General features: G+C 71.4%; 47 protein-coding genes (2 of these 47 cut by a window edge). 17 read left to right on the plus strand and 30 right to left on the minus strand.

The features are described 5' to 3' along the window. From V6U86_RS22950 to ligA, 7 genes are all read right to left on the minus strand, one after another. Positions 1–1,624: the 5' portion of a transketolase-like TK C-terminal-containing protein gene (locus tag V6U86_RS22950; RefSeq protein ID WP_334506281.1), read on the minus strand. The gene continues 734 nt to the left of window position 1, outside the view; 1,624 of the gene's 2,358 nt are visible here — the first part of the coding sequence; it begins with the start codon at positions 1,622–1,624; its stop codon lies beyond the left edge, outside the window. 118 nt (positions 1,625–1,742) lie between these two features. Beyond that, the gene (gene gatB / locus V6U86_RS22955; protein ID WP_334506284.1) at positions 1,743–3,242 is read right to left on the minus strand and encodes an Asp-tRNA(Asn)/Glu-tRNA(Gln) amidotransferase subunit GatB; all 1,500 of its coding nucleotides are present in this window, start codon (positions 3,240–3,242) and stop codon (positions 1,743–1,745) included. Positions 3,243–3,391: 149 nt separating this feature from the next. After that, positions 3,392–4,525 (minus strand): Ig domain-containing protein, encoded by a 1,134-nt coding sequence (locus V6U86_RS22960; protein ID WP_334506286.1) that lies wholly within the window; start codon positions 4,523–4,525, stop codon positions 3,392–3,394. 231 nt (positions 4,526–4,756) lie between these two features. After that, positions 4,757–6,232: an Asp-tRNA(Asn)/Glu-tRNA(Gln) amidotransferase subunit GatA gene (gatA, locus tag V6U86_RS22965; RefSeq protein ID WP_334506288.1), complete on the minus strand. Its 1,476-nt coding sequence runs from the start codon at positions 6,230–6,232 to the stop codon at positions 4,757–4,759. Further along, positions 6,229–6,534: an Asp-tRNA(Asn)/Glu-tRNA(Gln) amidotransferase subunit GatC gene (gene gatC, locus V6U86_RS22970; protein ID WP_334506290.1), complete on the minus strand. Its 306-nt coding sequence runs from the start codon at positions 6,532–6,534 to the stop codon at positions 6,229–6,231. The genes gatA and gatC overlap by 4 nt, the downstream gene beginning before the upstream one ends. Before the next feature lie 146 nt (positions 6,535–6,680). Then, complete coding sequence (locus tag V6U86_RS22975) at positions 6,681–9,242, minus strand: putative bifunctional diguanylate cyclase/phosphodiesterase (RefSeq protein WP_334506292.1); 2,562 nt, start codon at positions 9,240–9,242, stop codon at positions 6,681–6,683. A 155-nt stretch (positions 9,243–9,397) separates the two neighbouring features. Beyond that, positions 9,398–11,533 carry an NAD-dependent DNA ligase LigA gene (gene ligA, locus V6U86_RS22980; RefSeq protein WP_334506295.1) on the minus strand — a complete coding sequence of 712 codons (2,136 nt, stop codon included), beginning with the start codon at positions 11,531–11,533 and terminating at the stop codon, positions 9,398–9,400. A 264-nt stretch (positions 11,534–11,797) separates the two neighbouring features. Between ligA and V6U86_RS22985 the strand changes: the two genes are divergently transcribed. Further along, positions 11,798–12,334 carry a type II toxin-antitoxin system PemK/MazF family toxin gene (locus tag V6U86_RS22985; RefSeq protein ID WP_334506297.1) on the plus strand — a complete coding sequence of 179 codons (537 nt, stop codon included), beginning with the start codon at positions 11,798–11,800 and terminating at the stop codon, positions 12,332–12,334. 100 nt (positions 12,335–12,434) lie between these two features. Here the strand turns inward: V6U86_RS22985 and V6U86_RS22990 are convergent, their stop codons facing one another. The 4 genes from V6U86_RS22990 to mnmA are packed head-to-tail and all read right to left on the minus strand — an operon-like array spanning position 12,435 to position 16,017. Beyond that, positions 12,435–13,469, minus strand: coding sequence for an ADP-ribosylglycohydrolase family protein (locus tag V6U86_RS22990; RefSeq protein WP_334506431.1), 1,035 nt, complete (start codon positions 13,467–13,469; stop codon positions 12,435–12,437). 30 nt (positions 13,470–13,499) lie between these two features. Continuing rightward, positions 13,500–13,865: a VOC family protein gene (locus V6U86_RS22995; protein ID WP_334506299.1), complete on the minus strand. Its 366-nt coding sequence runs from the start codon at positions 13,863–13,865 to the stop codon at positions 13,500–13,502. Between the two features lie 36 nt (positions 13,866–13,901). Beyond that, positions 13,902–14,906, minus strand: a complete 1,005-nt coding sequence (locus tag V6U86_RS23000) for a methionine synthase (RefSeq protein WP_334506301.1) — start codon at positions 14,904–14,906, stop codon at positions 13,902–13,904. 37 nt (positions 14,907–14,943) lie between these two features. Further along, on the minus strand, positions 14,944–16,017 hold the full coding sequence (gene mnmA / locus V6U86_RS23005) for a tRNA 2-thiouridine(34) synthase MnmA (protein ID WP_334506303.1): 1,074 nt from the start codon (positions 16,015–16,017) through the stop codon (positions 14,944–14,946). Between the two features lie 377 nt (positions 16,018–16,394). Between mnmA and V6U86_RS23010 the strand changes: the two genes are divergently transcribed. Beyond that, positions 16,395–17,228, plus strand: coding sequence for a helix-turn-helix transcriptional regulator (locus tag V6U86_RS23010; RefSeq protein ID WP_334506305.1), 834 nt, complete (start codon positions 16,395–16,397; stop codon positions 17,226–17,228). Positions 17,229–17,235: 7 nt separating this feature from the next. On the opposite strand, the gene V6U86_RS23015 is transcribed toward V6U86_RS23010, so the two are convergent. Continuing rightward, a complete protein-coding gene (locus V6U86_RS23015; protein WP_334506307.1) occupies positions 17,236–18,039 on the minus strand; it encodes a helix-turn-helix transcriptional regulator in 804 nt (267 codons plus the stop codon). A gap of 50 nt (positions 18,040–18,089) precedes the next feature. On the opposite strand from V6U86_RS23015, the gene V6U86_RS23020 reads away from it, so the two are divergent. Together V6U86_RS23020 and V6U86_RS23025 are read left to right on the plus strand one after the other, a co-directional pair. Continuing rightward, positions 18,090–18,512, plus strand: coding sequence for a DUF2000 domain-containing protein (locus V6U86_RS23020; RefSeq protein ID WP_334506309.1), 423 nt, complete (start codon positions 18,090–18,092; stop codon positions 18,510–18,512). Between the two features lie 95 nt (positions 18,513–18,607). Continuing rightward, positions 18,608–20,218 carry a ricin-type beta-trefoil lectin domain protein gene (locus V6U86_RS23025; RefSeq protein ID WP_334506311.1) on the plus strand — a complete coding sequence of 537 codons (1,611 nt, stop codon included), beginning with the start codon at positions 18,608–18,610 and terminating at the stop codon, positions 20,216–20,218. Positions 20,219–20,269: 51 nt separating this feature from the next. Here V6U86_RS23025 and V6U86_RS23030 read toward each other — a convergent pair whose 3' ends face one another. Both V6U86_RS23030 and V6U86_RS23035 read right to left on the minus strand, forming a co-directional pair. Next, positions 20,270–22,801, minus strand: coding sequence for an ABC transporter permease (locus V6U86_RS23030; RefSeq protein ID WP_334506313.1), 2,532 nt, complete (start codon positions 22,799–22,801; stop codon positions 20,270–20,272). Further along, the gene (locus tag V6U86_RS23035) at positions 22,798–23,556 is read right to left on the minus strand and encodes an ABC transporter ATP-binding protein (protein ID WP_334506315.1); all 759 of its coding nucleotides are present in this window, start codon (positions 23,554–23,556) and stop codon (positions 22,798–22,800) included. Before V6U86_RS23035 ends, V6U86_RS23030 begins: the two co-directional genes overlap by 4 nt. A 146-nt stretch (positions 23,557–23,702) precedes the next feature. Between V6U86_RS23035 and V6U86_RS23040 the strand changes: the two genes are divergently transcribed. The 9 genes from V6U86_RS23040 (at position 23,703) to V6U86_RS23080 (ending at position 33,393) form a co-directional block, all read left to right on the plus strand. Continuing rightward, positions 23,703–24,896 carry a sensor histidine kinase gene (locus tag V6U86_RS23040; protein WP_334506317.1) on the plus strand — a complete coding sequence of 398 codons (1,194 nt, stop codon included), beginning with the start codon at positions 23,703–23,705 and terminating at the stop codon, positions 24,894–24,896. Then, the gene (locus V6U86_RS23045) at positions 24,893–25,531 is read left to right on the plus strand and encodes a response regulator transcription factor (RefSeq protein WP_334506319.1); all 639 of its coding nucleotides are present in this window, start codon (positions 24,893–24,895) and stop codon (positions 25,529–25,531) included. Before V6U86_RS23040 ends, V6U86_RS23045 begins: the two co-directional genes overlap by 4 nt. Before the next feature lie 254 nt (positions 25,532–25,785). Further along, a complete protein-coding gene (locus tag V6U86_RS23050; RefSeq protein WP_442934996.1) occupies positions 25,786–26,172 on the plus strand; it encodes a fibronectin type III domain-containing protein in 387 nt (128 codons plus the stop codon). Positions 26,173–26,225: 53 nt separating this feature from the next. Next, positions 26,226–27,629: a Si-specific NAD(P)(+) transhydrogenase gene (sthA, locus tag V6U86_RS23055; RefSeq protein ID WP_334506323.1), complete on the plus strand. Its 1,404-nt coding sequence runs from the start codon at positions 26,226–26,228 to the stop codon at positions 27,627–27,629. Between the two features lie 72 nt (positions 27,630–27,701). Further along, positions 27,702–30,452 carry an AAA family ATPase gene (locus V6U86_RS23060; protein WP_334506326.1) on the plus strand — a complete coding sequence of 917 codons (2,751 nt, stop codon included), beginning with the start codon at positions 27,702–27,704 and terminating at the stop codon, positions 30,450–30,452. 46 nt (positions 30,453–30,498) lie between these two features. Then, positions 30,499–30,783: a hypothetical protein gene (locus V6U86_RS23065; RefSeq protein ID WP_334506328.1), complete on the plus strand. Its 285-nt coding sequence runs from the start codon at positions 30,499–30,501 to the stop codon at positions 30,781–30,783. Then, positions 30,780–31,310 carry a hypothetical protein gene (locus tag V6U86_RS23070; protein ID WP_334506330.1) on the plus strand — a complete coding sequence of 177 codons (531 nt, stop codon included), beginning with the start codon at positions 30,780–30,782 and terminating at the stop codon, positions 31,308–31,310. Before V6U86_RS23065 ends, V6U86_RS23070 begins: the two co-directional genes overlap by 4 nt. A gap of 47 nt (positions 31,311–31,357) precedes the next feature. Continuing rightward, a complete protein-coding gene (locus V6U86_RS23075; RefSeq protein WP_334506332.1) occupies positions 31,358–31,942 on the plus strand; it encodes a DUF3558 family protein in 585 nt (194 codons plus the stop codon). A gap of 17 nt (positions 31,943–31,959) precedes the next feature. After that, on the plus strand, positions 31,960–33,393 hold the full coding sequence (locus V6U86_RS23080; RefSeq protein WP_334506334.1) for a hypothetical protein: 1,434 nt from the start codon (positions 31,960–31,962) through the stop codon (positions 33,391–33,393). A 116-nt stretch (positions 33,394–33,509) separates the two neighbouring features. Here V6U86_RS23080 and V6U86_RS23085 read toward each other — a convergent pair whose 3' ends face one another. From V6U86_RS23085 to V6U86_RS23120, 8 genes are all read right to left on the minus strand, one after another. Continuing rightward, entirely contained in the window at positions 33,510–34,889 is a 1,380-nt protein-coding gene (locus V6U86_RS23085; RefSeq protein ID WP_442934994.1) for an endo-1,4-beta-xylanase, read from the minus strand. A 39-nt stretch (positions 34,890–34,928) separates the two neighbouring features. Further along, the gene (locus V6U86_RS23090) at positions 34,929–36,254 is read right to left on the minus strand and encodes an extracellular catalytic domain type 1 short-chain-length polyhydroxyalkanoate depolymerase (protein WP_334506336.1); all 1,326 of its coding nucleotides are present in this window, start codon (positions 36,252–36,254) and stop codon (positions 34,929–34,931) included. 251 nt (positions 36,255–36,505) lie between these two features. Then, complete coding sequence (locus V6U86_RS23095) at positions 36,506–38,644, minus strand: alpha-glucuronidase (protein WP_334506339.1); 2,139 nt, start codon at positions 38,642–38,644, stop codon at positions 36,506–36,508. Continuing rightward, complete coding sequence (locus tag V6U86_RS23100) at positions 38,641–38,775, minus strand: hypothetical protein (RefSeq protein ID WP_334506341.1); 135 nt, start codon at positions 38,773–38,775, stop codon at positions 38,641–38,643. The genes V6U86_RS23095 and V6U86_RS23100 overlap by 4 nt, the downstream gene beginning before the upstream one ends. Then, a complete protein-coding gene (locus V6U86_RS23105; RefSeq protein WP_334506343.1) occupies positions 38,772–39,461 on the minus strand; it encodes a DUF624 domain-containing protein in 690 nt (229 codons plus the stop codon). Before V6U86_RS23105 ends, V6U86_RS23100 begins: the two co-directional genes overlap by 4 nt. An 84-nt stretch (positions 39,462–39,545) precedes the next feature. Then, on the minus strand, positions 39,546–41,183 hold the full coding sequence (locus V6U86_RS23110) for an ABC transporter substrate-binding protein (protein ID WP_334506345.1): 1,638 nt from the start codon (positions 41,181–41,183) through the stop codon (positions 39,546–39,548). 38 nt (positions 41,184–41,221) lie between these two features. Further along, entirely contained in the window at positions 41,222–42,133 is a 912-nt protein-coding gene (locus V6U86_RS23115; protein WP_334506347.1) for a carbohydrate ABC transporter permease, read from the minus strand. After that, on the minus strand, positions 42,130–43,119 hold the full coding sequence (locus V6U86_RS23120) for an ABC transporter permease (RefSeq protein ID WP_334506349.1): 990 nt from the start codon (positions 43,117–43,119) through the stop codon (positions 42,130–42,132). The genes V6U86_RS23115 and V6U86_RS23120 overlap by 4 nt, the downstream gene beginning before the upstream one ends. Positions 43,120–43,439: 320 nt before the next feature. Here V6U86_RS23120 and V6U86_RS23125 point away from each other — a divergent pair, with 320 nt between their 5' ends. The 4 genes from V6U86_RS23125 (at position 43,440) to V6U86_RS23140 (ending at position 48,594) form a co-directional block, all read left to right on the plus strand. Further along, positions 43,440–44,477, plus strand: coding sequence for a LacI family DNA-binding transcriptional regulator (locus V6U86_RS23125; protein ID WP_334506351.1), 1,038 nt, complete (start codon positions 43,440–43,442; stop codon positions 44,475–44,477). Between the two features lie 21 nt (positions 44,478–44,498). Beyond that, positions 44,499–45,524: an acetylxylan esterase gene (locus V6U86_RS23130; protein WP_334506353.1), complete on the plus strand. Its 1,026-nt coding sequence runs from the start codon at positions 44,499–44,501 to the stop codon at positions 45,522–45,524. Positions 45,525–45,789: 265 nt separating this feature from the next. After that, a complete protein-coding gene (locus V6U86_RS23135; RefSeq protein WP_334506355.1) occupies positions 45,790–46,944 on the plus strand; it encodes a cellulose binding domain-containing protein in 1,155 nt (384 codons plus the stop codon). Positions 46,945–47,262: 318 nt separating this feature from the next. Continuing rightward, a complete protein-coding gene (locus V6U86_RS23140; RefSeq protein WP_334506357.1) occupies positions 47,263–48,594 on the plus strand; it encodes a vanadium-dependent haloperoxidase in 1,332 nt (443 codons plus the stop codon). 25 nt (positions 48,595–48,619) lie between these two features. On the opposite strand, the gene V6U86_RS23145 is transcribed toward V6U86_RS23140, so the two are convergent. From V6U86_RS23145 to V6U86_RS23180, 8 genes are all read right to left on the minus strand, one after another. Further along, positions 48,620–49,084, minus strand: a complete 465-nt coding sequence (locus V6U86_RS23145) for a MaoC family dehydratase (RefSeq protein WP_334506359.1) — start codon at positions 49,082–49,084, stop codon at positions 48,620–48,622. Between the two features lie 20 nt (positions 49,085–49,104). Further along, a complete protein-coding gene (locus tag V6U86_RS23150; RefSeq protein ID WP_334506361.1) occupies positions 49,105–50,253 on the minus strand; it encodes an acyl-CoA dehydrogenase family protein in 1,149 nt (382 codons plus the stop codon). Between the two features lie 46 nt (positions 50,254–50,299). Then, positions 50,300–53,122, minus strand: coding sequence for a helix-turn-helix transcriptional regulator (locus tag V6U86_RS23155; RefSeq protein ID WP_334506364.1), 2,823 nt, complete (start codon positions 53,120–53,122; stop codon positions 50,300–50,302). Positions 53,123–53,186: 64 nt separating this feature from the next. After that, positions 53,187–53,798, minus strand: a complete 612-nt coding sequence (locus V6U86_RS23160) for a TetR/AcrR family transcriptional regulator (RefSeq protein ID WP_334506366.1) — start codon at positions 53,796–53,798, stop codon at positions 53,187–53,189. 320 nt (positions 53,799–54,118) lie between these two features. Beyond that, a complete protein-coding gene (locus tag V6U86_RS23165; RefSeq protein ID WP_334506368.1) occupies positions 54,119–55,405 on the minus strand; it encodes an ABC transporter substrate-binding protein in 1,287 nt (428 codons plus the stop codon). 84 nt (positions 55,406–55,489) lie between these two features. Beyond that, the gene (locus V6U86_RS23170) at positions 55,490–56,602 is read right to left on the minus strand and encodes a branched-chain amino acid ABC transporter permease (RefSeq protein ID WP_334506370.1); all 1,113 of its coding nucleotides are present in this window, start codon (positions 56,600–56,602) and stop codon (positions 55,490–55,492) included. Then, positions 56,599–57,477, minus strand: a complete 879-nt coding sequence (locus V6U86_RS23175) for a branched-chain amino acid ABC transporter permease (protein WP_334506372.1) — start codon at positions 57,475–57,477, stop codon at positions 56,599–56,601. Before V6U86_RS23175 ends, V6U86_RS23170 begins: the two co-directional genes overlap by 4 nt. Positions 57,478–57,507: 30 nt before the next feature. Beyond that, a protein-coding gene (locus V6U86_RS23180) for an ABC transporter ATP-binding protein (RefSeq protein ID WP_334506374.1) crosses the window boundary here: on the minus strand, positions 57,508–57,671 show its final stretch. It continues 559 nt past the right edge of the window; 164 of the gene's 723 nt are visible here — the last part of the coding sequence; its start codon lies off the right edge, out of view; its stop codon occupies positions 57,508–57,510.

Below are 57,671 nucleotides of genomic sequence, written 5' to 3' on the forward strand. Positions count from 1 at the left end.
CCTCGGGGGCGAGGGTGATGCCGGACGGGGTGCCGGCCACCACGAACCGGGAGCCGGAGTAGGTGCCGTAGAGGAACGCGTCGAGGCCCCGCAGCACGAACGGGTCGTAGACCGTGCCCACCGGCAGCAGCGGCTGCCCGGACAGGTCCCAGGAGAGCCCGAGCTGGCCGAGCAGCAGGAACAGGTTCATCTCCGAGATGCCCAGCTCGATGTGCTGCCCGGCGGGGCTCTCGGTCCAGCGCAGCATCCGGTCCTCGGTCCAGGACCGCTGCTCGGTGGGGGCGAACACCCCGGTCTTGTTGATGAAACCGGCCAGGTTGGTGGAGGTGGCCACGTCCGGGGCGGTGGTCACCAGGTAGCGGCCCACCTCCCGGTCCCGGGCCAGGTCCACCAGCACCCGACCGAAGACCTCCTGCGTGGAGATCGGCTTGGTTGCGCGTACTCCCGTGCTCTCCGGAACGGTGACCCCCAGCGCGCGCTCGCGGGGCGCGCGGGACAGCGCCTCCCGGCGGGCGCCGGCCTGGATCCCGGCCGGTGAGGCCGGGTCGAGGCGGTCCCACTCGGTCTCGGCGGTCAACCCCTGCGCGGCCCGCAGCGTGTCGACCTGCTCGGTGCTGAGCAGCGCCGAGTGGTTGCGCGGATTGCCGGCGATGGGCAGGCCCCAACCCTTCACCGTGTACGCGAAGACGACGCTGGGCCGGTCGGTGACCGCGTCGCACTGGGCGTACGCGTCGAGCATCGCCTGAAGGTCGTGCCCGCCCAGGTCGGTGACGAGCGGGCCGAGCTCCTCGTCGGAGACGTCGGCGATCAGCTCGGCGATGCCGGTCGGAGCGCCGTCCAGGAACTGCTTGCGCAGCGCCGGCCCGGCCAGCCCGAACAGCGACTGGTACTGCTCGTTGGGCATCGCGTCGATCCAGTCACGCAACGCCTCCCCACCCGGGCGGGCGTACGCCTCGGCGAGCCGGCGGCCGTACTTGACCTCGACGACGTGCCAGCCGGCCGCCTCGAACTGCCCCCGCCACTGGTTGATGCGGATGCCGGGCACCACCCGGTCCAGCGACTGCCTGTTGAAGTCGACGAGCCACATGACGTTGCCCAGGCCGGTGGTGGCCGGGTCGGCGACCGCCTCCCAGATGTTGCCCTCGTCCAACTCGGCGTCGCCGATCAGCGCCACGAACCGGGAGTGCGGGCGGGCCCCGAAGTGCGCGTCGACGTACCGCCGGGTGGCTGCGGCGAACAGCGGCGCCGCCGCGCCGAGCCCCACCGACCCGGTGGAGAAGTCCACCTCGTCCGGGTCCTTGGTGCGCGACGGGTACGACTGGAGGCCACCCCGGGCCCGCAGCCGGGGCAGGTACGAGCGGTCCAGGTTGCCGAGCAGGTACTGGATGGCGTGGAACACCGGGGACGCGTGCGGCTTGACGGCGACCCGGTCCTCGGCGTCCAGGTGCGCGAACCACAGCGCGGTCATCGCCGTGACGAGGGAAGCGCTGGACGCCTGGTGGCCGCCGACCTTCACACCGTCGCCGGTGGCCCGGTCATGGTTGGCGGCGTCCACGATCCGGGTGGCGAGCCAGAGCACCCGCCGCTGGATCTCGTCGAGAACATCGAGGTCGTGCTCGGTCACGGTGGCTCCATCCAGGCGTCGCCGTTGACGCCCTCGCGAGGGGTGCGGGGTGGCCGCGTGGTCGAAGGGGTGCGGAAGGCCGCCGCCGGGTCGCGGCGGCGGCCTGCTCCGGTGGGCCTCAGCCCTGGACGCCGAGGCGCTCCAGGATCAACTCACGCAGGGTCTTCGCGTCGGCCTGGCCCCGGGTGGTCTTCATGACCGCGCCGACCAGCGCGCCGACCGCCGCGACCTTGCCACTGCGGATCTTGTCGGCGATGCCGGGGTTAGCGGCGATCGCCTCGTCCACGGCGGCGGTGAGCGCGCCCGTGTCCGACACGACCTCCAGGCCCCGGCTGGTCATGATCTCGGTGGGCGAACCCTCACCGTCGACCACACCCTCCAAGACCGTACGGGCCATCTTGTCGTTGAGCTTGCCGGCGTCGACCAGCCCCTGAAGCTCGGCGACCTGGGCGGGGGTGGCACCGATCTCGGCCAGCTCCACACCGCTCTCGTTGGCCCGACGGGACAGCTCACCCAGCCACCACTTGCGGGCCGCGGCCGGGGTGGTGCCGGCGGCGACGGTGGCCTCGATCAGCTCGACCGCGCCAGCGTTCAACACCGACTGCATGTCCAGGTCGGAGAGGCCCCACTGCTCCTGGAGTCGACGCCGGTGCACCCGGGGCAGCTCCGGCAGGGCGGCCTTCAGCTCGGCCACCCAGGCCGGGTCCGGGGCGATCGGCACCAGATCCGGCTCGGGGAAGTACCGGTAGTCGGTCGCCGTCTCCTTCGAGCGACCCGGGGTGGTGTCACCGGTGTCCTCGTGGAAGTGCCGCGTCTCCTGGGTGATCCGGCCGCCCGCGTCGAGCACCGACGCCTGCCGCAGCATCTCCGAGCGGACCGCCCGCTCCACCGACCGCAGCGAGTTGACGTTCTTGGTCTCGGTACGGGTGCCCCACTCCGCGCCCGGCAGGTTGAGCGAGGTGTTCACGTCGCAGCGCAGCGAACCCTCCTCCATCCGCACGTCGGAGACGCCGAGGGTGCGGATCACGTCGCGGAGCTCGGCGACGTACGCCTTGGCGACCTCGGGGGCGCGCGCGCCGGTGCCCGTGATCGGCTTGGTGACGATCTCCACCAGCGGGATGCCGGCCCGGTTGTAGTCGACAAGCGACTCCGTCGCGCCGTGGATGCGGCCGGTGGACCCGCCGACGTGCAGCGTCTTGCCGGTGTCCTCCTCGAGGTGCACCCGCTCGATCTCGATCCGCACCGTCTCGCCGTCGACCTCGACGTCCAGGTAACCGTCGACGCAGATCGGCTCGTCGTACTGGCTGATCTGGAAGTTCTTCGGCATGTCCGGGTAGAAGTAGTTCTTCCGGGCGAACCGGCACCACTCGGCGATCGAACAGTTCAAGGCGAGGCCGATCCGGATGATCGCCTCGATGGCCGCCTTGTTGGCCACCGGCAGCGAGCCGGGCAGGCCCAGACACACCGGGCAGACCCGGGTGTTCGGCTCACCACCGAAATCGGTCGGGCAGCCACAGAACATCTTGGTGTTCGTGCCCAGCTCGACGTGGGTCTCCAGGCCGATCACCGGTTCGAAGCGCGCAACGACCTCGTCGTACGCGGGCAGTGTCGTGGTCATGAGACGCTCCAGGCGCGATCCGGACAGAACCGTTCCAGCCTAATCGGCTGGCCCGGCCACCCCGCTGCCGGGCTTCGAGATCAACACGCGGGTCTGGTCCTACCGCTCCGCCCGCCGGGAGCGGCCGGGCGTCACTCGGGTGCCGGGCGTCACTCGGGCGTGGTGAAGCGCCGACGTTTGTAGGCCAGCACGAACAGAATGCCACCGACGCAGAACGCCAGGACGCCTATCAGCAGCAGCACGAGGGGCGAGCCTGGGCCGGTGGCCGGCAGCCACCCGCCCTTCGCCTTCGACGGCGTGGGCGTCGGCCCGGACGCCGCAGGGCTGCTCTCCGACGGTGTGGCAGCGCTCGACGCCGTCGGGTCGGCCGGGGTCGCCGTGGGGGTGCTCGGGGTCGCCGTGGAGGTGCTCGGGGCCCGAGCGGCGACGATCAGCGACACCTCCCTCGTGGCGCTGGTGCTGCGACCCTTCGCCTGGACGGTGAAGGTGAACGTGCCGACGCTGCCGGGAGTGCCGCTGAGTCGACCCTCCTTGTCGAGGGCGAGGCCTTTCGGCAGGGCCCCGCCGGCCAGGGCGAACGTGATGTCCGAATCGCCGTCGGCGGTGAACCGGAAGGTGTAGGACCGCCCCACAGTGCCGGCGGGCGGGTCGCCGGAGGTGAACGTGGCAGCGGCCGTGGCGACGACTACGGTGGCGGCCTGCTCGTCGAAGAGCTTGTTCTTGTCGGTCATCCGCAGCGTGAACGTGTAGGTGCCCGGCGTGGTCGGCGCACCCCCGAGCGACGTCCCCACCACCAGCATGCCCGGCGGCAGGCCACCCGACACCACCGACAGCGCGTACGGCCCGGTGCCGCCGCTGGCCTCCACGGTGTGGATCGCGTACACCTGCCCGAGGTACATGGGCGACCGGGGCTTGCGCGAGGTGATGGAAACCTTCTGTTGGCGTACCTCGATCGTCGCCGTCTGCTCGTCGAAGAGCTTGTTCTTATCGGTCATCCGCAGCCTGAAGGTGAAGGTGCCCGGCGTGGTCGGCGCACCCCCGAGCGACGTGCCCACCACCAGCATGCCCGGCGGCAGGCCACCCGACACCACCGACAGCGCGTACGGCCCGGTGCCGCCGCTGGCCTCCACGGTGTGGATCGCGTACACCTGCCCGAGGTACATGACCGACCGGGGCTTGCCCGAGGTGATGGTGACGGTGTCGGCGGCGGTGGCTGGTTGCGCGGCTCCCAGCAGCATCGCGACAACCATCGTCAGGGCCATGACCGGGCGAAGCGTCCCCATCGCACATCCAGGTCTTGATCGGAGCCGCTCGCGGCCGCCAGCGGACCAGAGTTCGTCGATCCAACAGACTCGGAGCTTATTCGACCAGTGCCACTGAACACGGACCATCCACTGATCGGAGATCGTCGTGTGGCCACGACGACAGCCGCGCCCGGCGCGGTCGTGGTGACCGCACCGGGCGCGTGACGACGTCCGGTACGAAGGCGGGCGACCCGCCCCCGTACCGGTGGGTCAGAGCGCCGGTGGCGTGAACGTGCCGACGGCCGACTCCAACGCGGCGGCGACCCGGTACATCCGGTCGTCGGCCATCGTCGGGGCCATCACCTGCAGACCCACCGGCAACCCCTCGGAGAGCCCGCAGGGCACCGAGATGCCCGGCCCGCCGTACAGGTTGGTCGGAATCGTGTACAGGTCGGCCAGGTACATCTGGTACGGGTCGGCGGTCCGCGCGCCCATCGGGAACGCCACCGACGGGGTGGTCGGCGAGATCAGCGCGTCGACCCGCTCGAACGCGGCGGTGAAGTCCCGGGTGATCAGCGTCCGGACCTTCTGCGCCTGCCCGTAGTACGCGTCGTAGTAACCCGACGACAGCGCGTACGTGCCGATCATGATGCGCCGCTTGACCTCCGGGCCGAAGCCGGCCTCCCGGGTCAGCGACATGACCTCCTCCAGCGACCGGTTGCCGTCGTCGCCGACCCGCAGGCCGAACCGGACACCATCGAACCGCGCCAGGTTGGAGGAGCACTCGCTCGGGGCGATCAGGTAGTACGCCGGCAACGCGTACGCGAACGTCGGGCAGGAGATCTCCACGATCTCGGCGCCCATCTTGGTCAACGCGTCCACCGACTCACGGAACGCGGCCATCACGCCCGGCTCTGCGCCCTCGCCGACGAACTCGCTCACGATGCCCAGCCGCACACCGGTCAGGTCGCCGGTCGCGCCGAGCTTCGCCGCCGCCACCACGTCCGGCATCGGCTGCGGGATCGAGGTGGAGTCACGCGGGTCGTGCCCACCGATCACCTGGTGCAGCAGAGCCGCGTCGAGCACGTTGCGGGCACACGGGCCGGGAGTGTCGAGCGACGAGGAGAACGCGACCAGCCCGTAACGGGAGGTGCCGCCGTAGGTGGGCTTCGCGCCAACCGTGCCGGTGACCGCGCCGGGCTGGCGGATCGAGCCGCCGGTGTCCGAGCCGATCGCCAGCGGCGCCTCGTACGCGGCCAACGCGGCTGCGCTGCCACCACCCGAACCACCCGGGATCCGGGTCAGGTCCCACGGGTTGAACGTCGGACCGTACGCCGAGTACTCGGTGGAGGAACCCATCGCGAACTCATCCATGTTGGTCTTGCCGAGCATCACCGTGCCGGCCTCGCGCAGCCGCTGCACGATCGTCGCGTCGTACGGCGGGCGCCAGCCCTCCAGGATCTTCGACCCCACGGTGGTCGGCACGCCCCGGGTGGCGAGCACGTCCTTGACCGCGACCGGCACACCCGCGAGCGGGCCCAGCTCCTCGCCGGCGGCCCGGCGCTCGTCCACCGCGCGGGCCGCGGCGAGCGCGCCCTCGGTGTCGACGTGCAGGAAGGCGTGCACCCGATCGTCGACCGCGGCGATCCGGTCCAGGTGCGCCTGGGTCACCTCGACGGCGGAGGTCTCGCCCCCAGCGACCAGGCTCGCAATCTCCGTCGCGGTCATTCCGGTGAGATCGCTCATGAGGCCACATCCTCGGTCAGGATCCGCGGAACGCGGAACCGCTGGTCCTCGGCGTCGGGCGCACCGGACAGCGCTTCCTCCGGGGTCAGACACGGCGTGACGACGTCCTCGCGGAAGATGTTGGTCAGCGGCACCGAGTGTGAGGTCGGCGGGATGTCCGCGGCGGCGACCTCGCCGACCTGGGCGACCGCCTGGAGGATCACGTCGAGCTGGCCGGCGAACATGTCCAGCTCCTCCTCGGTGACGGCGAGCCGCGACAGGCGCGCCAGGTGCGCGACCTCCTCGCGGGAGATGGCGGCCATCCGTGCCCCCTTCTGAATTCCTGCTGGTCGGGCGGTGTGCCGGCCGCGCGACAGGTGGAGCGTGACACGCGGTGACCGGAGCGAGTCTATTGTTCCGCTCCGGTGCCGCGTCCCCGACTCCCCCTCCACCCGCCCCTCGCGCCGGGTCAGTGGGTGGGGCGGCGCGCGACGTCGGGCTGCGGGTGCCCGCCGGTCGGGCGGACCGGCCGGTACCGGGCCAGCCAGGTGACCAGCTCCTCGGCCGGCATCGGCCGGGCATAGAACCAGCCCTGAGCGGCATCGCAGCCGGCGGCGTGCAGCATCCGCCAGGTCCGCTCGTCCTCGACACCCTCGGCGACCACCCGCAGCCCCAACGCGCCGGCCAGCTCGATCATCGACCGAACGATCGCCGCGTCGTCGGCGTCGTCGGCCATGCCGAGGACGAACGACCGGTCGACCTTCACCTCGGACAGCGGCAGACGGCGCAGGTGCTGAAGCGAGGAGTAGCCGGTGCCGAAGTCGTCCAGCGAGATGGCCACCCCGATCCGGTGCAGCTGGGAGATGGTGGCCAGCACCCGGCGCGGGTCGGCCATCAACGCGCCCTCGGTGATCTCGACCTGCAGCCGTTCGGCCGGCACCCCGTAGCGGGCCAGCCGGTCGGCGATCTGATCGGCGATCTCGCCGGTGTGCAGGTCGCGCACGCTGACGTTCAGGGCCGCGCGCAGGCCGACGCCGGCCGCCGACCACTTGGCGAGCTGCTCCACCACGTCGTCGACGACACGACGGGTGAGCAGTCGCATCACGGCGCTCTGCTCGGCGACCCGGATGAGTTCCTCCGGGTCGACCATGCCCCGCCGGGGATGCCGCCACCGCAGCAGTGCCTCGACACCGACCACCTCGCCGGTGGCGATGGCGATCTGCGGCTGGTAGTACATGGTGATTTCCCCGGCGTCGTCCCCCGGTTCATCGTCCGCATGCACCCACCCGGTCGGTTCGAGTGGCTGACCAGGCGTACCCGGCCCGACGTCCCGTCGCGCCCCGGCACGACCCTTGCCCACCGCGCTCCCGTTCGGGGACCGGCGGCCGTTCCCGCCCCCGACACGCCGCTCCCGAGCCGAGCCGGAACGGGCGCCGTCGACCGTGGCACGAACGTTGCGGCCCCGGATCGGGTCGGCTCCGGTGGCGATCCGGTTGATCAGCTCATCGGAGTGCACCAGCCCGGCGTCGGTGCGCCGACGGCGTGCCCACCACCGAGCAGCTCCCGGCGCTGGCGTGGCGATCGCCGGCGCCGACTCCGCCGCCGGCGCGGGCAGGCCCGGCGCTGCGCTGGGCAGCGCCGCCCCGTCACCGCCGCGCACCTCCGCCGTTGCCACAAGGGGTACGTCGACCGCCCGCTCGGCGTCGAAGGGCGCCTCGGTCGATGGGCCGACCTCCAGTACGCGGCGCAGGTCGGCGAGGAGGCCGAGTCGCTCGGCGGAGTTGTGGTCGGACTCCGGGGCGTACACGGCCACCGTGTCGTTGCGGTGCTTGGCGTCGTACATCGCCACGTCGGCGTGGCGCATCAGGGTGGCGAAGTCCTCGCCGTGCTCGGGGAAGAGGGCGATCCCGATCGACCCGCCCACGTCCAACGGCAGCCCGTCGAGCGGCACCGGCTCGGCCAGCGCCTGGACCACCCGGTCGGCCAACTCCCGCGCCTGAGCGACGTCGGTCAGCCCGGTCATCACGATGGCGAACTCGTCACCGCCGAGCCGGGCGATCATCTGTGGTCGGGGCTGCACGTCGGTGAGCCGAGCGCTGACCTCGACCAGCAGCCGGTCGCCCACTGCGTGCCCGAGGGCGTCGTTGACGTTCTTGAAGCGGTCCAGGTCGATCAGCAGCAGCGCCAACTGCCCGTCGGGTTCACCGCGGGCGGTCCGCTCGGCATGCAGGTGAACCTGCTCCGCCACCTCGGCCAGCAGGGCCTTGCGGTTGGGCAGCCCGGTCAGCGGGTCGGCGGCGGCGAGGTGCTGCTGCTCGTTGGTCAGCCGCGCCATCCGGTAGACGGCGAAGAGCGGCACCAGCACCAGCGGGATCAGCGCGGCGCTGACCCGCGCCGCGGCGACCAGCACCGGGGCGAGCAGCAGCAGTGAGCCGGTGGAGAGCAACTCGAAGCCGAGGCCCTGGCGGACGGTGGGCCACCAGCGATCTCCGAACCGCAGCCGCACCGCCCAGCTGACCAACCCGTAGTTGACGACGAACCAGGCCAGCGTGGCGCCGCCGACCGCCGCCACGTCGGTCCAGTGCAACCGCCCGCCGGAGAAGATGGTGCCGGACCCGAGCTGGATCACCGCGTACGCGGCGGCGAGAGCGCACGCGTACTGGCCGACGTTGAACGCCGTGCGCCACGCGGCGTGCCGCATCCGCCAGCCCGAGACGACCACCCCCACCGCCTGCACCACCACCGCCGGGCCGAGGCCCCAGCCGAGCAGGATCGCGAAGGTGAAGCAGGTGGACGGGAACACCGCCGACGTCTGGCGGCGCCCCGGTGGAACGAACGGGCGCGCGTCGCAGACCACGGCCAGCGCGGCCATCGTCCAGAACGCCACCGGCAGCCGGGACAGGTCGTCGGGGAGCGTCGCGAGTGGAACGGCCGCGGTCAGCGCGGCGACCGCCAGGATGCCGGCGACGAAGGCGGCGAAGGGTGCGACCCGTCCCGCAGGAAGCGAGTTGCGTGGGTCGGCGACCTCCACCACACCTCCCGACCGACAATCGGCGTGCCGGTGCGCACGCCGTGACCCAATGAAACGCCCTCAGCCCCCAGTTTCCCGGTATGACAGTCACGAATCGGTCGTAGTCGTAATTAAGTTGGTATACGCCGCCAGTCCCGTGGCCAGCGGTGCCGTGGTCAGCCGCCCAGCTGAGCGACGTCCCGCGCGGCGTCCGGACCCGCGTCCAGCAGGAGCCGGAACCCGTCCTCGTCGAGCACCGGCACCTTGAGACTTGCGGCCTTGTCGGCCTTCGACCCGGGGTTGTCCCCCACCACCACGAAGCTCGTCTTCTTGGACACCGACCCGCTGACCTTGCCGCCCCGGCTCTGCACGGCCTCGGCCGCCTGGTCGCGCGAGAACCCTGCGAGTGTGCCGGTCACCACCACCGTCAACCCCTCCAACGGGCGCGGCCCCTCGTCGACCGCCTCCTCGGCCATCCGTACGCCGGCCTCGGCCCACTTGCGGACGACCTCGCGGTGCCAGTCCACCGCGAACCACTCCCGGATGCTGGCCGCGATCGTCGGCCCGACCCCGTCGACGGAGGACAGCTCCTCCTCGCTGGCCGCGTCGATGGCGTCCATGGAGCGGAAGTGCCGGGCGAGCGCCTGCGCGGCGGTGGGGCCGACGTGGCGGATGGAGAGCGCCACCAGCACCCGCCACAGGTCCCGTTCCCGGGCGACCGCCAGATTGTCCAGCAACTTGGCGGCGTTGCTGCCCAGGCTGCCGTCCTTGTTGACGAAGAACGGGGACCGGGACAACTGCTCGGCGTCGAGCTGGAAGAGGTCACCCTCGTCCGCGATGACCCCCGCGTCCAGCAGGGCCGCCGCGCTCTTGTAGCCGAGCGCCTCGATGTCGAACGCGCCGCGGCCGGCGAGGTGGAACACCCGCTCCCGCAACTGCGCCGGGCAGCTGCGGGTGTTGGGGCAACGGATGTCGACGTCGCCCTCCTTCGACGGGGCGAGCGGGGTGCCGCAGGCGGGGCAGTTGGTCGGCATGACGAACGGCCGGGCATCGGCGGGCCGCAGCTCGACCACCGGGCCGAGCACCTCGGGAATCACGTCGCCGGCCTTGCGCAGCACCACCGTGTCGCCGATCAGCACGCCCTTGCGCTCCACCTCGCTGGCGTTGTGCAAGGTGGCGAGCGCGACTGTGGAACCGGCCACGCGCACCGGCTCGAGCACGGCGAACGGAGTGACCCGGCCGGTGCGCCCCACGTTGACGTCGATGTCGAGCAGCTTGGTGGTGACCTCCTCCGGCGGGTACTTGAAGGCGATCGCCCAGCGCGGGGCACGACTGGTCGACCCGAGCCGGCCCTGGATGGAGACCGGATCGACCTTGACCACCACGCCGTCGATCTCGTGCTCGACGTCGTGCCGGTGCTCGGCGTAGTAGGCGATGAACTCCACCACGCCGGCCAGGTCGGGGACGACCCGCCACCGGTCACTGGTCGGCAACCCCCACGACTTCAGTGCCGCGTACGACTCGGACTGCGCCGTGGGCTGGAACCCACGGCGGGCGCCGATGCCGTGCACCACCAGGCGCAGCGGCCGGGTGGCGGTGACCCGCGGATCCTTCTGTCGAAGGCTGCCTGCGGCGGCGTTGCGGGGGTTGGCGAAGGGTGCCTTGCCCTGCTTTACCAGACCCGCGTTGAGATCGGCGAAAGCGGCGATCGGGAAGTAGATCTCGCCGCGGACCTCCACCAGCTCGGGAATGTCCGGGAATTCGGCGGACGGGGCGAGCTGGCTGGGCACGTCCCGGATGCTGCGCACGTTGGCGGTGACGTCCTCACCGGTGCGCCCGTCGCCACGGGTGGCGGCCCGGACCAGCCGGCCCTTCTCGTAGGTCAGGTTGATCGCCAGCCCGTCGACCTTCAGCTCGCACAGGTAGGGCACCGGGCCGCCCGCGTCCCGTTCGACCCGCTCGGCCCAGGCCGCCAACTCCTCGTCGGCGAAGGCGTTGTCGAGTGAGAGCATCCGTTCGGCATGGGTGACCGGCGTGAAGTCGGTGGAGAACGTGCCACCCACCCGTTGGGTCGGCGAGTCGGGCGTCCGCAGCGCCGGGAACTCCGCCTCCAGTGCCTCCAACTCGCGCAACTGCCTGTCGAAATCGGCGTCGGGGATGGTCGGCGCGTCCAGCACGTAGTAGCGGTACTGATGCTCGGTCAACTCCTGGCTGAGGGCAGCGTGCCGCTCCCGGGCCTGCGGCGTCGGCTCAGCCCCGGCCGCCGCCTCCTGCGCCGGGCTGACCTGCTGACCGATCTGCTCCTCGGACACACCGCCACCTTCGGACACGCCTGCGACCTCCCTGATCACGCTACTCCGGCACCGTATCGGGCCGGTCGGACAATCCGCCGCCCACCCGCGCCCGGAGCGATCTCGCCCTCAGCCACGTTCGGTGATCACGTGCTGCTCACCGGTCGTCGCCGGGCCGACCCAGCCAGGGCCCAGCTGCGGTGTGGTTGACGGGCGGCATCGGCGGCGGCGTGCAAGGATCGCCGGACGGTGCGACCGGCGGGTCGCCGGGAGGCGGAGGTACGGATGCCTGAGGCACTGCTCTGGGCGGTGGCGATCCTGCTGGCGGTGGCCGCCGGCTGGGCGTGGAACAGTTGGCGGCACCGGGTGGCCAACCGGCGTCCGGGCACCCGGCCAGGTCGGAGCAGCACCGGTGGGCGTCGTCCCACCCCGCCACGGCCCCGTGGCACCGAGCGTCCGTCCGCGAAGCCCCGTCCACGCGACACCGAACGGCACGACGGCACCCCGGCGCCCGGTGAGATCTGGTGGGCCGACGTGCCGTACGCCGACGGCAGCGGTTCGAAGGTGCGCCCGTGCCTGGTGCTGCGCGCCGACTCCCGGAGCGCCGACGTCCTGAAGATCACCAGCCAGGACAAGAGCGACCGGGACGACCACGTCCGGATTCCCACCCGGGACTGGGACCCCGACGCGAAGCACGACAGCTACCTCAGCCTCACCGAGCCGATCCGGCTCAACTCGGCCGCCTTCGCCGACCACGCCGGCCGCTGCGACGCCGACCTGTGGCGAAAGGTCCGCAGCCTGCGCCACCTCCCCACGCCCTGACCACCCCGCGCCACGCCCGACCGGCCCTGACCACCCCCGAGGCTGCCGGGCGGACCAGACAAGCCAAACCGGCCAGACGGGCCGGGCGGGCGGGGGCGGGTCAGTCCCAGGCCGCGCCCAGCGTGGCCAGTTGGTCCGCGTACTCGATGCGGTCGGCCCACTCGCCCGGCCAGGCGGTCATGCCGACGGCCGCGCCCACGAAAGCGCCGGCCAGGGCGGCGATCGAGTCGGAGTCGCCGGCGGTGGTCGCGCCCCGGGCCAGCGCCGTGACCGGATCGTCGGCGTGCCGGACGGCGCAGAGCAGCGCGGTGGCGAGCGCTTCCTCCGCCACCCAACCCTCCCCGGTGGCCCGGCACGGGTCGCCGCCGTCGTCCGGTCGCCGCAGCGCGTTGGTCAGTCGGTCGAGCACCGCGAGGCACTCGTCCCACCCCCGGGCGATGAACTCCTCCGGCGTGCCGACCCCCGGGCGCTGCCAGAGGTCACCCAGCCACTGCTCCCGGTAGACCAGGCGCTGAGACCGCGCCCGCTCGGTGAGAACGGCGGGAAGCTCGGCCAGCGTGGCGCCCGCCCGCAGCGCGAAGACCGCGTACGCGGTGAGTTCGCTGGCGGCCAGCCCGGTCGGGTGGCCGTGGGTCAGCCCGGCCTGCAACTGGGCGAGCCCGGCCAGCGTGTCGAGGTCCGTGTCGAGCAACCCGACCGGGGTGACCCGCATGTTGGCTCCGCAGCCCTTCGAGCTGACCACGGTCGCCTCCTGCCAGCGCAACCCACGACTCAGCTCGTCGCAGGCGCGCAGGCAGGTCATCCCCGGTGCACGGTTGTTGTCCGGGCTGACCGCCCAGGCCAGAAAACGCCTGCGCAACAGCGGCTCCACGACCTCCGGAGTGAGCGAGGGAGCCTCGTGCAGCGCCCAGGCCACCGCCAGCGCCATCTGGGTGTCGTCGGTTACCAACGCCGGCTCCCCGGACAGCTCACGGGGGCCGGTCGGGCCGTACCGGCGCTCGATCTCGGCGACGGTCAGGAACTCGGTCGGCTTGCCCAACGCGTCACCGTAGGCGAGGCCGAAGAGGGAGCCGGAGGCACGGCCGAAGAGCGAGCCGGAGGCGTGTAGCGCAGAGTTTTGGATCACGGCGGCCATCATGCCCGGCCGCCGCAACCCAGGACGGGCTCAGTCCCAGCAGAGGCAGAACGGGTGACCGGCCGGATCGGCGTAGACCCGGAAGCCCTCGCCCTCACCGGGCAGCCGCCGGGCCCCGAGCGCGAGCGCCGCCTTCTCGGCGGCCTCGATGTCGTCCACCGTCACGTCGAGGTGGAACTGCTGCGGCCGCTCCGGATCCGGCCAGGCCGGCGACCGCAGGTTGAGCGCCTGCTGAAAGGCGAGGCGCGGCTGGTGACCGGGCGGGCCGCCCAGCACCACCCAGTCGTCATCGGAGTCACCCTCGGCGAGCGGTACGCCGAGCAGCTCGGCGTAGAACGCCGCCAACGCCCGCGGATCCGGGCAGTCGATCACCACTGAACGCAACTGTCCAATCATGACCGCCATACTGCCCACCGGGTACGACAGGAAACCTCAGCCCTCGGCCAGGCGCCGACCGGCGTCCCGGCACGCGGCGAGCACGGCCCGGGCGTACTGCGGGGTCGCGCCGGCGAGGCCGCAGGCCGGGGTGACCACCACCTGCTCGGCGAGTTGCCGACGGGGAAAGCCGAGGCGGTCCCAGAGCTGGCGTACCCGATCGGCGATCTGTGCGGAGGTCGGAGCGCCACCGGCCGACGGCGGCCGGGTCGGCGCGGCCCCGGCCAACAACCCGAGGCCGGCGTCGATCGCCTCGCCCAGCGGGTCGAGGTCGGTGACGAGGTCCAGGTCGAGGGCGACCGCGACGGCACCGGTGGAGCGGATCAGCTCCAGCGGCACGTCCGGGGCGCAGCAGTGCACCAGCGTCGGCACGCCGACCGCCTCGACGACCGTGCGCAGCAGGGCGGCGGCGTCCACCGACTCGACAGCCCGGTACGCGCCCAGCCCGCTCTCGGTCGGCACCCGCCCGGCCAGCACGGTCGGCAGTGACGGTTCGTCCAGTTGCAGCAGCACCGACGCCTGGGGCAGCCGGCGGGCGACCGCCGTGACGTGCGCGCGCAGCCCCTCGGCGAGGGAACCGGTCAGGTCGCGCACCGCGCCGGGATCACGCAACAGTCGGCCACCGATCGGCAGCTCCAGGGAGGCGGCCAGGGTGAGCGGGCCGGCGGCCTGCACCTTGATCGGCCCGGCGTACCCCTCGGCCTGCTCGGCGAGCTGGTCGAGGTCGCGTTCCATCAGGTCCCGGGCCCGACGCAGGTCGCGGCCCGGGCGTGGGGCGACCCGCCACCGCCCCGCGTACACCTCGACGGGGAGTTCGACGAGCAGCCCGGCGGACCGGCCGATCATGTCCGCGCCGGGGCCACGGGCCGGCAACTCGGGCAGGTGGGGCAGCTCGGGAAGCTCACCCAGGACCACCCGCTGAGCCTCGCCGATGTCGGTGCCGGGCAGCGAACCAATTCCGGTTGCCGCGCCGGCCGGCCAGGGCCACGCCTGATCTGTCACGGGCGAAGGCTATCCCGCGAACACCCAGGCCGTGCGGTCAGCCGGTGATGGTCGCGGAGCCGAGGACCACGTCGCCGGCCGGGTCCGGTCGGTACGCCACCACGGCCTGGCCGGCGGCGACGCCGCGTACCGGTCGGCGCAGCTCGGCGTGCAGCCGGTCAGCGTCGAGGGTGACGGTCGCCGGCACCACGTCGCCGTGCGCGCGCAACTGCACCTCGCACTCGACCGGCGCTTGCGGACGTGCGCCGCCGGTCCAGACCGGACGCGCGGCGTGCACGTCGGACACCTCCAGCGCCTCGGCCGGCCCGACCGTCACCGTGTTGGTCTTCGGGGTGATGGACAGGACGTAGCGCGGTCGGCCGTCCGGGGCGGGCCGGTCCAGGTGCAGGCCGCGACGCTGCCCGACGGTGTACGCGTACGCGCCGCTGTGGCTGCCGACCACCGCGCCGGTGGTCGCGTCCACCACGTCGCCGGGCGCCTCACCGAGCCGGCCGGCCAGGAAGCCGCGGGTGTCCCCGTCGGCGATGAAGCAGATGTCGTGCGAATCCGGCTTGTCGGCCACCGCCAGGCCACGTTCGGCGGCCTCCGCGCGAACCTGCGCCTTGGTCGAGTCGCCGAGCGGGAAGATCGACCGGTCGAGCTGCTCGCGGGTGAGCACGGCGAGCACGTACGACTGGTCCTTGGCCAGGTCGACACTGCGTCGCAGCAGCCCGTCCGCGCCGAGGCGGGCGTGGTGCCCGGTCACCACCGCGTCGAAGCCCAGGGCCACCGCCCGGTCCAGCACCGCCGTGAACTTGATCTTCTCGTTGCAGCGCAGGCAGGGGTTCGGGGTGCGACCGGCGGCGTACTCGGCGACGAAGTCGTCGACCACGTCCTCGTGGAAGCGGTCGGCCATGTCCCACACGTAGAACGGGATGCCGATCACGTCGGCCGCCCGCCGGGCGTCCCGCGAATCCTCCAGGGTGCAGCAGCCGCGCGCCCCGGTCCGATAGGTCTGTGGGTTGCGCGCGAGGGCCAGGTGTACGCCGGTCACGTCGTGCCCGGCCGCCACCGCCCGCGCCGCCGCCACGGCCGAGTCAACCCCACCCGACATCGCCGCCAGAACCCTCACCGACCCACTCCCCTTCCCCGTCCCATCCGTTCCCCCACGACAACCCTATCCACCAGCCCCGAAAACCCCCGCCCCACCAAACCCCAAACCCCAAACCCCAACCCCAACCCCCTCACGCCCACGCCCACGCCCACGCCCACGCCCACGCCCACGCGATCTTGCACTTTCTGCTGCGACATATGCCGCACAAGACGCGAATGGACAACCGAAAGTGCAAGATCGCGGGGCGCGGGGCGCGGGGCGCGGGGCGCGGGGCGCGGGGCGCGGGGCGCGGGGCGCGGGGCGCGATCTTGGGGTGGGGTGGAACAGCGGGGCGGGGCTGGTCTGTTGCATTCGACGTGCCGGCCGGCCGCCGGCACCCACCGATCGGAGACACCGTGGATCGCGCCCAACTCGCGAGCTTCCTGCGCACCCGCCGGGAGGCCCTGCAGCCCGAGGACGTCGGGTTGCCCCGGGGGCCCCGCCGACGCACCGGAGGGCTACGCCGCGAGGAAGTCGCCACGTTGAGTGGAATGTCCACCGACTACTACAGCCGGTTGGAGCAGCAGCGTGGGCCGCACCCCTCGGAGCAGATGCTCGCCGCGCTCGCCCGTGGCCTGCGGCTCTCCCTCGCCGAACGGGATCACCTGTTCCAGCTGGCCGGCCACGCCGTTCCGCACCGGGCGGTGCGGGCGGACCACGTGAACCCGGGCATGATGCGGATCCTCGACCGGATGCACGACACCCCGGCGCAGGTGGTGAACCACCTCGGCGAGACCCTGGCGCAGACCGCGCCGGCCATCGCCCTGCTCGGTGACGAGACCCGGTACACCGGCCTGGCGCGCAGCGCGCACCACCGCTGGTTCACCGACCCGACGGCTCGCCAGCTGCACCCGGCGGAGCACCACCAGACGCAGAGCCGCCTGCTCGTGGCGCACCTGCGCGCGGCGTACACCCGCGACGGACGCGGCTCGCGGGCCGCCGCGCTCGTCGACGACCTGCTGGCCAGGAGCGTGGAGTTCGCGCAGCTGTGGCGGGAGCACCCGGTGCCGGCCGGCTACTGCCCACCCAAGCACTTCCTGCACCCAGAGGTCGGCGCGTTGGAGCTGCACTGCCAGACGCTGGTGGACCCCGACCAGTCACAGACACTGTTGGTCTTCACCGCGGTGCCCGGGTCGTCGAGCGACGAGAAGCTGCGGCTGCTCACGGTCATCGGCGGCCAGCTCGTCTGACCGCCGATCAGCTCCGCGCCGGGTAGCGGGCCGGGCTGACACCCAGGTATCGCCGAAAGTGGCGGGTCAGGTGCGCCTGGTCGAAGAAGCCGGCCGCTACGGCGGCCTCGGCGGGCCGCTGCCCGGTCAGCAGCAGGCGACGCGCCAGCTCGATCCGGCGGCCGGTCAGGTACGAGTGCGGTGGCACCCCGTGCACGTGGGTGAACGTCCGGACCAGGTGGGTCGGGTGGGCGTGCAGCAGGTCGGCGGCCTGCCCCAGGGTGATTCCCTCGACGGTCCGGGCATCCAGCAGCTCCCGTAGTCGGACCGCGAGCCCGCGTCCGACCGGCTGGCCGCCGACCGGGGAGCGCTGGCGCAGTTGGCGGCGCAGTCGGTCGAGAATGAGCGCGAGCCGGCTCTCCGCCTCGAACTCGTCGCCGGGTTCGGCGAGCACCTGGTGCAGGTGGTGGATCCGGTCGCGCAGCTGCGGATCGGCCAGGTCCGGCTCGTCCACGGCCCGGCCGACCAGCTCGGCGTCGAGCGCCGAGGTGTCGAGGTACAGGACCCGCTTGCGGAAGCCGTCCGGTGTGGCGGAGCTGCCGTCGTGCGGCACGTACGGCGGCAGCAGGGTGACCGACGTGCGCAGCGCGCCGTGCCGGTGCCGGTCCAGGTCGAAGCGGACCGCGCCGTCGTCGACGATCAACAGCGTCCACACGTCGTGGATGTGTCGGGGGTAGGCGTGGTCCACGAAGTGGGCGTGGAAGACCTCGGCGACCCCGGCTACCGCCGGTCGCCATGCGCTGACGTGCGAGCCCGCCGGGCGGGTGGCCACGCTAAGAACGTACAAGACCGGGGGGTGCCGGGGCGGGCAGGCTCGACGCCATGACCGAACCGATCCGCTTTCCCACCAAGATCGCCGTGCTGCTCCGCAACGACCTGGCGAGCTGGCAACGGCTGAACGTCACCGCCTTCCTGGTCAGCGGCATCGCGAACGCGCTGCCGGAGTTGCTCGGCGAGGAGTACCTCGACGCGGACGGCACCCGCTACCTGCCGATGTTCGGCCAGCCGGTGCTGGTCTTCGCCGGGGATCGGGCGGCGTTGGTCGGCGCGCACTCGCGGGCTCTCGCCCGCGGCCTGCGGCTGGCGATATTCACGTCCGAGCTGTTCGCCACCGGCAACGACCGGGACAACCGCGCCGCCGTCCAGGCGGTCGGTCGGGAGAAGCTCGATCTGGTGGGCCTGGCGCTGCACGCGCCGCGCAACGTGGTGGACAAGGTGCTCAAGGGCGCGTCGATGCACCCGTAACGGCACCCGTGGCGACGAAGACATTGATATCGATGTGTACGACTGTAATAATTAACACACTTTACAGTTGTTTCGCCGCCCGGAAGGACCCCGACATGGCGCGACGATTGGCCGGGCCCGCGCCCCGCCACCCCCGCATCAGACTGACCTCCGCGCTCGCCGCGGCCCTGCTCGCCGTACCGACCGGCCTGGTCCTCGGCGCGTCGCCCGCGATGGCGGCCACGACAGGCGCCATCACCGGGTACGGCGGCAAGTGCGTCGACGTGGCCGCCGCGAACCCGGCCAATGCCACACAGGTCCAGCTCTTCAGCTGCAACGGCTCCGCCGCGCAACAGTGGACGGTGGCCGACGACGGCACCATCCGGGCGCTGGGCAAGTGTCTCGACGTCGCCGCCGCCAGCACCGCCAACGGGGCCCGGGTGCAGATCTACGACTGCAACGGCACCGGGGCGCAACAGTGGTCGCCCAACGCCGGCCAACTGGTCAACCCGACCTCGGGCAAGTGCCTCGACGCGACCGGCCCCAGCTCGGCCGACGGCACCCCACTGCAGATCTGGAGCTGCACCGGCACCGCCAACCAGACCTGGGCGCTGCCCACCGGCGGCACGACACCACCGCCCTCGGGTGGTTTCACCCACCCCGGTGTGCTGGTCAGCCGAGGTCAGCTCGACTTCGTCCGTGGCCGGGTGCAGGCCGGCGCGCAGCCCTGGGCCGCGGCCCACAACCAGATGATGAGCAGCCGGTACGCCTCCCTGTCGCGTACCCCGGCTCCCCGTTCGGTCGTCGAGTGCGGTTCCTACTCCAACCCGAACAACGGCTGCACCGACGAGCGTGAGGACGCGATCGCCGCGTACACCGACGCGCTCGCCTGGTATCTCACCGGGGATGCCCGGTACGCGCAGAAGTCGATCCAGATCATGGACGCGTGGTCGGCCACGATCACCGCGCACACCGGCAGCAACGCTCCGCTGCAGACCGGCTGGGCCGCCTCGGTCTGGCCCCGGGCGGCCGAGATCATCAAGTACACGTACACGAGCTGGCCCAACGCCAACCGCTTCGCCACCATGCTGCGCAACGTCTACCTGCCGATGGTGCGCAACGGCTCGAACAGCAACGGCAACTGGGAACTGACCATGATGGAAGCCGCCGTCGGCATCGCCGTGTTCCTGGAGGACCGGTCCGCCTACGACGCGGCGGTCACCCGCTACCTCAACCGCACCCGGGCCTTCGTCTATCTGCCCAGCGACGGCGCGTTGCCGTACACGACGCCCGGCAGCGGCCTGGACACCAGCGCGAAGATCATCGGTTACTGGCAGGGCCAGTCCACCTTCGTCGCCGGCCTGGCCCAGGAGACCTGCCGCGACTTCGTCCACACCGGGTACGGGATCTCCGCCATCTCGCACGTCGCGGAGACCTCCCGGATCCAGGGACGGGACCTGTACCCACAGGTCGGTGAGCGACTGCGTCAGGCGCTCGGCTTCCACTCGCGCTACCAGCTCGGCGAGGCGCCGCCCTCCTGGCTCTGCGGCGGCAGCCTCACCCGGGGCCTCGGCCCGATCACCGAGGTCGGCTTCAACGCGATGAGCAACCGGCTGGGCAACGTCATGACCAACACCCAGACCCTCACGCTGCAACAACGTCCAGCCGGAACCAACAACCTCTTCGTCGCCTGGGAGACGTTGACCCACGCCAACAACCCCAACTGACCGGGTCGTCGTGGGGTGGCGCCGACTGCCGGCGCCACCCCACGACGGTGCTCAGTTGTCAGCCCCCAGCGCCACCACCGGGCTGACCCGCGACGCCCGACGGGCCGGCAGTACCCCGGCCAGCGCGGTCAGCCCGACCAGCACCACGAAGAGCCCGGCCAGCGGCAGCAGCGGCGCGGTCAGCGGCGCCTCGATCCCGAGGGCCTGGACCGCCAACCAGGCGTACGGGACGCCGAGCACCAAACCGATGGTCGCGCCGACCAGCCCGTACAGGCCGGACTCGACCGTCAACATGGTGCGCAGGCCGGTGCGGGACAGCCCAATCGCCCGCAGCAACCCGGACTCGCGTACCCGCTCCACCACCGAGAGCGCGGTCGTGGAGCCCACCCCGACGACCGCGATCAGCACGGTCAGGCTGACCAGACCAACCGCGATCCAGACCAGGGTGCGCACCAACGCGTCGTTGCGGTCCCGCTCGTCGGCGAGCACCGCGAGGCCCACCCCGTCGCTGCCCCCGATCGCCTGCCGCAGCGCCCGCACGCCGGCGGTGCGACCGTCCTCGCCGGTGCCGGCCGCGTCGGCCAACAGACCGGTGTACGCGGCCGGCACGCCGAGCCGGTCCAGGTCGGCCGGATCGGTGAGGATGCCCGTGTGCAGCGGCCCGTCACCGGGCAGCACCGCGACCACCCGCACGTCGACCCGGCGGGTGGCGACGGCGAGCGTCGCGGTGTCCCCGGCGCGCAGACCCGTGTCCCGCGCGACCCAGCTGTTGAGCACGATCCGGCCGGGGCCACGATCGGCCAGGCTGCCCTGGGCCACGTCCAGGTCACCGGTGCTCGGCAACGCCGCCAGGTCGAGATCGCTTGTCGGATAGCCGGACTCGACGTCGCCAAGCTTGTCGGCGCCGCGCAGCAGCGTGGCGTCGTCGACCTTCCGGTACGGCACCACCCGGGCCAGTGCGCCGCGCGCCGCCTCGGCGCGGCGCACCACAGCCGGCGGCAGCGTCCCACCGTTGCCGATGACCTCGAAGTCGCTCGGTGCCGAGAGCGCCATCTCGCGGTCGGCGAGGACCTGCAACGACGCGCCGCCGATGACCACCCCGGAGATCAGGGTCGCGCCCAGCGCCACCACGACGGAAACCGCAGCCGCCCGGCGCGGCGCCCCGCCGATGCCGCCGACCGACATCCGCCCGAGCGGCCCGAGCTGGCGCAGCGGCCAACCGACCACGGCCAGCACCGGGCGCAGCAGCAGCGGGCCGAGGGCCACCAGCGCGAAGAACGCCAGGGTGCCGGACCCGACCAGCAGGAGCAGTGGCATCACGGGGTCGTAGTTCGACTGGTCCGGCTCCGGCAACTGGCTGATCGTCGCCGCTGCCGCCAGGATCGCGCCGACGGCCATGAACAGGCCGCTCGCCAGACGGAGGGCCCCGATGCCGCGCCGGCCGGCGGTGGTGCTCGCCGTCCGCAGCGCCTCCAGCGGGGAGACCCGGGCGGCCGAGAGCGCCGGTGCCAGCACGGCCAGCACGGTGATCACGACGGCGCCGATCACCACCGTGACCGCCGCCGCCAGTGGCAGGCCCGGCGAGGAGACCGCGTGGCCGGTGGCACGCAGGATCGCCGGCAGCGCGTACCCGAGAGTGAGGGCGCTGGCGACCCCGACGACCCCGGCGACCAGACCGGTCAGGGCTCCCTCGGCGGTCAGAGCCCCGACCAGGGTGCCCCGGCTCGCGCCGACCGCCCGCAGCAGCGCGAGCTGCCGCATCCGTTGGGCGAAGACGATGCGGAAGGTCGAGGTGACCACCAGCGCCGCCGCGGCGACCGCGATGGAGACGAACATGGCGACCAGGATGAAGAGTCTCCCGACCTGCTCGGCAGCCGCGTTGGCCTCGGCCTCGCGCACCTCGGCGCCGGTGCGGATCGGTTGCCCGGTGACCGCCGCGGTCACCCGTTGCCGGACGACCTCCGCCGTGGTGCCCGGGGCCACCCGCACGTCGACGCGTTCCACGGCCGTCAGCCGCGCCCAGGCGATCACAGCGTTCTCCGGGGCGTACGCGTCGTAGCCGGCGTCGGCGGCGGTGTCCACCACGCCGGTGACAGTGAGTGGGGCGGGCGTGGTGAGTTCACCGCCCGTACCGCTGGTGGTGGTGCCGACCGAGAGCCCGAGCCGCTCGGCGGTGCGCGGCGTGACCGCGATCTCGCCGGGCTGGTCCGGGTAGGTGCCCTCGATCACTCGGACCGTGCTCAGCGGGCCGGTGCCCGGATCGGACTGGAGGTTGAGGTACCCCTCGCCGATGGAGACCCCGGTCGCGACCCGGGCCACCGCCTCGGCCACACCGGGCACGGCCCGGATCTGCCGCACGTCCGTCACGGTGGGTGGCGGGACGTCGGTGCTGCCGATCACCAGGTCGGTGACGGCCGGAGTGCCGCTGAGGTTGTCCCGCACGGTCCGTTCGGTGATCTGCTGCACCAGCACGGTGCCGAAGACGACGAACGACGCGACCAGGATCGCCAAACCGGTCAGGATCAGCCGGCCGGGGCGCCGGGCCACGGCCGTCGTCTGGGTACGCAGCACGGTGGCCCTCATGCGCGGGCCGCCAGATCCCGCAGCGCGTCGGTGACCGACACCTGGTTCGGCTTGTCGATCTCGCCGGCCAGCCGCCCGTCGGCGAGCAGCACGACCCGGTCGGCGTACGCGGCGGCGATCGGGTCGTGGGTGACCATGACGACGGTCTGGCCGAGGTCGCGTACCGAGTCGCGCAGGATGGTGAGCACCTCCGCACCGGAGCGGGAGTCGAGGTTGCCGGTCGGCTCGTCGGCGAAGACCACCTCGGGGCGGGCCACCAACGCCCGGGCCAGCGCGACCCGCTGCTGCTGGCCGCCGGACAGCTCGCTGGGCCGGTGGTTCAGACGGTCGCCGAGGCCCAGCACCCGCACCAGGTGCGCGAGGAGCTCCGCGTCGGGCTGCCGACCGGCGAGGTCCAGCGGCAGGGTGATGTTCTGCGCGGCGGTGAGCTGCGGCAGCAGGTTGAAGGACTGGAAGACGAACCCGATCCGCTCCCGGCGTACCCGGGTCAGGGTCCGGTCGGACTGGCCGGTCAACTCCGTGCCGCCGAGCAGGACCCGGCCGGAGGTGGCCGTGTCGAGGCCGGCAAGGCAGTGCATCAGGGTCGACTTGCCCGACCCGGACGAGCCCATGATCGCGGTGAACTCGGCCCGGCCGAACCCGACCGAGACCACGTCCAGGGCACGGACGGCGGTCTCGCCGCTGCCGTACACCTTCACCAGGTCGACCGCGGCGACCGCGGCGTGGGTGGTCTGCGGCGGGGCGTGGGTTGTCATCGTTCCTCCAGTGGCTGCGTGCTGACCCGGGAAGCCTCGCCCTCAACGGGGGGTGGGCGCATCGGCCCGGGGCCGGGTATCGCCGGCGCCGGGTCTGCCTTTTGGCCGATCCGGCAACTCCGTCGGGCTGGCTACGCTGGGTCACCATGAGCACGCCGGATCTTCGACGATGGTGGGTACGCCTGGCCCAGGCCGCCGCCCTGGTGGCCATGGGGCTGCTCGCCCTCTTCGACCTGCGGTTCAGCCGGCCCGAGAGCATGGCCGATCTCCTGATCCTGCTGGTGCGGATAGGGCTCGCGGTGGCGACGGTGCCGCTGTGGCTACCGGTGCACCGGCTGGGCTCCCGCCGGCTGCCGGTGGGCGCGCTGGCGCTCGCCTCGGCGTCACTGGCCGTGACCGCGGCGATCGTGGTCGTCTCCGGCGGCAGCTACGTGCTCGGCGGTAGTTGGGGGCTCGCCGAGTCGGCCGGGCTGATCGGGGTGGTCTTCGTGGTGGCGCGCTGGGGCGCGCCCCGGCTCGCCCCGGCGGCGGCGGTGGCCGCCGGGCTCGCCGTCGCCACGTTGCCGCTGCGTTCCGGCGCCGAAAGCCTCCTGGTGATCTTCGGTCTGCTCCAGGTGCTCGCCGCGGCCGGAGCCGCCGCGGTGGGCCTCTATCTGCGGATCATGGCCGCCGGTCGGGAGCGGGCCATCGCGTTGGTGCGAGCCGAGCAGCGCGCGGAGTTCGCCCGGGACCTGCACGACTTCATCGCGCACCACGTCACCGGCATCGTGGTGCAGGCACAGGGTGCCCGCTTCGTCGCCGAGCAGGACCCGCAACGGGTGATCGTCGCCCTGGAGCAGATCGAGCGGGCCGGCGCGGAGACGATGGCCTCGATGCGGCGGATGGTCGGGATCCTGCGCAACCCGCACGCCCCGCCGGACGCGCCGCTGGCTCCGCTGGCCGGGGTGACCGAACTGGAGCCGCTGGTGAGCGGGTTCAACGGCGCGGCGAACGCGCCGGCACGACTGCACGTCGACGGCGACCTGAATGGGCTGCCCGTGGAGGTCTCGACGTCGGCGTACCGGGTGGTGATGGAGGGGCTGACCAACGCTCGCCAGCACGCGCCGGACGCGCGGTCGGTGGACGTGGCCCTGCGGCGTACCCCGGACTGGTTGCTGGTCCGGGTCGCCGACGACGGCGCGTCGCCGCGCACCGCGCCGGCCCGGGGGCACGGCTTCGGCCTGATCGGTCTCACCGAGCGGGTACGCGCCCTCGGCGGCACGATCACCGCCGGGCCCGGTGTCGCCGGTGGCTGGGTGCTCGACGCGGCGTTCCCGCTCCGGGTGGCGGTGACGCGGTGATCCGGGTGCTGATCGCCGATGACCAGGCCATGGTCCGGACCGGCTTCGGCATGATCATTGGTGCCCAGTCGGACATGGAGGTGGTCGGCGAGGCCGCCGACGGCGTCCAGGCCGTCGAACTGGCCCGACGACTGCGCCCGGACGTGGTGCTGCTGGACATCCGGATGCCCCGCCTCGACGGTCTTGAGGCACTGCGGCTGCTCGCGGGCCCGGGCGTCGCCGACCCGATCCGGGTGGTCGTCGTGACGACCTTCGACCTCGACGAGTACGTGCACACCGCGCTCGCCAACGGCGCGTGCGGCTTCCTGCTCAAGGACTCCGGCCCGGCCCTGCTGGTGGAGGCGGTCCGCGCGGCCGTGTCCGGCGACGCGCTGATCAGCCCCTCGATCACGGTACGGCTGTTGGAGCACCTCAGCTCGCCCGCTCCGGCGCGCGACGACGGTGGCCTGTCGCCACGGGAACTCGACGTCGTGAAGCTCGTCGCCCGGGGCCTGACCAACGCCGAGATCGCCACCCAACTCTTCATCGCCGTGGGCACTGTCAAGACCCACCTGGCGAGCGTGCAGATGAAACTCAAGGCCCGCAACCGGGTCGAGATCGCCGCCTGGGCCTGGGAGCGCCGCCTCGTCGGCTAGGTCGGGCTCTGGTGGGCGGTGGCTCGCGGGCGGTGGCTCGCGGGCGGTGGCTCGCGGGCGGGCTGATGTCTTGTTCGTTGCCTTTGGAGCTGATGTCGTCAACGAATCAGCGGCACCGGCGGCCACCGATGTCGTAGACGATTCAGCTCCAAAGGCAACGACCGGCACACCAGCCACCAGCCCTGGGGCGACTCCGCGCGCCGAGGTCGGCGTACGCTGCGGCGGACACCAAACGACCCACCGCTCCCGGCCCGATCACTGTCGTCGCCGTCGACACCACCTGGGTCGAGCTGACCTGGGCCGCCTCGACCGACAACGTGGGGGTGGTGGGCTACCCGGTCGGGCGCAACTGCACCCAGATCAGCGGATTGACGCCGAACACCACGTACACCTTCGTGGTGCAGGCCCGCGACGAGGCCGGCCACCTGTCACCCCTGTCCGAACCGGTCACCGCGACCACGCTGCCACCACCGCCGAGCTGCGCGGTCCGCGACAGCAGCTACCTGCGGGTGCGCAACGTCCGCCACAACGCGCTGATCCCGCCCGGCGGCACCGTGTCGCTGGGGTTCGTCGCCACCGGGGCCCAGGCACCGGAGGAGGTCACGCTCAACGGCGGCGTCTGCGTGGTGGCGGCTGAGTAACACTCGCCTACGAAGTCTGGCGCGCGCCGGGACATCTTGCGACGCTAACGCCTGTGTATGACTACGACCTGTTGGTGCTGGGTTCCGGACCCAGCGGTCAGAAGGCCGCGATCGCCGCCGCCAAGCTCGGCAGGCGGGTCGGCATCGTGGACCGCCGCGACATGATCGGTGGGGTGTGCATCAACACCGGCACCGTCCCCTCCAAGACACTGCGCGAGGCCGTGCTCTACCTGACCGGCCTGAGCCAGCGGGACCTGTACGGCAGCAGCTACCGGGTCAAGGAGGAGATCACGGTCAGCGATCTGGCCGCCCGGACCCAGCACGTCATCACCCGGCAGACCGACGTCATCCGTAACCAACTGGCCCGCAACCGGGTCGCGATGATCACCGGCACAGGGCGTTTCGCCGACGCTCACTCGATCTGGGTTGACGGAGGCTCCGGCCGCGAGTCCAAGGTGACCTTCGACAAGATCGTCATCGCCGCGGGCACCCGCCCGGCCCGCCCGGGCAGCGTCGACTTCGACGACCGGACCATCGTGGACTCCGACGGCGTCATCAACCTCCAGGCCGTACCCCGCAGCATGGTCGTGGTCGGCGCCGGTGTGATCGGCATGGAGTACGCCTCGATGTTCGCCGCGCTCGGCACCAAGGTGACAGTGGTGGAGCGCCGCGACCGGATGCTGGACTTCTGTGACGACGAGGTCGTCGAGTCACTCAAGTACCACCTGCGCGACCTGTCCGTGGCGTTCCGCTTCGGCGAGGAGGTCGCCGCCGTGGAGAAACACCAGACGGCGGCGCTCTGCATCCTCAAGAGCGGCAAGAAAATCGTCGCCGACACGGTGATGTACTCGGCCGGCCGGCAGGGCCAGACCGACGATCTGGCGCTGGAAGCGGCCGGGCTGGAGGCGGACCGACGGGGCCGGATCGCTGTCGACGCCAACTACCGCACCCCGGTGGAGAACATCTACGCCGTCGGCGACGTGATCGGCTTCCCCGCGCTCGCGTCCACCTCGATGGAGCAGGGCCGGCTGGCCGCGCAACACGCCTGCGGCGAGCCGATCCGGGAGATGCACGGCCTGCAACCGATCGGCATCTACACGATCCCGGAGATCAGCTTCGTCGGGCAGACCGAGGCGCAGCTCACCGAGAGCTCCACCCCGTTCGAGGTGGGCATCGCCCGCTACCGGGAGTTGGCCCGGGGCCAGATCGTCGGCGACTCGTACGGCATGCTGAAGCTGCTCGTCTCCCCCGACGACGGCCGACTGCTCGGGGTGCACGTGTTCGGCACCGCCGCCACCGAGATCGTCCACATCGGTCAGGCGGTGATGGGCTGCGGCGGCACGATCGACTACCTGGTCGACGCGGTGTTCAACTACCCGACGCTGGCTGAGGCGTACAAGGTCGCCGCCCTGGACGCGTCCAACAAGATCCGCAACATCACCCGCATCGACGGCTGAGCGACGTACGTCGGCTCCGATCATCCCTTGGCGGGATGTTCGACGACCCTGTCCGGGTGCCAGAATTCGCCCATGCGACACGCCATCGTCGGGCGGGACGAGGTGTTCGACCGGGCCTGGAAACTGCTGGTCAAACCCGGGTCGGTGCTTCTGGAGGGGTCGGCCGGCATCGGCAAGACCGAGCTGTGGCGGGCGCTGGTCGCGCAGGCCACCCAGGCCGGTTGGCTGGTGCTGAGCTGCGCGCCCACCGAAGCCGAGTCCGAGTTGCCGTACGCGGCGCTGGCCGACCTGCTCCGCCCGCTCGCCGACCAGGTCGCCGCACTGCCCCGGCCCCAGCGGGTGGCCGGGGAGGTCGTGCTCCTCTCCGGCGACGCCCACGAGCCGGTCGACGTCCGGGTGGTCGGAGCGGCCACCCGGTCGCTGCTGGAGGCCGCGATCACCGCGCACACCCATCGCGGGGTGCTCGTCGCCGTGGACGACGCGCCCTGGCTGGACCGGCCCAGTGAACGCGCGCTGCGGTACGCGCTGCGCCGGCTGACCGGCCTCGCCACCCTGGTCAGCCGCCGCCGAGGTGGGAACACACCCGAGGCCGTACCGCTCGGACTCGACGAGGGCCGCGACGGCGGCCAGGTCGCCCGGGTCGACGTGCCACCCCTCGACGTGGGCGCACTGCACCATGTCCTGCGCGACCAACTCGGCGTCACCCTCACCCGACCGATGCTCGTCCGGGTGGCCCGGGAGTCCGAGGGCAACCCACTGCTGGCCATCGAGGTGGTGCGCGCGATGCAACGCCTCCCGCGTCAGCCCGCACCCGGGGACGACCTGCCGGTAGCCGCGTCCATGCACCACCTGCTCGCGGACGTCGTCGCCGGACTGCCCCCGGCCAGCCGCGACGCGATACGCCTGGCCGCACTGCTCACCGTGCCCACACTGGCCGACCTGAGCGTGGCGGGGGTGTCATCCGCAGCGCTCGACGCGCCCGAGGAGGCCGGGCTGATCGTCGTGACCCCGACCGGCGTGCGCTTCACCCATCCGGTGCACGCGGCCGCGGTCCGGGCCGGCATCCCACCGGGCGTCCGTCGCCGCCTGCACCGCCAGCTGGCCGACCTGCTGACCGATCCCGACGAACGGGCCCGGCACCTCGCACTCTGCACGACCGACCCGGACCCGGTGGTCGCGGACACCCTCGCCGGCGCGGCCGAACGATGGCACGGCCGGGGCGCACCCGACCTGGCCGCCGAGCTCAACGACCGCGCCGCGCAGCTCACCCCGCTGCAGAACCGGGCGCGACTGGGCCAACGGCGGTTCGCGGCCGCGCGCTGCCGGTTCGACAGTGGGGACTTCCCCGCTGCCCGGCTCGCGGCCGAGGCGGTCGCCACCGAGTTCGACGGCGATGTGCGGGCCGAGTCACTGTTGCTGCGCGCCATCGTCGCCTGGTCCGGCGGGGAGGCCACCCGGGTGGCCGTCGACAACTGCACGCTGGCACTGGCGGCGGCTCGACCTGACTCGGCGCTGGCCGGGCGCATCCACGCCCACCTCGCCGTCTTCGAGGACCGCACCGAGGCGGCCCGGGACCACGCCGAGGCCGCCGCCACGCTGCTCGACGGACGCGACGACGACCATGACCTGCTCGCCGCCGCCCTCGTCCTGCTCTTCTTCCAGGAGGTACGCCTCGGGCGGGCACCGCGTAGCGACCTGCTGGACCGGGCCCTCGCCCTGGAGGGCGACGAACCAGCATGGCTGGCGAGTACGGTGCCCGCGATCTGGTGGAAGTCGGTCGACGACGCGGAGCGGGCCCGACGTCGGCTGCACCGGATGCTCGGCCGCGCGGAGGCCCGAGGCGACGAGCCGCTGCAACACGAGCTGCTCTCCCACCTGGGCGAGGCCGAGTTGCTGGCCGGGCGGTGGGAGGAGGCCGAACGGCACATCACCGCCGCCCGCGAGCTTGGTGACCAGCTCGGCACCGGCCTGGTCGGTGAAGCCTGGTTGGCCGCTCTGCTCGATGCGCACCGAGGACGCCTGGCCGAGGCGACCCAGGTGGCGCAGGCCGGCCTGCGGATCGCCGACGACCTGGACGACGACTGGTGCCGGCGCATCCACCAGCAGCTGGCGGGGTTCGTGGCCCTGTCCGCCGGCCAGATGGCGGAGGCCGCCGCCGCCTTCACCAGCCTGGCCACGATGCTCGACGCGAAGGGCCTGGTGGAGCCGCTGGCGATGCGGTTCGAGCCGGACTGGATCGAGGCATGTGTCGGGGCCGGTGATCTCGACCGGGCGGCGGCCGTGTTGGAGCGCCTGGCCGCCCGACACCACCGGTTGCCGCGCCCCTGGACGACGCTGGGCCTCGCCCGGGCCCGTGCCCTGCTGGACAGCGCCACCGGCCTCGATCCCCAGGTGTCGCTCGACGCGTTGGCCGCCGCGCGGGCGTCCGTACCGCCGGACGTGTTGCCACTGGACCGCGCGCGCTGCCTGCTGGTGGCCGGGATCGTGCACCGGCGGGCGCGCCGTAAGCTGCCGGCCCGGCAGGCCCTGGAGGCGGCGGTCGCGGAGTTCAACGCGCTCGGCGCGAAGGCTTTCGCGGTCCGCGCCCGTGCCGAGTTGGCCCGCGTCGGTGGCCGCCCCCCTACCCCTCGGCACCTCACCGCCACCGAGGAACGGGTCGCGCGGCTGGCGGCGCGCGGGCGCACCAACCGGGCCATCGCCGACGAGCTTTTCGTCAGCCCGAAGACGGTGGAGGCGAACCTCGCCCGGATCTACCGCAAGCTCGGCATCTCCACCCGGGCCGAGTTGGGTGCCGCCATGACCAGGGCCGACACGCAAGCATAGGGAAACGCCCGATTCCTCGCCGGCTGCGCGAACCTAGCCTCGACTCATGGCCGGCTACCTGTTCGCACTGGAGCAGTACGACCGCTCTCGCGGCGCGAACGCGTCGGTGCCGGTTCTCGGCACCTCGGACTGCCGGCTGGTCGCCGCCATCCGGCTACCCACCGACGATGTCGTGATCGCGTTGGTCGAAGGCCCCGACGCGGACGCGGTGGCCGCTGCCGCCGCAGCCGCCGCGTGGCGTGTCGACAGACTGATTCCGGCTCGGTGGATCCAGCGACCGGCGATCGGCTCCATCAATCCGGAGATCCCACGACAGCCGAAGGAAGCATGACTGTGCGCCGTCTGATCGCACCCCTGTGGTGCTCGCTGCTACTGCTCCCGCTCGTCGCGTGCGGGCCCGACGACAACACCGGCAGCGCCGCCGGAGGCGACACCGACGCCGACGTCGGGATCGACGCCGACGGGGGTGACGTGTCGGCCGTCGAGCGGCCGGCGTGCCCGTTCACCGCCGCCCAGGTGTCCGACCTTGTCGACCAGAGCATGAAGGACGAGGGCTCCTGCCTGTTCGGCGACGGCAACGGGGTGGCCATGTTCACCATCACCACCGCCTCCCCGACGGCCGGCGAGGCCACGTACGACTACCAGCGCGAACAGGCCACGCAGACCTACCGCGAGGTGAAGGACGTCGACAAGGGTCGCAAGGCGTACCTGGCAGTCAAGGACATCGGGGGTGAGGCCGTCGTCATCAGCGACAAGGGCAGCTACACCGTGACGCTCAGCAGCTTCCAGGCGATCGGTGCCAGCCCCGGCGGGTACGAGCCGACGCTGCGCAAGGTGCTCGACGCCCTTCCACTGTGATGCGAAAGCCCTCGACCGGTCGACCTCACAGATGAAGTGGAGCCACGATGACGCACCTCGGAACCGTCCAACGGCGGCGTGTCCAGTTCCTGGCCACCGTGGCCGCCGTGTCGACGCTCAGCGCGCTCGGCGGCTGCGGACTGGTCGGCGGTAACGATGACGGCGGCAGCACCCCGGCGGCCGGCGCGGGACCGAGCGTGGCGGCGACGCCCGCCAGCGAGCCGGAGCCGACGCCGTCGACGGATGCGCCGGCCGCGGTGAAGGTCGACGCCTGCACCCTGCTGACCAAGGATGAGGCCGAGAAGCTGGCCGGAACCCCGCTGCAGGACCCGCTGGAGAAGGCGGAGGATCGGGACAGCTGCACCTACACCGGACCGGTGACCGGGCCGACCGCGCAGGTGGAGGTGTACGTCGGCGACGGCGCGAAGAAGTTTCTCGACATCGACCGGGAACTCGGGCACAAGCTGACCCCGATCAGCGGGGCGGGCGACGAGGCGTACGCCGAGGACGGCACGGTCTTCGTCAGCAAGGGCGGGGTGTGGGCCTGCGTCCGGCTCGTCCGCAGCGAGGATCCCGCGACGTACCGCAAAGCTCTGGAAACCGCGGCCCGCACCGCCGCCGGCCGTCTCTGAACGGCGAGGGAGCCGACGTGGGGGCACCCGGGCCGAGGCGTCACCAGGCGGTGGTCGCGCTGCTCACCGTGACCCTGTTGCTCCTCGCGGGCTGCGCGTCGGGTGCCGCCGACCCGACGCCGCAGCGCCCATCGGCCGACGGCGGAGACCAACGGTACGGGGTGGCGCCCGCGCCCAACCCGGAGGTGACCTACCAACCCGACGTGGTGTTCGTCGGCGGCGGCGGCGCGTCGGTGCGCGGGCTCTCCGAGGACGCGCTCACCTGGCGCATCGACCCCAGCGCCAACGGCGCGAACAAGCTCGCCCGGGGGAAGGTCATGTTCCTCACCGAGCGGGCGGTCGGGCGGGTGCTCGACCTCCGGCGTGACTCCGGTGACCTGGCGGTGACCCTGGGGCCGGTGGACATCACCGACGTGATCCGCGACGGCACGTTCGCCAGTGACGGCCCGGTCGCGCTGGAGAACCCGACCCGGTACGACGCGGGCACGCCCTTCTGGGCGGAGTACGACGCCGACGCCGACGGCGGGGGCAGGGGCGGGGGTGCCGGGGGCGCGGTGCGACCGGTGGCCTTCCCCGCCCAGCGGCAGGCGGCCTCCGCCGCCCAGCGGCAGGTGGCCGGGTTCGGCGTCACCCCCATCTGCTGTGCCGGCGGTGTGGGCGCGCACTTCAGTTACGACGGCGGCGGGATCCGCGTCGCCGGCACCGCGACGTTGCTGATGAAGAAGCCCACCGCCCGGTTCCATCTGGAGATTCGCGGCGCCACCGTCCGCAGGGCGGAATTACGGATCGGCGGGATGGCTGGCCTGCGGATCGAGATCGCGGGGGCCACCGACAGCCGCCAGAACATCAACAAGCGCATCCCCATCCCCCTGGACTTCAGCGTGCCGGTGGGCGAGATCCTCGGCGTACCGTTCTCCGTCACCGCGAACCAACTCATCGGCGTACAGACGGCCTTCAGCGCCAAGGACGGCAACATCAAGGCCGCCGGTGAGTGGTCGCTGGGTGGCTCGGTGGGGTTCGGTTACGCCAACGGTGCGTTCGGCGTCACCGAGCCCTGGCGCCTCAGCGTCCGCAACAGCATCACGGACTCGATCAGCGGGCCGTCAGTCGGCGTGAGTGGGATCATCGTCCACTACCAGGCCGCGTTCCGGGCTGGTCTGGGGGCGCTCGGCTTCACCGCCGGGTTGTACGCGACAGTCACCGCCTCGGTGGGGCTGACCGTCGGCTCCGCCCTGGGAGCACCGCTCGTGCTGTGCCGCAGCACCCAGCTCGGCGTGTTCCTGAACTACGGCGTCGGTTACACCATCCCCGCGGGCCTGACGAAGGCGATCAACGCGTTCCTCGATCTGGTGAATGCCGGGCCTATCGCGGCGACGGCCGGCATCGGCAGAGTCGACAACGTATTCAACAAACTGGACGTCCAACCACCCAAGAGAATCTGCACCTCCTGACACCCCCGGGCAGGCCATGCGCCTGCCCGGCCCGACCCGGTGATCAAGAGGTTCGCGTCACCAGCAGGGTGCGCCGTGACGCGAACCTCTTGATCAACCGCTTGGGGTGGGTGGGGTCAGCGGGCTGAGCAGGTGGGGCTCAGGCTGCCGGCGGTGCCGTTGGCCTGGAAGCCGTACTCGGTGGACTGTCCGGCACCGACCTGGCCGTTGTACGACACGTTCGTCCAGGTTGTCGTGCCGGTGTTACCGCTGCGGTCGGCGCTCCACGCGTTGGTGACCGTCGCGCCCGACGGCAGCGCGATCGTCACCGTCCAACCGTTGAGGGCCGAGGAGCCGGCCGTCACCCGAACGTTCGCGACGAAGCCACCCGTCCACTGGTTCACCGAGACCGTCGCCGTGCAGCCACCCGTGCCCGGCGGGTTCGTGGGCGGGTCGGTCGGCGGGTTGGTCGGCGGGTCCGTGGGCGGGTCGGTCGGCGTGGTGCCGTTGTTCAACGCGGCGAGGACCGCGTCGTACGCCGCCTTCTTCTGACCGTTGCCGTCGAACAGCAGCGGGTTCTGGTAGGACCGCCACGAGTCGCTGTCCCGGATGCCCCAGACGGTGATGCCGTTGCACCGGGCCACGGCCAGGCAGTCCTCGACGACGCTGCGGTAGGTGTTCGCCGACGCGCCCTGGATGTCCAACTCGGTGATCTGCACGTCCACACCGAGCGCCGCGAAGCTCGACAGCGTGGTGCGGTAGTTGCTCACGTACGGCGAGTCGTTGTTGAAGTGCGACTGGAAGCCCACGCAGTCGATCGGCACGCCACGGGACTTGAAGTCCCGCACCATGTTGTACACGGCCTGCGTCTTCGCGTGCGTCCAGTTGTCGGTGTTGTAGTCGTTGTAGCAGAGCTTCGCGTTCGGGTCCGCCGCGTCGGCGGCCCGGAACGCCGCCTCGATCCAGTCGTTGCCGGTGCGCTGGAGGTTCGAGTCCCGACGCGCACCCGAACTACCGTCCGCGAACGCCTCGTTCACCACATCCCACGAGTGGATCTTGCCCCGGTAGTAGGTGGCCACCTGCGTCACGTGGTTGAGCATCGCCGAGCGCAGCGCACTGCCGCTCATGTTCTCCATCCAGCTGGGCTGCTGCGAATGCCACGCCAGCGTGTGACCCCGCACGCTCATCCCACGGCTGCGCGCGTGGTTGACGATCTGGTCCGCCGACCCGAAGCTGAACTGACCCTGCTGCGGCTCGGTGGCGTTCATCTTCATTTCGTTCTCAGCCGTCACCATGTTGAACTCACGGTTCAAGATCGTGGTGTACGTGCTGTCGGAGAGCTTGAATCCGGCCACCGCCGTACCGAAGTACCGACCCTTCTCGGTGGCCGACGCGCCGAGCGTCGTACCGGCGGCGGCCGGCGCCGTCAGGAACAGCGCCATCCCGGCGGCGAGGGCGCCCGCGCTGGTCAGCGCGACGGCGGCTCTCGATGCCGCCTTCCATCTCGTATTCCTCATCGTGCGACTCCTTCTCGGGTGGTGGGGTGGGGGGGGAACTCAGGAAACCGAACAGGCGGCACCGTTGAGGGCGAACGAAGCGGGCTTACCGGCGCCGCCCTCATGCGTGGCCTGGAAGCCGATCTCGACCGACGCGTTCGGGGCGATGGTGCCGTTGTAGGAGACGTTGCTGGCGGTCACCGCACCGCTCGTCGGCGCGTACTGGGCATTCCAGCCGTTGGTGATGCGTTGCCCGCTGGGCAGCGTGAAGGTCAGCGCCCAGCCGTTCACCGCGGTGGCACCGGTGTTGGTGATCGCCACGCTGGCGGTGAGACCGTTGTTCCAGGCGTTGACCGTGTAGCCGACCCGGCAGGCGCCCCCGGTCGGCGGCGGGGTGGTCGGGGGTGGAGTCGTCGGGGGTGGAGTCGTCGGGGGTGGGGTCGTCGGCGGTGGGGTCGTCGGCGGTGCGGTGCCGTCCAGCCCGAAGAAGCGGATCACCTGCGCGGCGTCGACCGGCAGGTTGTGCGTGACACCCTGCATGCTGATCGCCTCGACCGGCGCCATCGGACCGCTGCTGCCGTACCGGGTGCGGGTGTAGCCGGACTGCGGGGAGTCGGTGTACGTCGGGGTCTGGCTCAACCCGTGCACGTTGGTCCACTGCTTGACCTGCTCACCGAAGTTCGGGTAGCGCAGCGTCTCATCATTGGTGCCGTGCCAGATCTGCATCCGGGGCCGCTGCCCGGTGTAGCCGGGGTACGCCTCCCGAACCAGGTCACCCCACTGTTGCGCGGTCCGGATGAGTTGCCCGTTCGCGCACTGGCTGTTCCACTCCGAGGTGCCGCCGGTGGCGAAACAGGCGAACGGCACCCCGGCGAACGACGCGCCCGCCGCGAAGACGTCCGGGTAGTCACCCAGCATGACGTTGGTCATCATCGCGCCGGAGGAGGTGCCGGTGGCGAAGATCCGCGCCGGGTCGGCGGAGTAACGCTGCTTCACATAGTCGACCATGGACATGAGCCCGACCGGGTCGCTACCGCCGCCTCGGCGTAGCGCCTGCGGCGAGTACACGTCCCAGCACTTGCTGCTGCGGGTCGCCGACGGGTAGATCACGATGAACCCGTACCGGTCCGCGAGGGATGCGTACTGGGTGCCCGAGTGGAACGCGGGGCCCGTCCCGGTGCAGTAGTGCATCGCCAGGAGAATCGCCGGTCGGGTCGCCACCCGGTCCGGGACGTACAGGTGCATCTGCAGGTTGGTGGGGTTGGTGCCGAAGTTGGTCACCTGCGTGAGCGTCGCCGCCGAGGCGGGGGCGGCGAACGTCAGCGCGGCGGCGGCCAACGTCACGGCCGCCAGGACGACGCCAAGCGTTCTCGTCTTCAGTGTCATTGTCGCGATCCCTTGCGAAAAAGGCGCGTGGAAGGGGACTCAAGTCGAGGACTGCCCTTCGCCCGACCTTGACCGCGGCTCGCGTGACCATGTCAGCTTCAATCGAGCACACTCGATTGTCAAGACTTCCGGAAACCTTTCGCCGCAACGGTTTCGGGGGCCACCTGCGCGCGGACCGACATTGACGAGCATCGTCAGTGGTGACAGGTGGCGAGAAATTACCGGGACGTTTTCGGAACCAACCGGACCGCTCAGTAGATGTCCCGCCCTCGCTCGTCCGGCACCCCGGACTTGCGGAAGAAGTACGTGTTGATCTGGTCGCGCCACTCGGTGGCGCACCGCACCTGCTCCTCAAGGCGTTCGGCGACCCGCTGGTAGACGCTCGGGTCGATCATGCCGTTCAGCCTCTGCCACCTCCGTCGCATCGCCGTCACCTCCTCGACCCCCGCGAAGTGACTGTCGTAAATGTGCTGGATGACCGTCGAGCCGCTGTGCAGCACATGCCCGTACGGCACGTGGTGGAAGAAGAGCAGCAGCTCGTCGGGGCAGCTCTCGGGTGACTCGTACACCTGGGCCCAGTACGGCGGATACTGACCGGTGAAGCCGGTGCCCGACGCCCGGCTGCGGTCCACACCGACGCCGTCGCGGTCGGCGAAGTGGTAGGTGCCCCACCGCGTGTACTCGTACCCGTCGACGCCGGGGCCGTAGTGGTCGCCAGGGTTGACCATGAAGCCGACGCCCAGCGGGGCGGTGTAGCGCTCATAGGTGCGCCACGAGTCGTCCATGATCTCGTGCAGTGTCCGCCGCACCAGGTCCGCGTCGGCGGTCGCCGACGGCGGGAAGGTCAGCGTGATCCACTCGTCGAGGATCTCCGTCGGGTCCCGTCGAGGGTCCCAGGCCAGCCGGCCGAACGTGTACAGGTTGGCCTGTGCCAACGGATGCCCGGTCCAGAAGAGGTCGTCGCCGACGTTGGCGACCGCGACCAGCCCACCGCCCGCCGCCGCCTCTCCCGTGACCACGTCGGCGATCGTCCGCCCGCCCGGCCCCCAGGGCGCGAAGCGCAGCACCTCACTCCACCATGGGCCGAGGTGGCAGACGTGCCGCTGCTGACCCGTGTATTCCTGGGTTACCTGCAACTCCACAGCCAGCCGGGTCGACGGCATCGCGGCGAGCACCGGTGAGACCGGCTCCCGCGTCTGGAAGTCCACCGGGCCGAACTTCACCTGGACGACCACGTTGGTGCGGAAGCGCCCATCGAGCGGGGCAAAGTGATCGTAGGCGGCCCGCGCCCGGTCGGTGGACCGGTCCCGCCAGTCCTGGTGGTGGTTGTAGACGAACGCCCGCCAGTGCACCACTCCCCCGTGCGGGGCGAGCGCCTCCGCCAGCAGGTTCGCGCCGTCGGCGTGGTCACGGCCGTACGTGAACGGGCCGGGTTGCCCCTCCGAGTCGGCCTTCACCAGGTAACCACCGAAGTCCGGGATGCGGTCGTACACCCGCCGGGTGGTCGAGGCCCACCAGACCCGCACGGTTTCGTCCAGCGGGTCGGCGGTCGGCAGACCACCGAGGATCACCGGCGCGGCGAAACTGACCGACAGGTGCACCCGGATGCCGTACGGGCGCAGCACGTCCGCGATCTCGGCCACGTCGCCGAGCCGGTCGGTGAGCAGCAGCGCCTCGGTGCGGGCCACGTTGACGTTGTTCACCGAGATCGCGTTGACCCCACAGGAGGCCAGCAGCCGCCCGTACTCCCGTACCCGGGCCAGGTCGCCGCGCGAACGGCCGTCCTGCCAGAAGATCGAGCCGCCCGCGTACCCCCGTTCGACCTGGCCCATCACCGGATGCACGGCCACGTTGTCCCAGTGGTTCAGCATGCGCCGGCGCAGCGCCGGCCGGTGCCGCTCCGGAGGGCGGGTCGGGTCGAAGGCAGCCGCGCAGAGCCGGACCACGTGGAAGAGCCCGTACAGCAGGCCGGCCGGCGCGTCGGCCAGCACCACCGTCACGTCGCCGGCCTGCGCCAACAGGAAACCCTCGTCGCCGAGCGTCCCGTCGTCGCCCAGCTCGACCAGCGCCGCCTCCGCGGCGACGCGCGCCGCCTCCACCGCCGGGTTGGGCAGCTCACCGGCGTCGCGCAGAGCGAGCAGAAGATCGACGTCGACGTCCCAGGACGGGGAGTGCCACACCAACCCGCCGTAACGCGCGCAGGCGCGCGAGACCTCGTCGAGGACGGTGTCGATGAGCAACCCTTCGCCGTGCAGGAGGATGCGGCGCGCGCCGAGTGACCGGAACGCCTCCGGGGGCAGCCAGGCCGGGTGGACGCGCGGTCCGTCACCATCCGTCGGCTCCTCGACGAACATCAGCTGCTCCAAGTCCACCGACTCTTCGGCGTTCACCGGTCCTCCTCCAGCACGACAACCCCGTACGCCGGCAGCCGCCGGATGGTGAGCGCCGACGGCGGTTCGGTCTCCTGTTCCGGGTTGTCGTCGCCCCCGAAGGGCACCTTGGCGGTGAGGGGCAGGCTCATGGGGTGAACTCCTTCCGGATCAGGTGGATCATCGGATCGCCGATGCGCAGGAACGCCAGGACCGCGATCGACGCGAGCAGCATCAGCACCGCCTCGGAGAAGACCGCGGTGATCCCAGCCGCCGCGGCCAGCAGCAGGGCGTTACCGACGGGAACACCGGGGGTACGCACGACAAAGTGCACGGCCAGCCGGAGCACGTCCCGGGCGCGGAAGTCGAACAGTGAGGTGATCACCAGGGCGTTGGCCGCGCAGAGGGTCACCGCCACTGCGATCAGCACCAGCGGCACCGTCCACCAGGTCGCCAGGCCGACCGCGCCGGAGTAGGCGAGGTTCACGGCGAGCACGGTCAGCCACAGCAGCGTCGGCACCCAGATGCGCAGCACACCGGTCACGTTCGCTCGGTAGCCGCGCCAGAACAGGGTGGCCGGGCGCAGGTCGGTCAGGTCGGTTCGCTGGTGGCGCAGGGCGTACAGGGCAGCGGAGATCGCCGGGCCGACGGGTACCAGGAAGAGCGCGCCCAGCGGCAGGTTGCTGGGGTCGCGGCCCAGCAACAGCAGCGGGAGCAGGCCGGGCAGGGTGGTGAGCAGCAGGAGCAGTTCGATCACGAGCAGGATGTAGACGCGCGAGGTGATCCGCGACAGCGGTCCGTCGCCGAACTGTCGCCAGGTCTGGGCCGCGCCACTCACTATCGTTCCCTCTGGTCGTCCGCCCGATGGTCACCGCCGGGGTCCGGTCGGGCCGCGACAGGCCGCCCGACCGGACCCCGCTGATCAGCCGTTGTTCTTCTGGAACCGCTCGTACGCCTTGTTGACCAGGTCGATGTACTGGTCGGAGTTCTTGGCCTTCAGCTCGGCCACGTACGCGTCCCACTCGCTGAGCGGCCGCTGGCCGAGCGCGAACTTCAGCGTGTTCTGGGTGACGAAGTCCTTCAGCGGGGTCTCCCAGAGCGACACCTGCTCGCGCTCCTCGTCGGTCAGCGGAGCGGGCGGGGCCACCTCCCTCGGGGTGCGCGCGTCCATCACCTTCTGGAACTCCAGCTCCTCCGGGGAGAAGAAGCCACGGACCAGGTCGGGGGTGCCGCCGTAGGTGAAGACGCCGTTGTAGAAGCCGAAGTCCTTCTGCAGGTGCTTGGTGCCCTTGGGGTTGAGCCCGAGGACGTCGACGTCGGCGGTGACGGAACGCTTGCCGGAGGCGTCCTTGGCGAAGGTGGTGCCCTCGACGCCCCAGCGGGCGAACTCCTGGCCGGCGTCGGAATACCACAGCCAGTCGATGAACTGCATCATGGCCACGAAGTTCTTGCTCTCCCGGGCCTTCGTGGAGATCATGATGCCGTTCTCCAGGCGGGAGAAGGGGTTGACCTCACCGGCCGGACCGACCGGCAGTGGGATCTTGGCCATTTTCGCCTTCGGCAACGTCTTGGCCAGGTCGGGCCGGTGGTTGTTGACAAGCGTCTGTGCGTTGCCGGTGACCACGAAGGACTTGCCGTTGGCGAGCTTCTGGCGCGCCTGGTCGTCGGTCTGGGTGAAGCTCTCCGGGTCGAGCAGGCCCTCTGCGACGAGCTTGTGCAGGTACGTGAGCATCTGCTTGTACTGCTCGGACGCGCCGGTGTACGTGAACTTCTTCGCCGTCGAATCCCAGGAGGCGTGCTGATAGTCCCAGCCGGCCCGCGTGCCGTAGGACGCGCCGAGGATGTTCAGCAGGGCGCCGGTCGGGTTGGGCTTACTGAAGAGATCGGAGTACGGGTAGACGCTCGGGTACTTCGCCTTCATCGCCTTGAGCACCGTGTACAGCTCGTCCCAGGTCTTCGGCACCGACAGGTTCAGCTCTTCGAGGATGTCGGTGCGCACCAGCACCGTGTAGTCCTGCGTGGGCTTCTCGTGCACGCCGGGCAGCAGGTAGAACTTGCCGTCGGACTGCCGCAGGGTGTCGATCTCCGGTTTGAGGTTCCACTTGGCGATCTTGTCCTTGAGGTTGGGCATCAGATCCAGGTAGTCGCTCACCGGGAGGATCGCCCCGGAGGACACGAACGCGTCCTCCTGCGGGTGGTACGTCTTCGGGATGATCAACGGGGCGTCCCCGGCGCCGATCAATAGGCTGCGCTTCTGCTCGTAGTCACTGAGCGGCACCGCCACCGGTTCGATCTTGACGTTGGTCCGCTTGGTGAGCTCCGACCAGAACAGCCAGTCTTCCTTGAGCGGATAGAACGTGTGGTTGTTGTAGAGGGTCGAGAAGGAGAGCGCCTCGGTGGCCTTGAACTGGTCGCCGACGCCGTAGTTGGCCATCGCGCCGGCACGGTTCTCCGAGAGGTCCGTCGACTCGCCGGGGTCCTCGGAGCAGGCGGTGGTCAGGCTGAGCACGAGCAGACCCGCGGTGGCCAATGCCACGCGGCGCCACGTCTGGTGGAGCATGGCTGGTCCTTTCGGTGGTGGGTGGGAGGTGCGGCAGCTCAGCCCTTGACGGCGCCGAGCATCACGCCGCGGACGAAATACCGCTGGACGAAGGGGTAGACCGCCAGGATGGGCAGGGTGGTGAGCACGATCGTCACGGCCTGGAGGGTGGCCGCCGCCTGGACCTTGTCGGCGTCGGCGGCACCGGACGACTCGGCGCTGGTGGCGCCCGCGATCAGGTTGCGCAGGTACACGGTGACCGGAAGCAGGTCCTGCCTGTCGATGTAGAGGAACGCGGTGAACCACGAGTTCCAGAAGGCCACCGCGTAGAAGAGCACCATCGTGGCGACGATCGCCTTCGACAGCGGCAGCACGATCCGCAGCAGGATGCCGTACGTGTTCAGCCCGTCGACCGCGGCGGCCTCCTCCAACTCGTTCGGCAGGCTCTCGAAGAACGCCTTCATGACCAGCAGGTTGAACACGCTAATGGCGTTGGGGATCACCACGGCCCAGATGGTGTTCTTCATCCCCAGGCTGGTGACCAGCACGTAGTTGGGGATCAGGCCACCGGAGAAGAACATGGTGAACAGCGCGACACCGATGAGAAAGGGACGCCCCTTGAGCTGCGGTTTCGACAACACGTACGCGTAACAGGTGGTCAGCACGATCGAGATGAGCGTCGCGACCGCCGTGTACACCACGGTGTTGCGGTAGTTCGTCCAGAACATCGGGTCGGACATCACCAGCTTGTACGCGGTCAGGTCGAACCCGCGCGGGACGATGCTCACCTTCCCGGCGATGATGTACGCCTCTTCGCTCAGCGACCGGGCCACGATGTTGAGGAAGGGGTACAGCGTCACCACCACGACGCCGAGCAGGACGACCGTGTTGACGACTCGGAAGACCCGGTAACCCCGGCTGTCATCCGGCCCGCGGGTCTTCGGGGCGTCGATCTTCGTGCCGAGGATCACCACAGGCTCGTCCCCACAGTGCGACGGGAGATGACGTTCGCCGACAGGACGAGGATCAGCCCGATCACCGCCTCGAAGAGGCCGATGGCCGCCGCGTAGCTGAAGTTGCTCGACTGGAAGCCCATCCGGAACAGGTAGGTGGAGACCACGTCGGCGGTCGGGTACGTCAACGGGTTGTAGAGCAGCAGGATCTTCTCGAACCCGACCGCCAGGAAGCTGCCGATGTTGAGGATCAGCAACGTCACCATCGTCGGACGGATGCCCGGCAACGTGACGTGCCAGGTCTGGCGCAGCCGGCTGGCGCCGTCGATCCGGGCCGCCTCGTACAGGTCCTCGTCGATGGTGGTGAGGGCGGCGAGGTAGAGGATGGTGCCCCAACCGACGGTCTGCCAGACCTCGGACGAGACGTAGATGGTGCGGAACCACTGCGGTTGTTGCAGGAACGCCACGGCGTCCCCACCGAACAGCCGGACGAGTTGGTTGGCGGTGCCGTCGATCGAGGTCAACTGGATGACCATCGCCGCCACGATCACGATCGACAGGAAGTGCGGCAGATAGGAGACCGACTGGACGAACCGCTTGAAGCGACGGGCCCGAACCTCGTTGAGCAGCAGCGCCAGCACGATGGGCAGCGGAAAGCAGAACAGGAGGGTCAGCGTCCCGAGCACCAGGGTGTTGGTGAACACCTCCCAGAACGTCGGGTCGCTGAGGAACATCCGGAAGTAGCGCAGGCCGACCCAGTACTCGCCGAAGATGTTGCCGCCCGGCTTGAACCGACGGAAGGCGATGATGTTGCCGAGCATCGGCAGATACCGGAAGACCAGGAAGAACAGCAGCGGCAGAATGGCGAGGGAGTAGAGCTGCCAGTCCCGGCGCAGTGCCTGTCGCCAACTGCGGCCGCGTCGTGGCGAGCGCGGGGCAGGGCTTCGCGCCTCCTGCGGTGAACGCGGCGGCGCTGGCGGCGGGGGCCGTAGGGTGGATGTCATCCTCGACCTCCTGTGCCGACTGGGGAAGAGCCACGAGAGGCGCGAGCGCGCTCGGTGGCGGACGTTTCCCACGATCCGAAACTTTCCGGAAACCTGCGTAACCTTTTCGGCAACCTAAGTGCCCCATCGATGCCTGTCAAGGGTCTCAATCTGACCACCAGGGATTGTTTCCCGCACACGGTGACTCCCCCATCGGCGCTCCGTCCACGGTGAACCGCGCGGTGACCCACAAATTGGCACCCTGACTTCGGCACCGACTGGCGTGAATGTCTCGTCATGTTAAGGTCGGCCGAAACTTTCGGATGTTGTATGGGGCTGCGATGACAGAGCACCGCCCGCTCGGCCCACCCGCCTCCACCACCATCGCGACCATCGCCAACGATGTCGGCGTCTCGGTCGCGACCGTGTCCAAGGTCCTCAACGGACGCGGCGACGTCGCCCCCGGCACCAGGGCCCGGGTGGAGGCGAGCCTCGACCGCCACCAGTACCAGCGCCGGGCCCGGCGACACGCGACCAGCGGCGGCCGGGTGGACCTCGTGTTCCACCAGTTCGACACGGGCTGGGCGATGGAGATCCTGCGGGGCGTCGAGGCGGTGACCTCGGCGGCCGGCATCGGGTTGTCGGTCGCCCAACTCGACGGCGCGCACCGGCCGCCCGCCCGGTGGCTGGAGGCGTTACTCGCCGACCGACCGCTGGGTGTGGTGTTCGTCCTCTCCCACCTGGCCGAGGCCCAACAGCAGCACCTGCGGCGGCAGGGCATACCGTTCGTCGTCGTCGACACCGACAGCGCGACCTCGGCCTCCGTGCCCACCGTCGGGTCGAACAACTGGAACGGCGGCCTGCTCGCCGCTCGGCATCTGCTGGAGCTGGGGCACCGACGGATCGCCATCATCTCCGGTCCACCCGATGTGTTGTGCAGCCGCGCCCGCGCCGCCGGCTTCCAGTCGGCCCACGACGAAGCCGGGATAGTGGTCGACCGCGAGCTGGTCCGCTACGGCGGTTTCTCCGCCGGCGCCGGGCACGCGCACGGGCTGCAACTGCTCCAGCGGTCGGACCGACCCACGGCGATCTTCGCCGGGTCGGACATCCAGGCCATGGGGGTGCTCCGGGCCGCCCGTCAGTGCGGCCTACGGGTGCCCGAGGACCTTTCCGTGATCGGGTACGACAACCTGCCGGTCTCCGCCTGGACCGACCCGGCCCTCACCACGATCAACCAGCCGTTGCGCGACATGGCCGGCATCGCCACCCAGATGCTGCTCGACCTGACCCGGGGGAACGAGCCGGCGACCAGCCGGATCGACCTGGTGACCGAGCTGGTCGTCCGGGAGAGCACCGCGCCCCCCGCCAACCCGCACTGACCCCGGCCCCTGCGAGGACCCGTGCCCCAGCCCGCCCACACCCTCGACGAACTTCAGCGGTACGCACCCGAGGTCGCCGAGCCCGACGACTTCGACGAGTTCTGGCGGGAAACGCTCGCCGAGGCGGCCGCCGTGCCGTTGCTCGTCGACGTGCGTCCCGAGCCCACCGACCTACGGCTACTCGACTCCTGGGACGTCACGTTCGCTGGCTTCGGCGGTGACCCCGTACGCGCCTGGTACACCCGCCCGGCCGGTTTGCGAGGGCCGCTGCCGGCCGTGGTGGAGTACGCCGGCTACGGCCGTGGCCGCGGCCTGCCCCACGAACGGCTGACCTGGCCGGTGGCCGGGTACGCGCACCTGCTGATGGACAACCGGGGCCAGGCGGGGCAGCACGGCGCCGGGGACACCCCCGACCCGCACGGCGCGCCCGGCGGGCCCTCGCCGGTCACCTGGGGGATTCTCGATCCGCGGACCTACCACTACCGTCGCCTCATCACCGACGCCGTCCGCGCGGTCGAGGCGGTCCGCGCGCTGCCGGGGGTCGAGGGCGACCGGGTCAGCGTGGTCGGCAACAGCCAGGGCGGCGGCCTCGCCCTGGCTGTCGCCGGCCTCGTCGACGATCTCAGCGCGGTGCTGACCACCGCCCCGTTCCTCTGCGACATGCGCCGGGCCGTCGCGCTCACCGACCTCGCGCCGTACGGCGAGATCGCCCGGTACCTGGCCGTGCACCGGGAGGCCGAGGAGGCGGTGTGGCGCACGCTGTCCCATGTCGACGGGGTGAGCTTCGCCCGCCGAGCGACCGCGCCGGCGCAGTTCGGGGTTGGCCAGCGCGACACCGTCTGCCCACCGCGAACCGCCTTCGCCGCCTACAACCACTACGGCGCGGCGAACGGCAGGCCCGTCCCGCCCGAACGAGAGATGCACGTCTACCCGTTCAACGGCCATGAGGGCGGCGAGGCCGTCCACGTCCGGCGTCAGCTACGCTGGCTCGATTCGGTGCTCGACCGCACCCGGGCCGACGCGCCGCATCGTGAATCCGGCACCTGACGCATTGTCATACGTTGATACGTTGCCGCTGTTAGCGATCACACGCTATGGTGCGCCAGACGAGGTGCAGGGCACACTTCCGCCACCGCTCACCGGCCTGTCACGCCAGCTCATCGACGGCCGGTGCCCGCCACACCGCCACGATCACCAGCGCAGACGTCCGGGTTTGTGGTCGTGACGTGCAGCCCACCTCCGCGTACCGCGTCAGGGCGGCAGCCGTCTCCCGGTGGCCGCGCCTGTCGCGCACCCCACCAGAGGAAGCCCCATGCGCAGTCCCACGCTTGTCCAATCCGTTCCTCTCCCACCGACCAGCAGCGCGCCGACGTCGAGGCCCCGGCGGGCGCGCCGGTGGTGGACGACCCTGGCCGCCGTCGCCGCCCTGGTCGCCGCCGTGCCGATCGCCACGACCCCCGCCAGCGCGGAATCCAACGGCGGCGTACGCGTGATGCCGCTCGGCGACTCCATCACCGACGGATTCAACGTTCCCGGCGGTTACCGGATCGAGCTGTGGCAGCAGTTCACCTCCGGTGGATACCGGATCGACTTCGTCGGCTCCCAGTTCAACGGGCCGGCGAGCCTCGGCGACCACGACCACCAGGGCCACTCCGGCTGGACGATCGCCCAGATCGACGCCAACGTGGTCAACTGGTTGCGGGCCACGAACCCGCGGACCGTCCTCCTTCACATCGGCACCAACGACATGTACGGCGACACGTCCGGGGCCCCGTCCCGGCTGGCCACGCTCGTCGACCGGATCACCAACAACGCCCCGAACGCGGACGTGTTCGTCGCGACGATCATCCCGAAGTCCGGCGCGGACAACCAGGTCCGGGGCTACAACGCTGCGATCCCCGGGATCGTGCAGAGCAGGGCCGCCGCCGGAAAACGGGTGCACCTGGTCGACATGTACCGCGCCCTGACGCTCAGCGACCTGGCCGACGGGGTGCACCCGAACGCCACCGGCTACCGCAAGATGGCCGCCGCCTGGTTCGACGCTCTCCGTACCGTGCCCGGCAGCATCGGCGGCGACACGCCGCCCACCACCCCGCCACCGACCGATCCCCCACCGACCACTCCCCCACCGACGACGCCCCCGCCGTCCGGTGACTGCCGCGTCGCGTACACGGTCAACGCCTGGAACAACGGTCTCACCGCGTCGGTCTCGGTGACCAACACCAGCGGCACGCCGGTCAACGGGTGGGCCCTGGCGTTCACGCTCCCCAGCGGGCAGAGCATCACCAACGGCTGGAACGCCACCTACTCCCCGTCGAGCGGGGCGGTGACCGCCCGCAACGTCTCCTACAACGCGACGATCGCGCCGAACGCCTCGGTCGACATCGGCTTCCAGGCGACCCACACGGGTAACAGCGGCCAACCGTCCGCGTTCACCCTCAATGGCACCGCCTGCACAGTCGCCTGACACACCGGTCGCGGTGCCGGCCCGCCGAAGGGCCCGGCACCGCGACAGGTGGCGTTCGGTAACCGCACCCGGTTCAACCCGTAGTTGACCCCATCGCCTTCAACGGCCACGAGGGCAGCGAAGCACGTCCAGCGTCAGCTGTGCTGGCTCGATTCGTTCTCGAAACGGCTCGCGCGCCCGTCATGTGATCGCCGTCGGGAAGCGACCAGACGGCCAACCATCGAAGCTCTACGATGCTATGTTCGGGCGTCATCGGTTCCGCTCAATGCGCCCCCGTGCCTCGACGGGGCAGCATCGAAACCTACGACGGGGGAGATCATGACGAGCCGCAACCACAGACGTCGAACGATCTGGTCACGCATCATTTCCGCAACCATCGCGCTCTGCTCGCTCGGCGCGTCCACGATGACCGGGCCGGCACCCTCCGCCGCAGCCGCGATTCCCGGCACCGGCGCCAATCCGGTGGTCACCTGGGACCTCAACGCCCAGACGGCGATCTGGGACGTCGCGGCCCAGCAACCAAACGAGCAGGTGCGCAGCTTCGCGATGGTGAACGGAGCCGTCTATGACGCGCTGAACGCGATCGCCGGTACCCCGTACCAGCCGTACCTCGCCGCACCGCCGTCGAACGGGACCGAGTCGGTGGACGCTGCCGTCGCCGCCGCCGCCCACGACGTACTCGCCGCCCTCTTCCCCGGTCAGCGGGAGCGACTTCGGGCACAGTACGACGCGGCTCTCGCCATGATTCGCGACGGTCGGTCGAAGCAGGGCGGCATCAGGGTCGGGGCACGAGCCGCCGCCGCGATGGTCACCGCTCGGCAGGACGACGGCGCGTACGGGGACCAGCAGTGGAGGATCGGAACGAGACCCGGCCAGTGGCAACCCACACCGCCGCTGTTCCTGTCCCAGGGCGCATGGACCGGACACATGCGGCCGTTCCTCATCCCCGGTGCATCGACGTTCCGCACACCCGAGCCGCCACGATTGACCAGCAGCGCGTACGCCCGCGACCTCAACGAGGTGAAGGAAGTCGGCTCGGCGACGAGCACCGTGCGCACCCGGGACCAGACGGAGGCCGCGCTCTGGTGGCACGACCGGCGTTCCGGCTCCTGGGAAATCAAGCGTCAGCTCGCCACCACCCAACGGCTGGACACCCTGCAGACCGCGCGCTTCTTCGCGATGACCGACCTCATCGTGGCCGACTCAGGAGTGGCGTGCTTCAGCCAGAAGGACTTCTGGAGCTACTGGCGTCCGGTCACGGCGATCCAACAGGCCGACACGGACGGTAACCCGAGGACGGCCGCCGACCCGGGCTGGCAGTCATTGCTCGTCACGCCCCCCTTCCCCGAGTACCCCTCCGGCCACGCCTGCGGCACCGGTGCGCGGATGTCGCTGTACCGGTACTTCTTCGGCCGAGACGACATCGCGTTCAGCGGATCCAGCGTCGACTCGGGCACGACCAGGCAGTTCACCAGCTTTTCGCAAGCGCTCAACGAGCTCATCGGCGCGCGCGTCTGGGGCGGCGTCCACTTCCGCAGTGCTGACGTCGAGGGGACGAAACTCGGTGAGGAGGTCTACCGCTACGCGGTTCGGCACTACTTCCGCCCACTGAGGGCGCCTGTCGGCTCACCGGCTAGTTTTCTCGGATGAATCCTCTCGATGAAGTCGCGGGCGGTCACCGCTGCACGGCGCGGTAGAGCCGGCTCACGGTCTCGGCCACGCAGACCGGCTTGCCGCCGCTGTCGCTCTCCACGGTGACCGTCACGACCAGCTGCACACCGCCGGTCACCGGCGACACGTCGGCGATGGTGGCGGTGGCGCGTACGGCGGCGCCGACCCGCAGCGGCGCGGGGAAACGCACCCGGTTCAACCCGTAGTTGACCCCCATCGCCACCCCCTCGACCCGGTAGAGCCCGCCCGCCAGGGCCGGCAACAGCGACAGGGTGAGGTACCCGTGCGCGATCGTCGCGCCGAACGGCCCCGCCGCGGCTCGGACCGGGTCGACATGGATCCACTGATGGTCGTCGGTGGCGTCGGCGAACAGGTCGACGCGGCTCTGCTCGACGCGCTGCCACGGGCCCGGCCCGAGGCTCTCACCGGTCGCGGCGGCCAACTCCTCGAACGAGGTGAACACTCTCATGACGAGTCTCCCTACAGCTGCTAGAAGGCGTTGACGCCGGTGAGCGCGCGTCCGATGAGGAGTTGCTGGATCTGACTGGTGCCCTCGTAGAGCGTGGCCACCCGGGCGTCGCGCAGGTACTTGCCGACCGGGTACTCGTCGATGTAGCCGTACCCACCGAACACCTGGACCGCGTTGTTGGCCGCGCGGACGGCGGCCTCACTGGCGAAGAGCTTGGCCGTCGACGCCTCGGTGGCGAACGGCTGGTCGCGGTCGATCAGGTCGGCCACCTGCCACACCAGCAGCCGGGCGGCGGCGGTGTCCACCGCGATGGCGGCGAGCAGTTGTTGGACGAGCTGGTGCCCGGCGATCGGTTTGCCGAACTGGGTGCGCTGCCCGGCGTAACCGAGCGCCGCGTCGAGGCAGCCCTGGGCGATGCCGACACATCCGGCGGCGACCGACATCCGCCCCTTGGCGAGGGTGGCCAGGGCCAGCCGGAATCCGCCGCCCTCGGCACCGAGGCGGGCGCTGTCGGGCACGCGTACCTCGTCGAAACCCAGCTCTCCGGTGGCCTGACCGCGCAGGCCGAGCTTGCCGTGGATCTCCCGCCGGGTCAGCCCCGGGCTGTCGGTGGGGACCAGGAACGCGGTGATTCCCCGGTGCCCGGGGCCGCCGGTGCGGGCGAAGACCAGCGCGACGTGAGCGGTGGTGCCGTTGGTGATGAACGTCTTGGTGCCGGTGAGCAGCCAGTCGGTGCCGTCGCGGACCGCACGGGTGCGCAGGGCGGCCGCGTCCGAGCCGCTGTCCGGCTCGGTCAGCGCGAAACAGCCGAGCGCGCTGCCGGCGCAGAGCTTCGGCAGCCACTCGGCCCGCTGTTCGGCGTTCCCGTGCGCGGCGATCGACTTCGCGACCAGGCCGAGGGAGACCGAGACGATGCCGCGCACCGCGGAGTCGCCCCGACCCAGCTCTTCCAGGACCAGGCAGTACGCGAGGTGGTCGCCGCCGGAACCGCCGTCGGCCTCGGCGATGGTCAGCCCCAGGAAGCCCAGGTCACCGAGCATGCCGACGATGGCGGGGTCGACCGATTCGCGACGATCCCAGGCGGCCGCGTGTGGCAGCAGCTCACGGTCGGCGAACTCGGCGGCCAGCTGGCGGACCGCCGCCTGCTCGGCGGAGAGAGTGAGGTCCATGACGCTTAAACTAGCGGTGATAGTTTAATGCGTCCAGACCGGAGGGTCACCGGTCGGAGGCCAGACCGACGTGCCGTTCGGCGGTGAACGCGCGGGCCAGCTCGGTACGGGAACGGATGCCCAGCCGGTGGAACACGTTGCGCAGGTGGTGGTCGACCGTACGGGTGGAGAGGAACATCCGGGCGGCGATCTCCCGGTTGGTGGCACCCTCGGCGACCAGCTCGGCGATCCGCAGCTGCTGGCCGGTCAACAACCGCGCGGCGGGCAGGTCCGGCGGACCGATCGACTCCCCGGCCGCCCGCAGCTCCGTGGTGGCCTGCTCGGCCCAGCACTCCACCCCGAGCAGACTGAACATCTCGCGGGCCTGGTGCAGGTGCGTCCGCGCGTCGCGTGGGCGTCGACTGCGGCGCAACTCCTGACCGAAGAGCAGTTCGGTGCGGGCCCGCTCGAACGTGCCGGCCTCCGTCGGGTGCAGGCGTAGCGCCGCCTGGAAGTCCCGTTCCGCCTCGGCGCCGCCCCGGGGGGCGAGCAGCGCGTGGCACCGCGCGGACAGGGCCCGGCGCAACGGGCTGGCGGTGCTGCTGGCCCACCTGTCGAACACGGCGAGCGCGGCCGTCGCCGCCGGCCGGTGCGCCAGGTGCGCCGCCGCCTCCACCAGGTACGGGGTGGCCATCACCTGCACGAGGACCTGACCTCGACCGGTGCCGAGGCGGGCCAGCGACGCCAGCCGGTCCGCGGCCTCGGCGTGCCGACCGTCGACCAGGTCGAGCACCGCCAGGGCCCACGCGGCGAGCGCGTGCGGACGGCTGCCCGGCGTCGGCGCCTCGCCGATCTCGCGAACGCGCCGCAGGCTGGTGGCCCGGTCGGCCCGGATCGCGGCGAGGACGGCGAGCATGCCGAGATGGACGTTGGCGCAGTTGACCTGGCCGGTGGCGCGGGCGACGCGCAGCCCGTCCCGAGAGGTCTCCGCCGCCGCCTCGTGTCGACCCAGCCAGTACTCGGCGACCGCCCGCAGCTCCAACGCCCGCGACAGCATGGACAGCTCGCCCCGTTCCCGGGCCAGCCCGACGGCGCGCTCGGCGAGCCGGTGGGCCGCGCCGTCCACGGCCACCAGCAGCCCGGCCGCCGCGGCACAGCTGAGCGCGGTGGGGGTCAACGCCCAACCGGTCAGCCGGCCGCCCAGCACCACGGCGCGGCGCAGCGCGGGCCCGGCTCGTTCGTGGTCGCCTCGCAGGGTCGCCGCCACCCCGGCGATCAGAGAGCCCATGAGTTCCATCGCCGGCGGGTCGTCCGGGCGCCGCAACGCCAGCGCCCGGCGGCCGACCTCGGCGTACCGGTACTGGTCGCCAGCGAAGCAGACCGCCTCGCCGGCCCGCACCAGCCCGACCAACGCCAGGGCACGGTCGGTGCCCTCCACCGCCGCGGCGGAGGTCAGCAGGGTGACCGACGCGCTCGACGCGGTGCCGCAGCGCAGCTCCAGCTCACCGCGGAGCAGGTCGGCACGCGCACGCACGACCGGATCGGTGCAGACCGCGCGAAGACGGTCGAGCAGCAGCCGGGCCGCGTCGGACTGCCCACCGGCCCAGGCGTACCGGGCGGCGGTCAACAGCCGGGCGGCGGCCAACTGTGGATGATCGCTCAACTCGGCGGCCCAGCGCAGGGCCACCGACGCGGCGGCCCAGCCGTCGGAGCCACCGACGGCGGCCTGTTCCAGCTCGGCGGCGAGGGCCGGATCGGCGCCCGCCGTCGCGGCGGCGAGGTGCATCGCCCGGCGGAGGCGCTGCCCCGGCGCGACCAGCACCTCGGCAAGTAGTCGGTGGGCCGCGCGGCGCTCCGCGAGCGGCGCGCTGGCCGCGATCATCGTGCGCACCAGCGGCTGCGGAAAGGTGACACCTCGTTGCTCCACGCGGACCAGACCGGCGACCTCCGCCGGGGCGAGCGCCTCGACCTCGGCGCCGGCGGCTGCCGCGGCCCGGATCAGGGTGCCCGGGGTGCCGTCCTCGTCGAGCGCGGCGAGCAGCAGCACCCGTCGGGTCTCCGGTGGCAGTCGGTCCAGTCGGGCGCGGTACGCACGACCGAGCGCCCCATCCGCCGGTGGCGCGGCGGGCAGCGGCTCCTCCCCCCGCCACTGCCCCGCGCTGAGCACCTCGGCGAGGTCCACCAGGGCCTGCGGGTTGCCGCCGCCGATCGTGGCCAACGCGGCCAGGGCCGACGCGGCGGGCCGCTCGGGGAGCCGGTCGACGCCCTCGCGCTCGGCCAGCTGACGAAGCCGGTCGGTGAGGACGACGCTGCTCTCGTGCTCGGTCAGCGCCCGCAGTCGGTGCGCCGGTATCCCGTCGAGGTTGGCGGCGACGTCCGCGGTGAGCAGGACGGCGAGCGGCAGGTGCCGCAGTCGGCGGGCAACGAACGCCAACACCTGCGCGGTCTGCGGGTCACCTCGGTCGATGTCGTCCATGGTGGCGAGCAACGGCCGCTCCCGGGCGGCGGCGGCGAGCAGCCCGAGCACCGCCATCGACAGCGTCAGTTGCCGGTCGGGCGGGCAGCTCTCCCCGGCCAGCGCGCGCCGCAGCAGCTGGCGTTGCTCGGTGGGCAGGGCGGTGGCCCGGTCGAGCACCGGGTCGACCAGACGTTGCAGGCCGGCGTACGGCAGCGCGGCCTCCTCAGCGAGCCCCGTGCCGGCGAGCACGGTGCGGCCCTCGGCGTGCCGATGGGCGTAGCCGACCAGCGCCGTCCGACCCGATCCGGGCTCTCCGCGCAGCAGCAGGGCACCGTCGGCGTTGGTCATGCCGTCGAGCAGGCTCCGGACAGCCCGGCACTCGTCGTCCCGGCCACGCAGCACGGTTAGTTGCACTCTTGATGCAGTAACCATGCCTGCCAGTGTTACCCATCGGAAACCGAATGGAAAGAGGGGGCGATATCGGGCCGGGCCGGAATCAGTCGGGCGCGACCTCGGCCAGCAGAGCGCCGACGGTCCGGGCCATCACCGCGCGGGCCTGGTCCACGCCCAGACCGAGCCCGTAGCGCAGCATCGACCAGGCCTGCCACGTGCTCGCCGCCACCAGGGCGTGGAGCAGCTGCTCCCGCCCCTGCCCAGCTTCGGCCAGCTCGACGGCGAAGAGCTCCTCGACCTCGTCGCGGACCCGTTCGATGTGCTTGAGCCGGTTGCGGTGTAGCTGCTCGGAGACCGGCTCACGCATCTGGGCGGCCTTCGCCGACGGTGCGATGAGCTGGAGCAGCCGAGCCCGCTGCCGGCAGTACGCGTCGACCCGCTTCGCCAACGGCTGCCCGGGTGAGATCGGCCGGTGGGCGGCGTCCTGCTGGCGGAGCACCTCCGCGCCGCTGGCCTCGAAGAGCGTCTCCATGTCCTTGAAGTTGGTCCAGAGGGTGCGCAGCGAGATGCCGGCCCGCTCGGCGATGCGCTCCCCGGTCGGGCGGAGGTCGCCCTCGGAGATGAGCGCGAGGTGCGCCTCGACGATAGCCGCGCGGGTCCGCTCGGCGCGGGCCGTACGCCCGTCGACCCGGCCCGCCACATCGACCCCGTCCATCCGCCCCCGCCCCCTCACCGCCACGGCGTCCCCCGACGCACCGCCGAGTCTAGACAGGGGTTGATCAGCGTCCCCGAACGCTCCGCCGATGCCGTCATTCGACCCGGCCGGTCCGCGAGGCGCCGCCGCAGCAGACGCTGGCCTGCCCGGTGGGTCGGGCCGAATATGCATTCACGGTGCAGATAGTAGGAGCGTCGATCGGTATCGGTCAACGCCTCGGACCGTCGGCCTCCGGGCCGCGCCGGCAGCACGCGCGCAGCCTTCCGACCGGGCGTGGTCGGGCCTGACCACGCCCGGTCGGACGTCGGGGCTGCGGGGCCTCAGGAGACGGTCGGCACCCCGTTCGCCGGCGGCGCGACCGGAGCGGCGGTGTACTCGTTGACCGACCCGTCGGCCTCGTCCGTCTCGTACGCCGGCCCGAAGTAGCTCTGCACTCCCCCGGTCACCCGGCTCAACCGCTGGCCCCCGTACCCGGAGTGGTCCGTGGCGGAGAAGCGCAGCGGCACCAGCCCGGGGCCCTGGAAGCCGCCCTTCTGCACGGCGGCGAGCACCTTCTCCCGGGTGAGGTCCTTGCCGGCGGCCAGCAACGTCTGCACGAAGAGGTAACCGACCGACATGCCGTAGACGGTGTTGCCGTCGAACGGCGCGTCCCCGTTGTGCTCCTTGTTGATCTTCGTGAAGAGCTGGATCCACGGGTTCGCGGTGTCGTTCTGCATCGGTAGGTAGTTGGTACCGACCATGCCCTCCAGCATCGGAGCGGCGGCGCCGAGTTGCTTGGCCAGGGTCGGGTAATCGGCGCCGACGTTGGAGACCAGCCACTGCGCCTTGTAGCCCAGCCGGGCGGCGGTGCCGATCGACAGTGCGGTGAAGCCGGGCACTGTGGCGAGCACGACGACCTTGCATTCGGCCGCCTTGAACGCGCCGATCTGCGGCGCCACGTTGGTGTTGCTGGTGACGTACGTCTGCTTGACCGCCACGGCCCCGGCGCCGAGCACCTTCTCCACACCGGCCAGGCTGTCCCGGCCGAAGTCGTCGTCCTGACCCAGGAAGCAGAGCTTCTGCCCGGCCAGGTCCCGCTTCGCGTAGTTGGCGAGGATCTTGCCCTCGACCGTGTAGTCCGGGTTGAACCCGAACGTGCCCGGATACTTGTCCGGCTGGTCCCAGCTGCGGCTGCCGGAGGCGACGAAGAGATCCGGCACCCGGTTGCTCTTGAGGAAGTCGAGCACCCCGGTGTGCGTGGGCGTGCCCAGACCATTGAGGACGGCGAAGACCTTGTCCTGCAGGACGAGCTGGCGAACCACCTGCTGGGTGTTCGCCGGGTTGTAGCCGTCGTCCATGATCTTGTAGGTGATCTTCCGACCGTGCACCCCGCCGTTGGCGTTGACGTAGTCGAAGTACGCCTTCGTCGCCGGAGCGATCTTGGAGTACCCGGCCGAGGCCGGCCCGGTCAGCGGCATGTGGGTGCCGACAGTGATCTCGGTGTCGGTCACGCCCGGCACCGACGCCCCGCCGGAGCCGGGTCCGTCGTCGCCGCTACAGCCGGCAGCGGTGATGAGCAGGGCAATGGTGCTGGCGATCGCGAGGCCGCGATGCGCTTTACGGTGCATGGGAAACACCGACCTTTCTCGGTCCGGTTGTCTGGGGAACGGTGTGGTGGTGGGGCGCCCGGCCGAGGCCGGACCGAAGACAGCTCAGGAACGCCGGGCCCGCCCCCTGGCCAGCACAGCCCGGCCGAGACGCGACAGCAGACCCTGCACACCGCCGGGGGCGGCGATCATGACGACGATCAGGGTGAGTCCGAAGATCGCCAGGGGAAGGTTGCCCTCCAGCCGCTGCGCCACCGCAGGCGAGAGCGTGAGCATCTCGGTCAGCGAGTGGGTGAGATCGGGCAGGGCGACCAGCAGCACGGCCCCCCACAGCGCGCCGGTCAGTCGACCCAGGCCACCGATCACCACGGCCATCAGCAGGAACAGCGACAGGGTCAGCGAGAACGCCCCGGGTGAGACGCTCTGCGCGAGCACCGCCAGCAGCGCACCGCCGAGCCCGGCGGTGGCAGCGCTGACCACGAACGCGAGGACCTGGGTGCGGGCCACGTGGATGCCGGCGAGGCGGGCCGCCACCTCGTCGTCGCGGACCGCCCGGAAGGTGCGCCCGTACCGGCTGCGGATCAGGTTCGCCAACAACAGCACGGCGAGCAGGGTGGCCGCGCCGGTGACCCAGAGCTGCCACCGCTCGTAGGGGAAGTACGGGCCGAGCGACAGCGGCGGTGGCTCCACCGGCACCGACAGCCCCTGCTCGCCGTTGAACACGCCGTCGAAGGTGACGGCCAGCGCCGGCACCACAACGGCCACGGCGAGGGTGACCCCGGCCAGGTAGGGGCCACGCAGCCGGGCCGCGGCCACCCCGACCACCGCGCCGACCGCGACCGTGCCGACGATCGCCGCACCCAGCGAGAGCGGCAACAGCCAGCCGCCGGTCATCCCCCGGTCGGCGAACGCCGTCTGGCACAGCGCCGCGGTGTACGCCCCGGTGGCCATCAGGGCGCCGTGCCCGAGCGACAGTTGACCGTTGAGCCCGGTGAGGACGGTCAGCCCGGCGGTCGCGCAGAAGTAGGCCGCCACGGTGGCGAGCTGGAAGTTGCGGAACGGCTCGACGGTGTAGCTGACCGCCACCAGCAGGAGACCGGCGGCGAGCACCACCGCGAGGTGGCGCAGCAGGGTGGAGCCGCGTCGCCGGTCGACCGGTCGGCCGCCCCGCTCGTCGAGCTGCTGTTTCGGCGGCAGGGCCGCCCTGGTGGCGCTCACACCCGCCTCGCCGCGACCGGGGCGAACAGCCCGCCGGGCCGGACCAGCAGCACCGCCAGCAGCAGGACCAGCACCGCGAGCGGGGTCAGGTCGCTGCCGGCGTAGCCGCTCACGTAGGAGAGCACCAGCCCCACCACCAGACCGCCGACCACCGCCCCCGGTGGACTGTCCAGGCCGCCGACCACCGCCGCGGTGAACGCCGAGACGAACACCAGGTCCATCGCGTGCGGGTGCAGGCCCAGCTCAGTCGGCAGGACCAGCATGGCGGCCAGCGCCCCCACCCCGGAGGCGAGCGCCCAACCAAACGTCAGCATGCCACCGACGTTGACCCCGAGCAGCCGGGAGACCTCCGGCGCGAAGGCCGCCGCGCGCATCCGCAACCCCACCGGGGTACGCGCGAACATCCACGCCAGGCCGCTGACCACCACCCCGATCGTGGCAAAGACGAACAGGTCGTACGGGGACAGCACGGCCACCCCGCCCACGGTGAGAGCGGACCGGCTGAACGGCGCCTCGGCGGGGCGGAACTCGCTGCCGTACACCATGCCCAGCACCGCCTGGATCAGCAGCACCAGCCCGAGCGCGACGATCACCGGGTTCAGTGGCGAGGCGTGATCGACGTGCCGCATCACCACCCGGTCCACCAGCGCGCCGAGCAGCAGGCCGGCGACGATCGCGACCACGAAGCCCAGCCAGTAGGAGCCGGTCGCGGCGCTGACGGTGTAGGCGACGTACGCGGCGGCGACGGCCATCGCCCCCTGGGCGAAGTTGACGACCCGCGCCGCCCGCCAGATGAGCACCAGGGCCAACGCGAACGCGGCGTACACCGCGCCCCGGGACAGGCCGTCGACGGTGAGGAAGACGAAGCGGTCCAACAGTTCTCCCTCCGGGGGACGAGGTGATGGTCAGAAACCGAGGTACGCGTGGCGCAGGTCGACGTCGTCGCGCAGCTGCACCGCCGGGGCGGCGATCACCACCCGACCGAGAGACATCACGACGCCCTGGTCGGCGACGGCGAGCGCGCTGCGCACGTTCTGCTCGACCAGCAGGACGGTCAGGCCGGTCCGGT

The sequence above is a fragment of the Micromonospora sp. CPCC 205558 genome, from assembly GCF_036902955.1.
GTDB lineage: Bacteria > Actinomycetota > Actinomycetes > Mycobacteriales > Micromonosporaceae > Micromonospora.

Excerpts from the sequence above, each read along its gene's own strand:
- gatB (WP_334506284.1), bottom strand. The coding sequence starts at position 3,242 with ATGACCACGACACTGCCCGCGTACGACGAGGTCGTTGCGCGCTTCGAA.
- V6U86_RS22960 (WP_334506286.1), bottom strand. The coding sequence starts at position 4,525 with ATGGGGACGCTTCGCCCGGTCATGGCCCTGACGATGGTTGTCGCGATG.
- gatA (WP_334506288.1), bottom strand. The coding sequence starts at position 6,232 with ATGAGCGATCTCACCGGAATGACCGCGACGGAGATTGCGAGCCTGGTC.
- gatC (WP_334506290.1), bottom strand. The coding sequence starts at position 6,534 with ATGGCCGCCATCTCCCGCGAGGAGGTCGCGCACCTGGCGCGCCTGTCG.
- V6U86_RS22985 (WP_334506297.1), top strand. The coding sequence starts at position 11,798 with ATGCCTGAGGCACTGCTCTGGGCGGTGGCGATCCTGCTGGCGGTGGCC.
- V6U86_RS22990 (WP_334506431.1), bottom strand. The coding sequence starts at position 13,469 with ATGGCCGCCGTGATCCAAAACTCTGCGCTACACGCCTCCGGCTCGCTC.
- V6U86_RS22995 (WP_334506299.1), bottom strand. The coding sequence starts at position 13,865 with ATGATTGGACAGTTGCGTTCAGTGGTGATCGACTGCCCGGATCCGCGG.
- V6U86_RS23020 (WP_334506309.1), top strand. The coding sequence starts at position 18,090 with ATGACCGAACCGATCCGCTTTCCCACCAAGATCGCCGTGCTGCTCCGC.
- V6U86_RS23025 (WP_334506311.1), top strand. The coding sequence starts at position 18,608 with ATGGCGCGACGATTGGCCGGGCCCGCGCCCCGCCACCCCCGCATCAGA.
- V6U86_RS23030 (WP_334506313.1), bottom strand. The coding sequence starts at position 22,801 with ATGAGGGCCACCGTGCTGCGTACCCAGACGACGGCCGTGGCCCGGCGC.
- V6U86_RS23035 (WP_334506315.1), bottom strand. The coding sequence starts at position 23,556 with ATGACAACCCACGCCCCGCCGCAGACCACCCACGCCGCGGTCGCCGCG.
- V6U86_RS23040 (WP_334506317.1), top strand. The coding sequence starts at position 23,703 with ATGAGCACGCCGGATCTTCGACGATGGTGGGTACGCCTGGCCCAGGCC.
- V6U86_RS23060 (WP_334506326.1), top strand. The coding sequence starts at position 27,702 with ATGCGACACGCCATCGTCGGGCGGGACGAGGTGTTCGACCGGGCCTGG.
- V6U86_RS23065 (WP_334506328.1), top strand. The coding sequence starts at position 30,499 with ATGGCCGGCTACCTGTTCGCACTGGAGCAGTACGACCGCTCTCGCGGC.
- V6U86_RS23070 (WP_334506330.1), top strand. The coding sequence starts at position 30,780 with ATGACTGTGCGCCGTCTGATCGCACCCCTGTGGTGCTCGCTGCTACTG.
- V6U86_RS23075 (WP_334506332.1), top strand. The coding sequence starts at position 31,358 with ATGACGCACCTCGGAACCGTCCAACGGCGGCGTGTCCAGTTCCTGGCC.
- V6U86_RS23085 (WP_442934994.1), bottom strand. The coding sequence starts at position 34,889 with ATGAGGAATACGAGATGGAAGGCGGCATCGAGAGCCGCCGTCGCGCTG.
- V6U86_RS23090 (WP_334506336.1), bottom strand. The coding sequence starts at position 36,254 with ATGACACTGAAGACGAGAACGCTTGGCGTCGTCCTGGCGGCCGTGACG.
- V6U86_RS23100 (WP_334506341.1), bottom strand. The coding sequence starts at position 38,775 with ATGAGCCTGCCCCTCACCGCCAAGGTGCCCTTCGGGGGCGACGACAAC.
- V6U86_RS23110 (WP_334506345.1), bottom strand. The coding sequence starts at position 41,183 with ATGCTCCACCAGACGTGGCGCCGCGTGGCATTGGCCACCGCGGGTCTG.
- V6U86_RS23120 (WP_334506349.1), bottom strand. The coding sequence starts at position 43,119 with ATGACATCCACCCTACGGCCCCCGCCGCCAGCGCCGCCGCGTTCACCG.
- V6U86_RS23125 (WP_334506351.1), top strand. The coding sequence starts at position 43,440 with ATGACAGAGCACCGCCCGCTCGGCCCACCCGCCTCCACCACCATCGCG.
- V6U86_RS23135 (WP_334506355.1), top strand. The coding sequence starts at position 45,790 with ATGCGCAGTCCCACGCTTGTCCAATCCGTTCCTCTCCCACCGACCAGC.
- V6U86_RS23140 (WP_334506357.1), top strand. The coding sequence starts at position 47,263 with ATGACGAGCCGCAACCACAGACGTCGAACGATCTGGTCACGCATCATT.
- V6U86_RS23145 (WP_334506359.1), bottom strand. The coding sequence starts at position 49,084 with ATGAGAGTGTTCACCTCGTTCGAGGAGTTGGCCGCCGCGACCGGTGAG.
- V6U86_RS23150 (WP_334506361.1), bottom strand. The coding sequence starts at position 50,253 with ATGGACCTCACTCTCTCCGCCGAGCAGGCGGCGGTCCGCCAGCTGGCC.
- V6U86_RS23155 (WP_334506364.1), bottom strand. The coding sequence starts at position 53,122 with ATGGTTACTGCATCAAGAGTGCAACTAACCGTGCTGCGTGGCCGGGAC.
- V6U86_RS23160 (WP_334506366.1), bottom strand. The coding sequence starts at position 53,798 with ATGGACGGGGTCGATGTGGCGGGCCGGGTCGACGGGCGTACGGCCCGC.
- V6U86_RS23165 (WP_334506368.1), bottom strand. The coding sequence starts at position 55,405 with ATGCACCGTAAAGCGCATCGCGGCCTCGCGATCGCCAGCACCATTGCC.